This is a genomic window from Neobacillus sp. 19 (assembly GCF_049463095.1).
Taxonomy (GTDB): domain Bacteria; phylum Bacillota; class Bacilli; order Bacillales; family Cytobacillaceae; genus Neobacillus.
The window spans coordinates 288,357-335,377 of the sequence record NZ_JBMPZU010000030.1 but is presented as its reverse complement, the minus strand read 5'-3'; the positions used below and the strand labels follow the sequence as shown (position 1 = coordinate 335,377).

The 47,021-nt window shown below is 40.1% G+C and carries 41 protein-coding genes and 2 pseudogenes (1 of these 43 only partly in view); all 43 read left to right on the top strand.

What is annotated here, in order from left to right:
• The first annotated feature begins 72 nt into the window (after window positions 1-72).
• Window positions 73-843, top strand: coding sequence for a ribonuclease HII (locus ACO1D1_RS09065; protein WP_149869583.1), 771 nt, complete (start codon window positions 73-75; stop codon window positions 841-843).
• A 216-nt stretch (window positions 844-1,059) separates the two neighbouring features.
• Window positions 1,060-2,220: an ADP-forming succinate--CoA ligase subunit beta gene (gene sucC / locus ACO1D1_RS09060; RefSeq protein WP_149869584.1), complete on the top strand. Its 1,161-nt coding sequence runs from the start codon at window positions 1,060-1,062 to the stop codon at window positions 2,218-2,220.
• Between the two features lie 24 nt (window positions 2,221-2,244).
• The gene (gene sucD, locus ACO1D1_RS09055) at window positions 2,245-3,147 is read left to right on the top strand and encodes a succinate--CoA ligase subunit alpha (protein WP_149869585.1); all 903 of its coding nucleotides are present in this window, start codon (window positions 2,245-2,247) and stop codon (window positions 3,145-3,147) included.
• 80 nt (window positions 3,148-3,227) lie between these two features.
• Window positions 3,228-4,130 (top strand): DNA-processing protein DprA, encoded by a 903-nt coding sequence (gene dprA / locus ACO1D1_RS09050; protein WP_149869586.1) that lies wholly within the window; start codon window positions 3,228-3,230, stop codon window positions 4,128-4,130.
• Between the two features lie 314 nt (window positions 4,131-4,444).
• The gene (topA, locus tag ACO1D1_RS09045; protein WP_423335647.1) at window positions 4,445-6,526 is read left to right on the top strand and encodes a type I DNA topoisomerase; all 2,082 of its coding nucleotides are present in this window, start codon (window positions 4,445-4,447) and stop codon (window positions 6,524-6,526) included.
• A gap of 326 nt (window positions 6,527-6,852) precedes the next feature.
• Complete coding sequence (trmFO, locus tag ACO1D1_RS09040) at window positions 6,853-8,160, top strand: FADH(2)-oxidizing methylenetetrahydrofolate--tRNA-(uracil(54)-C(5))-methyltransferase TrmFO (protein ID WP_149869588.1); 1,308 nt, start codon at window positions 6,853-6,855, stop codon at window positions 8,158-8,160.
• 157 nt (window positions 8,161-8,317) lie between these two features.
• Window positions 8,318-8,860, top strand: a complete 543-nt coding sequence (hslV, locus tag ACO1D1_RS09035; protein WP_149869589.1) for an ATP-dependent protease subunit HslV — start codon at window positions 8,318-8,320, stop codon at window positions 8,858-8,860.
• A 20-nt stretch (window positions 8,861-8,880) separates the two neighbouring features.
• A complete protein-coding gene (gene hslU, locus ACO1D1_RS09030) occupies window positions 8,881-10,284 on the top strand; it encodes an HslU--HslV peptidase ATPase subunit (RefSeq protein ID WP_149869590.1) in 1,404 nt (467 codons plus the stop codon).
• Between the two features lie 94 nt (window positions 10,285-10,378).
• Window positions 10,379-11,158 carry a GTP-sensing pleiotropic transcriptional regulator CodY gene (gene codY, locus ACO1D1_RS09025; protein ID WP_149869591.1) on the top strand — a complete coding sequence of 260 codons (780 nt, stop codon included), beginning with the start codon at window positions 10,379-10,381 and terminating at the stop codon, window positions 11,156-11,158.
• 189 nt (window positions 11,159-11,347) lie between these two features.
• Window positions 11,348-12,052, top strand: coding sequence for a 30S ribosomal protein S2 (gene rpsB / locus ACO1D1_RS09020; RefSeq protein WP_149869592.1), 705 nt, complete (start codon window positions 11,348-11,350; stop codon window positions 12,050-12,052).
• Between the two features lie 256 nt (window positions 12,053-12,308).
• Window positions 12,309-13,193 carry a translation elongation factor Ts gene (gene tsf / locus ACO1D1_RS09015; protein ID WP_149869593.1) on the top strand — a complete coding sequence of 295 codons (885 nt, stop codon included), beginning with the start codon at window positions 12,309-12,311 and terminating at the stop codon, window positions 13,191-13,193.
• A gap of 122 nt (window positions 13,194-13,315) precedes the next feature.
• On the top strand, window positions 13,316-14,041 hold the full coding sequence (gene pyrH, locus ACO1D1_RS09010) for a UMP kinase (protein ID WP_149869594.1): 726 nt from the start codon (window positions 13,316-13,318) through the stop codon (window positions 14,039-14,041).
• Window positions 14,041-14,598 (top strand): ribosome recycling factor, encoded by a 558-nt coding sequence (frr, locus tag ACO1D1_RS09005; protein WP_149869595.1) that lies wholly within the window; start codon window positions 14,041-14,043, stop codon window positions 14,596-14,598. The genes pyrH and frr overlap by 1 nt, the downstream gene beginning before the upstream one ends.
• 261 nt (window positions 14,599-14,859) lie before the next feature.
• Window positions 14,860-15,636: an isoprenyl transferase gene (locus ACO1D1_RS09000; protein ID WP_149869596.1), complete on the top strand. Its 777-nt coding sequence runs from the start codon at window positions 14,860-14,862 to the stop codon at window positions 15,634-15,636.
• A 26-nt stretch (window positions 15,637-15,662) separates the two neighbouring features.
• Window positions 15,663-16,448 carry a phosphatidate cytidylyltransferase gene (locus ACO1D1_RS08995; protein ID WP_149869597.1) on the top strand — a complete coding sequence of 262 codons (786 nt, stop codon included), beginning with the start codon at window positions 15,663-15,665 and terminating at the stop codon, window positions 16,446-16,448.
• Between the two features lie 39 nt (window positions 16,449-16,487).
• Window positions 16,488-17,630, top strand: coding sequence for a 1-deoxy-D-xylulose-5-phosphate reductoisomerase (gene dxr / locus ACO1D1_RS08990; RefSeq protein WP_423335646.1), 1,143 nt, complete (start codon window positions 16,488-16,490; stop codon window positions 17,628-17,630).
• Between the two features lie 91 nt (window positions 17,631-17,721).
• The gene (gene rseP / locus ACO1D1_RS08985) at window positions 17,722-18,981 is read left to right on the top strand and encodes an RIP metalloprotease RseP (RefSeq protein ID WP_149869599.1); all 1,260 of its coding nucleotides are present in this window, start codon (window positions 17,722-17,724) and stop codon (window positions 18,979-18,981) included.
• Window positions 18,982-19,144: 163 nt separating this feature from the next.
• Window positions 19,145-23,467 (top strand): PolC-type DNA polymerase III, encoded by a 4,323-nt coding sequence (locus ACO1D1_RS08980; RefSeq protein WP_423335645.1) that lies wholly within the window; start codon window positions 19,145-19,147, stop codon window positions 23,465-23,467.
• A gap of 204 nt (window positions 23,468-23,671) precedes the next feature.
• The gene (rimP, locus tag ACO1D1_RS08975; protein ID WP_423335644.1) at window positions 23,672-24,142 is read left to right on the top strand and encodes a ribosome maturation factor RimP; all 471 of its coding nucleotides are present in this window, start codon (window positions 23,672-23,674) and stop codon (window positions 24,140-24,142) included.
• Window positions 24,143-24,187: 45 nt separating this feature from the next.
• On the top strand, window positions 24,188-25,312 hold the full coding sequence (gene nusA, locus ACO1D1_RS08970; RefSeq protein ID WP_149869602.1) for a transcription termination factor NusA: 1,125 nt from the start codon (window positions 24,188-24,190) through the stop codon (window positions 25,310-25,312).
• A gap of 14 nt (window positions 25,313-25,326) precedes the next feature.
• On the top strand, window positions 25,327-25,611 hold the full coding sequence (rnpM, locus tag ACO1D1_RS08965) for an RNase P modulator RnpM (RefSeq protein WP_149869603.1): 285 nt from the start codon (window positions 25,327-25,329) through the stop codon (window positions 25,609-25,611).
• Window positions 25,608-25,910 (top strand): YlxQ family RNA-binding protein, encoded by a 303-nt coding sequence (locus ACO1D1_RS08960; protein ID WP_149869604.1) that lies wholly within the window; start codon window positions 25,608-25,610, stop codon window positions 25,908-25,910. Before rnpM ends, ACO1D1_RS08960 begins: the two co-directional genes overlap by 4 nt.
• A 20-nt stretch (window positions 25,911-25,930) precedes the next feature.
• Complete coding sequence (gene infB, locus ACO1D1_RS08955) at window positions 25,931-28,237, top strand: translation initiation factor IF-2 (protein WP_423335643.1); 2,307 nt, start codon at window positions 25,931-25,933, stop codon at window positions 28,235-28,237.
• Entirely contained in the window at window positions 28,234-28,515 is a 282-nt protein-coding gene (locus ACO1D1_RS08950) for a DUF503 domain-containing protein (RefSeq protein WP_149869606.1), read from the top strand. Before infB ends, ACO1D1_RS08950 begins: the two co-directional genes overlap by 4 nt.
• Window positions 28,516-28,532: 17 nt before the next feature.
• Window positions 28,533-28,904: a 30S ribosome-binding factor RbfA gene (rbfA, locus tag ACO1D1_RS08945; RefSeq protein WP_149869607.1), complete on the top strand. Its 372-nt coding sequence runs from the start codon at window positions 28,533-28,535 to the stop codon at window positions 28,902-28,904.
• 49 nt (window positions 28,905-28,953) lie between these two features.
• Window positions 28,954-29,874 carry a tRNA pseudouridine(55) synthase TruB gene (gene truB, locus ACO1D1_RS08940; protein ID WP_423335642.1) on the top strand — a complete coding sequence of 307 codons (921 nt, stop codon included), beginning with the start codon at window positions 28,954-28,956 and terminating at the stop codon, window positions 29,872-29,874.
• Between the two features lie 101 nt (window positions 29,875-29,975).
• Window positions 29,976-30,929 (top strand): bifunctional riboflavin kinase/FAD synthetase, encoded by a 954-nt coding sequence (gene ribF, locus ACO1D1_RS08935; protein ID WP_149869609.1) that lies wholly within the window; start codon window positions 29,976-29,978, stop codon window positions 30,927-30,929.
• 169 nt (window positions 30,930-31,098) lie between these two features.
• The gene (gene rpsO / locus ACO1D1_RS08930) at window positions 31,099-31,368 is read left to right on the top strand and encodes a 30S ribosomal protein S15 (protein ID WP_149869610.1); all 270 of its coding nucleotides are present in this window, start codon (window positions 31,099-31,101) and stop codon (window positions 31,366-31,368) included.
• 225 nt (window positions 31,369-31,593) lie between these two features.
• Window positions 31,594-33,711 (top strand): polyribonucleotide nucleotidyltransferase, encoded by a 2,118-nt coding sequence (gene pnp / locus ACO1D1_RS08925; RefSeq protein ID WP_423335641.1) that lies wholly within the window; start codon window positions 31,594-31,596, stop codon window positions 33,709-33,711.
• Window positions 33,712-33,873: 162 nt separating this feature from the next.
• A complete protein-coding gene (locus tag ACO1D1_RS08920) occupies window positions 33,874-34,821 on the top strand; it encodes a polysaccharide deacetylase family protein (protein WP_423335640.1) in 948 nt (315 codons plus the stop codon).
• 94 nt (window positions 34,822-34,915) lie between these two features.
• Window positions 34,916-36,149 (top strand): annotated as a pseudogene (locus tag ACO1D1_RS08915) (M16 family metallopeptidase).
• Between the two features lie 350 nt (window positions 36,150-36,499).
• Entirely contained in the window at window positions 36,500-36,745 is a 246-nt protein-coding gene (locus ACO1D1_RS08910; protein ID WP_149869614.1) for a YlmC/YmxH family sporulation protein, read from the top strand.
• Between the two features lie 174 nt (window positions 36,746-36,919).
• Window positions 36,920-37,822 (top strand): dipicolinic acid synthetase subunit A, encoded by a 903-nt coding sequence (gene dpaA / locus ACO1D1_RS08905; protein ID WP_423335639.1) that lies wholly within the window; start codon window positions 36,920-36,922, stop codon window positions 37,820-37,822.
• Window positions 37,819-38,418, top strand: coding sequence for a dipicolinate synthase subunit B (gene dpaB, locus ACO1D1_RS08900; RefSeq protein ID WP_149869616.1), 600 nt, complete (start codon window positions 37,819-37,821; stop codon window positions 38,416-38,418). Before dpaA ends, dpaB begins: the two co-directional genes overlap by 4 nt.
• 157 nt (window positions 38,419-38,575) lie before the next feature.
• Window positions 38,576-39,625: an aspartate-semialdehyde dehydrogenase gene (gene asd / locus ACO1D1_RS08895; protein WP_423335638.1), complete on the top strand. Its 1,050-nt coding sequence runs from the start codon at window positions 38,576-38,578 to the stop codon at window positions 39,623-39,625.
• A 36-nt stretch (window positions 39,626-39,661) separates the two neighbouring features.
• Window positions 39,662-40,906, top strand: coding sequence for an aspartate kinase (dapG, locus tag ACO1D1_RS08890; protein WP_149869618.1), 1,245 nt, complete (start codon window positions 39,662-39,664; stop codon window positions 40,904-40,906).
• Between the two features lie 91 nt (window positions 40,907-40,997).
• Window positions 40,998-41,870 carry a 4-hydroxy-tetrahydrodipicolinate synthase gene (gene dapA / locus ACO1D1_RS08885; RefSeq protein ID WP_149869619.1) on the top strand — a complete coding sequence of 291 codons (873 nt, stop codon included), beginning with the start codon at window positions 40,998-41,000 and terminating at the stop codon, window positions 41,868-41,870.
• 172 nt (window positions 41,871-42,042) lie between these two features.
• A pseudogene (locus tag ACO1D1_RS08880) lies at window positions 42,043-43,712 on the top strand (ribonuclease J).
• A gap of 107 nt (window positions 43,713-43,819) precedes the next feature.
• Window positions 43,820-44,572, top strand: a complete 753-nt coding sequence (locus ACO1D1_RS08875; protein ID WP_149869621.1) for a ClpP family protease — start codon at window positions 43,820-43,822, stop codon at window positions 44,570-44,572.
• Complete coding sequence (locus ACO1D1_RS08870; RefSeq protein WP_149869622.1) at window positions 44,569-44,808, top strand: YlzJ-like family protein; 240 nt, start codon at window positions 44,569-44,571, stop codon at window positions 44,806-44,808. Before ACO1D1_RS08875 ends, ACO1D1_RS08870 begins: the two co-directional genes overlap by 4 nt.
• A gap of 66 nt (window positions 44,809-44,874) precedes the next feature.
• A complete protein-coding gene (locus ACO1D1_RS08865; RefSeq protein WP_423335637.1) occupies window positions 44,875-45,069 on the top strand; it encodes a hypothetical protein in 195 nt (64 codons plus the stop codon).
• 43 nt (window positions 45,070-45,112) lie between these two features.
• Window positions 45,113-45,448, top strand: coding sequence for a hypothetical protein (locus ACO1D1_RS08860; protein ID WP_423335636.1), 336 nt, complete (start codon window positions 45,113-45,115; stop codon window positions 45,446-45,448).
• A protein-coding gene (locus ACO1D1_RS08855; RefSeq protein WP_423335635.1) for a DNA translocase FtsK crosses the window boundary here: on the top strand, window positions 45,411-47,021 show its 5' portion. Its footprint extends 444 nt past the window's final position; the window shows 1,611 of its 2,055 coding nt (coding positions 1-1,611); the start codon lies at window positions 45,411-45,413; its stop codon lies beyond the right edge, outside the window. The genes ACO1D1_RS08860 and ACO1D1_RS08855 overlap by 38 nt, the downstream gene beginning before the upstream one ends.

The following is a 47,021-nucleotide window of genomic DNA, read 5'->3' as shown; positions in this document are numbered from 1 at the left end:
GTTCAAAACTCGTGTGCTTTTTTGAATTGAAATGAATGCCGAAACAATATATCATGACAACAGGTGAAAAAAATGAAGTTACAAACAATTGCGGAAATTGAACGACAACTAGAAAGTATTCTAGTAGACAATGATCCATTTTTGGTAGAGGTCCTTCAGGATGAGCGTAAAGGTGTACAGCAGCTGATACATAAATGGCGAAAGAAAAGGTCAGAGGAAAGAAGATTAAAGGAAAAGTTCAATGAGATGAATGTCTATGAAAAAAAATGGCGCTCTCAGGGATTTGAATTCATTGCCGGTGTGGATGAAGTTGGAAGAGGCCCGCTTGCCGGTCCTGTTGTAACAGCAGCTGTTATATTACCGGCAGATTTTTTCTTAGCAGGTCTTGATGATTCGAAAAAGCTTTCAGAAAAAAAACGTCTGGAATTTGATACGATCATCAAAAGGGAAGCGCTGGCGTATAGCGTTTCGATGATTCATGCAAATGAAATCGATGAGATCAATATTTATGAAGCCACTAAAAAGGCGATGAAAGCAGTAATCACCTCGCTCAATCCAAAACCAGATTTTTTGTTAATTGATGCAATGAAACTTGAAACCCCTTATCCTGCCGAATCCATTATCAAAGGGGATGGAAAAAGTATCTCGATTGCTGCGGCTTCGATTGTTGCAAAGGTAGCAAGAGATGAGTGGATGAAGGAACTTTCAATCCTGTATCCTGACTATGGCTTTCAGCAGCACATGGGATACGGGACGAAGGAACATATCCAAGCAATTAAACTACATGGGATTACTCCATATCATCGGAAGAGCTTCGCGCCAATTAAAAACTCCCTTGAATAAAAAACAGGTTTCCGCCTGTTTTTTATTATTGTAAAAAATATATTGACGGTTAATAAATTGGAAAAATACCTTTGTAATGGGAATTATAGTAATTTATTATTCTGAATTTTTTTAACTTGAATATAATTTTTTAGCTTAATGGTGGACAAGGTATGTGTCATTATATAAAATGAAAACGGAGTCAATTTTTTGAAGAGTTTGATAGGAGGATGGGAAATGAATATCCATGAGTATCAAGGGAAAGAGATCCTCAGAAGTTATGGGGTAGCGGTTCCTAACGGAAAAGTGGCATTCACTGTTGAAGAAGCAGTTGAAGCGGCGAAAGAACTAGGCACACAGGTTTGTGTTGTAAAGGCACAAATTCATGCTGGCGGACGGGGGAAAGCCGGTGGTGTTAAAGTTGCGAAAAACCTTGAAGAGGTTCGTACATATGCAAATGAAATTCTTGGCAAGACTTTGGTTACACACCAAACAGGTCCGGAAGGTAAAGAAGTTAAACGTCTATTAATTGAAGAAGGCTGCGACATCAAGAAAGAATACTATGTGGGCTTAGTATTGGATCGTGCGACTTCACATGTTGTACTAATGGCATCCGAAGAAGGCGGAACGGAAATTGAAGAAGTAGCTGAAAAAACCCCTGAGAAAATTTTTAAAGAAGAAATAGATCCTGCGATTGGCTTGCAGCCGTTCCAAGCGCGCCGTATTGCTTTCAATATCAATATTCCAAACGAGCTTGTGAACCAGGCAGTAAAATTTATGATGGGATTATATAATGCCTATATCGAAAAGGATTGCTCGATTGCTGAAATTAACCCGCTTGTTGTTACCGGTGACGGTAAAGTAATGGCACTAGATGCGAAATTAAACTTTGACTCTAATGCCCTATATCGTCAAAAGGATGTATTAGCATACCGTGATCTTGAAGAAGAAGATGTAAAAGAAATTGAAGCATCTAAATATGATTTAAGCTATGTTGCTTTAGATGGAAATATTGGCTGTATGGTAAATGGAGCCGGACTTGCGATGTCTACAATGGATATTATTAAACATTACGGCGGAGACCCGGCTAACTTCCTTGATGTTGGGGGCGGTGCCACAGCTGAGAAGGTAACAGAAGCATTTAAAATTATCCTTTCTGATCCAAACGTAAAAGGTATTTTTGTTAATATCTTTGGTGGAATCATGAAGTGTGATGTCATTGCTGAGGGTGTTGTCGAAGCAGCTAAGCAAGTTGGACTAAGTGTTCCGCTTGTTGTTCGTTTAGAAGGAACCAACGTTGACTTAGGTAAGAAAATCCTTGCTGAGTCAAGTGTGGAAATTATTGCTGCTGAATCTATGGCTGACGGCGCACAAAAAATCGTTTCATTAGTGAAATAGGATCGAGAAGAAAGGGGAATTATCGTGAGCGTTTTTATTAATAAGGATACAAAAGTTTTAGTTCAAGGGATAACAGGCGGAACTGCCCGTTTTCATACAAAACAAATGCTTGAATATGGCACTAAAATTGTTGGCGGGACCTCACCAGGGAAAAAGGGCCAAGAAGTTGAGGGTGTGCCAGTATTCAATACAGTGAAGGAAGCGGTTGAAGCAACAGGTGCAAATGCTTCTGTTATCTATGTTCCTGCACCATTTGCTGCTGACTCAATTATCGAAGCAGTTGATGCAGAATTGGATCTTGTTATTTGTATTACTGAGCATATTCCTGTATTGGATATGGTGAAAGTGAAGCGCTACATGGAAGGCAAAAAGACACGCCTAGTCGGACCAAACTGTCCAGGTGTTATTACTGCTGATGAATGTAAAATTGGGATTATGCCCGGCTATATCCATACGAAAGGCCATGTTGGCGTTGTTTCCCGCTCTGGCACATTAACGTATGAAGCAGTGCACCAACTAACGCAAGCAGGACTTGGTCAAACAACCGCTGTCGGTATTGGCGGAGACCCTGTTAATGGAACGAACTTCATCGATGTCCTTAAGGCCTTTAATGAAGATCCTGAAACATATGCTGTAATCATGATTGGTGAAATCGGCGGTACTGCTGAAGAAGAAGCAGCTGAATGGGTAAAAGCAAACATGACAAAACCTGTTGTTGGCTTTATCGGCGGCCGTACAGCACCTCCAGGAAAACGCATGGGGCACGCTGGTGCGATTATTTCCGGCGGAAAAGGTACTGCTGACGAAAAAATTCGCATTATGAATGAATGCGGCATCAAGGTTGCAGATACACCTTCTGTCATGGGGGAAACATTAATTGAAGTGTTGAAAGAACAAGGTCTTTACGAAAAATGTAAAACACATTAATTTTTCATCAAGTTGGCTGCAGATAGTCCCTCATAGTTTGAGGGGCTATTTATCGTATTTTAAAAAAAGGAGAAAAAAGCATGGATGACTTTAAAGAAAGACTGGTTCATTTGCTACATTACCCGAATATCACTTGGAACATGGTCTATCAACTATTAAAGAAGGACCCCGCTCTAGAGTCTTTATACCTGCACCAGACCAAATCATCACACCAGATGTCCTTATTTCCACCCATTAACCACGAACACTCCTTGGTCCAATCTTCTATCATTTCTCTTCACCCTGATATGATTCATGAACAAATCCGCCAATACGAAACCAACGATATTACCGTAATAACAATTTTGGATAAAGAATACCCTAGCTATTTAAAAGAAATCTACCAGCCGCCATGGGCTTTATTTATGAAAGGAGATCTGTCTCTTCTTGAAAGGGATCCAAAACTTGCAGTGGTGGGTTCTCGTCAAGCCTCACAATACGGCAGAAATGCGATTAGGTTAATGTTTCCTGAATTAATTCATAATGGAGTTCTGATTGTCAGCGGTTTAGCAAAGGGAATAGATGCCTTAGCACACGAATACGCGATAAAAAATGGCGGGAATACCATTGCTGTTATTGCCGGCGGTTTATATCACATTTATCCAAAAGAGAACATGAGTCTTGCGTTAGAAATGATGAAAACGCAGCTTATTATGTCCGAATATCCTCCGGACACAAAACCGCTTAGATGGCATTTTCCGGCTCGCAATCGAATTATTAGCGGTTTAGCGGCAGGAACATTTATTATAGAAGCAAAGCGAAAAAGCGGATCGCTCATTACGGCCAATTACGCTGTCCATGAAGGCAGGGATGTTTTTTCACTTCCCGGAAGTATTTTTAATCCTTATTCAATCGGCACGAATGAATTAATCCAGCAAGGGGCAAAACTTGTCACAAGGGCCGAGGATATTTTAGAAGAAATAAGATTAAACTCTAGGAAATAACAAATCTTAGTAATAAAAATGGATATTTTTGCAGGTTTTTTCGTTAAAATGGAGAAATAAGCTTAAAAAGGTTGCAAAAATTTCTAATATGTTATACATTTTCCAACAGATGTTCGAAAAAATTGAATATAATATTGAAATTAACATATAATTGAAAAAAATTTGGGATAAGGCAGTTTTGTAAAGTATTTTCGCCGGTTCAAGTTGTTAAAACTGGAGTGTAGGAAATCTTCTCAAATGGTAAGCATCTTAGAAACAGGCAATTGCCGTATTCGAGGCGCTTTCACACTTTCCCTCTTAAGGAGGATATTTGAATGGCTGCAGAATTTCTAGTCATCGTTGAATCGCCAGCCAAGGCGAAAACGATTGAACGCTATTTAGGAAATAAATATAAAGTAAAAGCTTCAATGGGACATGTTCGTGATTTACCTAGGAGTCAAACAGGGGTAAATGTAGAAAATAATTTTGAGCCCAAATATATCACAATTCGCGGGAAAGGTCCTGTTTTAAAAGAGTTAAAAACAGCGGCCAAAAAAGCAAAAAAAGTGTATCTCGCGGCTGACCCGGATCGTGAAGGGGAAGCAATCGCTTGGCATTTGGCACATAGTTTAGATGTTGATATTAACTCAGATTGCCGTGTGGTCTTTAATGAAATTACAAAGGATGCGATAAAAGAATCATTTAAGCATCCGCGTCCAATTAATATGGATCTCGTTGATTCTCAGCAGGCACGGAGAATATTAGACCGGCTTGTCGGCTACAATATCAGCCCGCTTCTTTGGAAAAAGGTGAAAAAAGGGTTGAGTGCAGGACGTGTTCAATCCGTAGCAGTCCGATTGATTATTGATCGGGAGAAAGAAATAAAAGCGTTTATACCTGAAGAATATTGGACGATTGAAGGAGACTTTTTAAAGGGGAATGATCACTTTAGTGCCAATTTTTATTCCTTAGTTGGTCAAGATAAAACGGAGGTAAAATCGGAACAAAAGGTTCAAGCGATCTTAAAGCAATTGAATGACAATAAGTTCAAGGTAATTTCTGTGACAAAGAAAGAACGCAGAAGAAACCCGGCGCCGCCTTTTATCACCTCCTCCTTGCAGCAGGAAGCGGCACGAAAGCTCAACTTCCGTGCAAAGAAAACAATGATGCTTGCTCAGCAGTTGTACGAAGGGATTGAACTTGGTAAAGAAGGTACAGTTGGTCTCATTACCTATATGAGAACGGATTCCACCCGAATTTCAGAAGTTGCTCAGGCAGAGGCAGCAGGTTATATAAAAGCGGAATTTGGCGACAACTTTTTAAAGGATGTCCAAAGGAAAGAAAAAAAGCAAACCAATGCCCAAGATGCGCATGAAGCGATTCGTCCAACCAGTACTTTGAGAAATCCAAACAGCTTGAAGGAATTTCTTTCGCGTGATCAGCTTCGTTTATATAAATTGATTTGGGAACGGTTTTTAGCAAGTCAAATGGCACAGGCCGTCATGGATACAATGAGTGTTGATTTGCAGAATGGAAATGTCGTATTCCGTGCTACTGGCTCAAAAATAAAGTTTCCTGGCTTTATGAAGCTATATGTAGAGGGTTCAGATGACCAGGAGGATGGACCTGACAAGATGCTTCCGGATTTGAAAGAAGGAGATGAAGTGTTTAAAAAGGATATTGATCCGAAACAGCACTTTACTCAGCCTCCACCGCGATACACGGAAGCAAGACTTGTTAAAACGCTTGAAGAATTGGGAATTGGAAGGCCGTCTACATACGCGCCTACATTGGATACCATTCAAAAACGAGGTTATGTTGCACTTGATAATAAACGCTTTATTCCTACAGAATTAGGAGAAATTGTCCATGAGCTGATCCTTGAATTCTTCCCTGAAATACTAAATGTTGAATTCACTGCAAAAATGGAGCACGATTTGGATAATGTTGAAGAGGGTACAGTAAAGTGGGTGCAAGTCATTGATGAATTTTACCGGGACTTCGAAATCCGTTTAAAGAAGGCGGAAAAGGAGATGCAGTCAGTAGAAATTAAAGATGAGCCGGCAGGCGAGGACTGCGAAAACTGTGGAAATCCGATGGTGTTTAAAATGGGTAGATACGGTAAGTTCATGGCCTGCAGTAATTTCCCTGATTGCCGGAATACAAAACCGATTGTGAAAGAAATCGGTGTTACTTGCCCTACTTGTAAAGAAGGACAGATAATCGAGCGTAAAAGTAAAAAGAAAAGATTGTTTTACGGTTGTACGCGCTATCCTGAGTGTGAATTTATTTCCTGGGATAAACCGCTGCAACGGCCTTGTCCAAAATGTGAAGGCCTGCTTGTAGAAAAGAAATTAAAAAAGGGCGTCCAAGTTCAATGCGTTAACTGTGATTATAAGGAAGAATCGCAAAGTTAAGAGTGGGTATACCCGCTCTTTTATTTATTTTTCGATAGTTAAAACTTTTTTCTTTTTCATTCGTATAGTAAAATGCAAGATGGACTTTAAAAGAGGGAAAGGTATTGAGTAAGAAAAGCGGAAGCGCCCTGGTCAGCGGCGTATGGCCTGGAGCGCTCCAACTGAGATAAAGGAAACACGAAGAGCCGGAGGCGAATCGATGTTGACTTATCGTAGGGCGGAGAGCGAAGGACACTAGCCGCTAGGGTGCTGGAGCTGGACAATTATCAAATATACATTCCCATATGTACATATTTCAACAAGTTGGGTATTAGGGAGGTTTCTAGATGAAGGATGTAACGATAAATGTAATTGGTGCCGGATTGGCCGGGAGTGAAGCAGCTTGGCAAATTGCTAAACGGGGCATAAAAGTGCGTCTCTACGAGATGCGCCCGGTAAAACAAACTCCGGCACACCATACGGATAAATTTGCGGAATTAGTATGCAGTAATTCATTGCGCGCAAATACATTAACAAATGCAGTCGGTGTTTTGAAAGAGGAAATGAGAAAGCTTGATTCTGTGATTATCACTTCAGCAGATGCTTGTTCGGTTCCGGCTGGAGGTGCCTTGGCAGTTGATCGTCATGAATTTGCCGCTAAGGTAACGGAGATGGTCAAAAACCATGAAAATGTTACGGTAATTAATGAAGAGGTAACCCAAATTCCTGAAGGTCCAACGATTATTGCAACTGGCCCGTTAACGAGTCCTGATCTTTCTGCACAGCTTAAAAGCTTAACCGGTGAAGATTACCTGTATTTTTATGATGCGGCGGCACCAATTCTCGAAAGAGAAAGCATCAATATGGATAAAGTTTATTTAAAGTCTCGCTATGATAAAGGAGAAGCTGCCTATTTAAATTGTCCAATGACAGAGGAAGAATTTAATCGTTTTTATGAAGCGCTTGTTTCTGCTGAGACTGTTCCTTTGAAGGAATTCGAAAAGGAGATCTTTTTTGAAGGTTGCATGCCAATTGAAGTCATGGCAGCAAGAGGTAAGAAAACAATGCTTTTTGGCCCATTAAAACCAGTTGGTTTAGAGGACCCGAAAACAGGGAAAAGACCATTTGCGGTAGTACAGCTTCGTCAAGATGATGCGGCAGGGACACTGTTTAATATTGTCGGTTTTCAGACACATTTAAAGTGGGGAGCGCAAAAAGAAGTCATTCAGTTGATTCCGGGACTTGAAAATGCAGAAATCATTCGCTATGGTGTGATGCACCGCAATACCTTTATTAATTCACCGAAGGTATTAAAAGCCACTTATCAATTCCGAAATCGCGAAAATTTATTCTTTGCCGGCCAAATGACCGGAGTTGAAGGATATGTGGAATCAGCTGCAAGCGGCTTAATTGCTGGCATCAATGCTGCACGGTTAGTTAACGGGATAGATCCTGTGGAGTTTCCTGCTGAAACAGCAATTGGCAGTATGGCTCGTTATATTACGACCGCCAATCCGGATAATTTTCAGCCGATGAATGCTAATTTTGGCTTATTTCCTGAACTGCCTGTCCGTATTAAAGGAAAGCAGGAAAGAAATTTACAGCATGCAAATCGAGCGCTGGAAACAATTCAGAACTTTGTGAAATTTTTGTAAAATTTATTGCAAGGGCTATGGAAGTATGTTACTATTTAATAGCCCTTGCCGTGTATAAATGTGAATGTTTTATTAAACTTATTTATCTGATGTTTACAAACAATTAGAAATTACGCAAAATAAACAATTGAACCTACTCCATAAGGAGGAGATTTGGATGAATCAATTTCATGCTACAACGATATTTGCAATCCACCATAATGGTGAATGTTCTATGTCTGGTGATGGCCAGGTGACATTTGGTAATGCAGTTGTGATGAAGCACACAGCAAAAAAGGTAAGAAAGATTTTTAATGGTAAAGTACTGGCTGGTTTCGCTGGTTCTGTTGCTGATGCATTTACTCTATTTGAACTGTTTGAAGGGAAATTAGAGGAATATAATGGGAATCTCCAAAGGGCGGCTGTCGAGCTTGCAAAAGAATGGAGAAACGATAAAATGCTGCGCAAGCTGGAAGCGATGTTAATTGTTATGAACCGTGAAAGTTTGCTTCTTGTTTCCGGCACTGGAGAAGTTATCGAACCTGACGACGGGATTCTTGCGATTGGCTCTGGTGGAAATTACGCATTGGCTGCAGGTCGTTCACTGAAAAAATATTCCGGTGAGCACTTATCTGCAAAAGAAATTGCAAAGGCTTCTTTAGAAATAGCCGCAGAAATATGTGTATATACGAACCACAACATTATTGTTGAAGAGCTATAACGGGAAGGAGACTGAAAAATATGGGAAGAACAACCAATTTAACCCCCCGCCAAATTGTCGAAAGACTTGATCAATACATTATTGGACAGAAGGATGCCAAGAAAGCGGTCGCAGTTGCGTTAAGAAACCGTTACAGAAGAGGTTTGTTGAATGACAAGCTCAGAGAAGAAATCATTCCGAAGAACATTTTAATGATTGGCCCTACCGGGGTTGGGAAGACGGAAATTGCCAGAAGAATTGCGAAGCTTGTTGGCGCGCCGTTTATTAAGGTTGAGGCGACTAAATTTACAGAGGTAGGCTATGTCGGCCGTGATGTGGAATCAATGGTTAGGGATTTAGCTGAAACTTCCGTTCGATTAGTGAAAGAGGACCGGATGCAAAGTGTAAAGGAACGGGCTGAGGAAAATGCAAACGGCAGGCTTGTAGATTTACTAGTTCCATCTGCTAAAAAATCAACGAATTATAAAAACCCGCTTGAAATGTTATTTGGCGGCGGTAATCCGAACGCTGAGCAAGAGACGCAACAAGAAGATTACTCTGTTTTCGAAAAGCGGAAAATTGTTAAAGAGAAACTTGCTCTTGGCCAGTTAGAAGATGAAATCGTAACCGTTGAAGTAGAGGAACAAGCCCCATCCATGTTTGATATGCTGCAAGGGTCCGGAATTGAACAAATGGGTATGAATATGCAGGATGCGTTAAGCAGCTTTATGCCGAAGAAGCGGAAGAAGAGAAAATTAACCGTCCGTGAAGCAAGGACAGTGTTAACAAACGAAGAAGCGGCAAAGCTGATTGATATGGATGAAGTAACATCAGAAGCCATTTATCGTGCGGAGCAGACAGGGATCATTTTTATTGATGAAATCGATAAAATTGCCAGCAAGAATTCCGGCGGATCATCAGCTGATGTTTCCAGAGAAGGTGTTCAAAGGGATATTTTACCGGTTGTTGAGGGTTCAACAGTGGTAACGAAGTATGGTTCAATCAAAACGGATCATATTCTGTTTATCGCTGCCGGGGCATTTCATATGGCGAAACCATCGGATTTAATACCGGAACTCCAAGGCCGATTCCCAATCCGGGTCGAACTGACAAAACTGACAGTAGAAGATTTCTTCAGGATCTTAATCGAGCCTGATAATGCATTAATTAAGCAATATCAAGCATTATTGGAAACAGAAGGTATACAAATTGAATTTTCTGACGATGCTATTCGTAGAATTGCTGAAGTAGCATTCGAAGTGAATCAAAATACAGACAATATTGGTGCCAGACGACTCCATACGATATTAGAAAAGCTTTTAGAAGACTTATCGTTCGAAGCGCCGGATATTTCAATGGAGAAAATTACGATCACACCACAGTATGTAAATGATAAATTGGGTGCTATCTCGAAAAACAAGGATTTGTCACAATTTATTCTATAGGTGCGGTTGCTGATACAATGACCTAATCAGTCATAAAAATGTTAACTTATAAAATTTAATAATGGTTGTAGTCAATTTAGGAGGAAGAAACACAATGGATTTACTTACAAAAACGAGAAAAATTAATGTTTTATTGCAAAAAGCTGCTGGAAAACCAGTGAATTTCAAGGAAATGTCAGAGACATTAAGTGAAACAATTGAATCGAATGTTTACATTGTCAGCCGCCGCGGGAAACTTTTAGGATTTTCAATTTATCAGCAAATTGAAAACGAACGAATGAAGAAAATGTTTGAAGACAGACAATTTCCTGAAGAATACACAAATGGTTTGTTTAATATTCAAGAAACTTCATCAAATCTTGGTATTGAAAGCCAATATACTGCTTTCCCTGTGGAAAACAGAGAATTATTCCATGAAGGCTTGACAACAATTGTCCCAATTATCGGAGGCGGGGAACGATTAGGCACATTAATCCTTGCCAGATTACAAGAAAAATTCCAGGATGATGAATTGATTCTTGCGGAATATGGTGCAACTGTAGTAGGTATGGAGATTTTACGTGAAAAAGCAGAAGAGATTGAGGAAGAAGCTCGCAGCAAGGCCGTTGTGCAAATGGCTATCAGTTCATTGTCTTATAGTGAACTAGAAGCCATTGAGCATATTTTTGAAGAGTTAAATGGTCATGAAGGCCTATTAGTTGCTTCAAAAATTGCTGACCGTGTTGGTATTACACGTTCCGTAATTGTCAATGCATTAAGAAAACTTGAAAGTGCAGGGGTTATCGAATCCCGTTCTCTTGGTATGAAAGGAACGTACATCAAAGTATTAAATGATAAGTTTTTAGTTGAACTTGATAAATTAAGATCGAATTAAGATTAAAATCTCCAGTTCACCTGGAGATTTTTTTTGAATATATAACTTGATTGTTAAGATTACATGTGCTATATTATTTCATGGTGTTAATACACACGCTTATTGATTTAAACAGACGGTGCTGTAGAAACAGTTTCTGTTTAAAAATGAAATAAGCGGAGGAAAACAAACCACTAGGAGGAAAAACACATGTCAGTAATTTCAATGAAACAATTGCTTGAAGCTGGTGTACATTTCGGACACCAAACTCGCCGTTGGAACCCTAAGATGAAGAAATATATCTTCACTGAGCGTAACGGTATCTACATTATCGATCTTCAAAAAACAGTTAAAAAAGTGGAAGAAGCTTATAACTGGGTTAAGGAACTTGCTGGTAACGGCGGAACCGTTCTTTTTGTTGGTACAAAGAAACAAGCTCAAGATTCTGTTAAAGAAGAAGCTGGCCGTTCTGGAATGTACTATGTTAACCAACGCTGGTTAGGTGGTACACTAACAAACTTTGAAACCATTCAAAAGCGTATTGGCCGCTTAAAAGATATCGAAAGAATGTCAGAAGACGGTACTTTCGAAGTACTACCAAAGAAAGAAGTAGTACAATTAAAGAAAGAACAAGAGCGTCTTGAAAAATTCCTAGGCGGAATTAAAGACATGAAACAGCTTCCAGATGCACTTTTCATCATTGACCCTCGTAAAGAGCGTATCGCGGTTGCAGAAGCGAAGAAATTAAATATTCCTATCGTTGGTATCGTTGATACAAACTGTGATCCAGATGAAATCGATGTAGTGATTCCAGCGAATGACGATGCGATTCGTGCAGTTAAGCTTTTAACTGGTAAAATGGCTGATGCAATCCTTGAAGCAAAACAAGGCGAAGAAGTACAAGTAGAAGCATAATACTAATTCAATTTAGTGATCTGATAAAAAGGTGATAAGAGGGAGACCCTTTATCACCTTTTTTTAAAGAAAACTTGCCGATTGGCGAGCCGTCAGGCGAAGACAGAGGCTTAGTTGCACTTATGCCTAATAGGAAAGTTTTACTTTCCTATCGGCGAAAGAAAACTTGCCGACTGGCAAGCTAAAGACTGTTTATCTTCGGCATAGATGGCTAAGATATGAGTACAGTACATAGAATTTAAGGAGGAAGAAAATTATGGCAGTTACTGCTCAAATGGTTAAAGAACTACGTGAAAAAACTGGCGCAGGAATGATGGATTGTAAAAAAGCTTTAACAGAAACAAATGGTGATATGGAAAAAGCAATTGATTTCCTTCGTGAAAAAGGAATCGCGAAAGCTGCTAATAAAGCTGATCGTATTGCAGCTGAAGGGTTAACTTCTATTGTAACTGAAGGAAACAATGCTGTTATTCTTGAAGTAAACTCTGAGACTGACTTCGTAGCGAAAAACGAAGGATTCCAAACACTTGTTAAAGAACTTGCACAGCATCTACTTAAAAACAACCCGGCATCTGTTGAAGAAGCTGTTGCTCAAACAATGGAAAACGGTGTATCTGTTGGTGAACACATTAATGCAGCAATTGCGAAAATTGGTGAAAAATTATCACTTCGTCGTTTTGCAGTATTATCAAAAACGGATAATGATGCATTTGGCGCATACCTCCACATGGGCGGACGTATTAGCGTATTAACCGTTCTTGAAGGTACAACTGACGCTGATGCGGCTAAAGATATTTCCATGCACATCGCTGCATTAAGACCAAAATATGTTTCTCGTGATCAAGTATCACAAGAAGAGGTGGAGCGCGAGCGTCAAGTATTAACACAACAAGCTCTAAACGAAGGCAAGCCTGAAAATATCGTGGCTAAAATGGTAGAAGGCCGTCTTGGAAAATACTTTGAAGATGTTTGTGTTCTAGACCAAACTTTCGTTAAAAACCCTGATCAAAAGGTACGTCAATTCGTTGAATCAAAAGGTGCAACTTTACGTGAATTCGTTCGCTACGAAGTAGGCGAAGGCATTGAAAAACGTGAAGATAACTTCGCAGAAGAAGTTATGAACCAAGTTAATAAACAATAGTCAATAATTCTCTAATTTAAAGCGAACACGTTTTAAGGGAATGTTGCTGTAATAGGTTTTTGAATAGGGAACACGGTGTGTTCCCTATTTTTCAAGATTAATTTACATACACGGAGGTTTATATGAGCGGTCCTAAGTACAAACGCGTAGTTTTAAAATTAAGCGGGGAAGCACTTGCTGGTGAATCGAGCTTCGGAATTAAACCTTCCGTTATTAAATCGATTGCCATTCAAGTCAAAGAAATTGCAGAACTTGGTGTTGAGGTAGCTGTTGTTGTAGGCGGTGGAAACATTTGGCGTGGAAAAATCGGCAGTGAAATGGGAATGGACAGAGCAACAGCTGATTATATGGGAATGCTCGCGACCGTTATGAATTCTTTAGCACTTCAAGATAGTTTAGAACACCTAGGAATTGAATCACGCGTGCAAACATCAATAGAAATGCGCCAGGTGGCTGAACCATATATTAGACGCCGTGCAATTAGACATCTCGAGAAGCAGCGGGTTGTAATTTTTGCTGCCGGCACAGGTAATCCTTATTTCTCAACGGATACCACAGCTGCACTTCGGGCAGCAGAAATTGATGCCGAAGTCATATTAATGGCGAAAAATAATGTGGATGGAGTTTATTCAGCAGACCCTCGTGTTGACGCAAATGCTACTAAATATGAAGATTTATCATTCCTGGATGTGATCAAGGAAGGGTTAGCCGTAATGGACTCAACCGCTTCTTCCTTATGTATGGATAATGATATTCCACTAATTGTCTTCTCTATTATGGAACAAGGCAATATTAAAAGAGCCGTTATGGGTGAAAAAATCGGAACAATCGTTAGGGGGAAAAATTAATGCCAAAGCAGGTTATCTCTACTACTAAAGACCGAATGACAAAAGCTATTCAGTCATATTCTCGTGAACTTGCCAGTATCCGTGCCGGCAGGGCTAGTGCGTCATTGCTGGACCGTATCACGGTTGATTATTATGGTGCACCTACGCCCGTCAATCAAATGGCAGGAATCTCAGTTCCTGAAGCCAGGCTTCTAGTGATTCAGCCATATGATAAATCGATCCTTGGTGATATTGAAAAGGCAATTTTAAAGTCTGATTTAGGCTTAAATCCTACGAACGATGGCCAGGTTATTCGCCTTGCCATTCCACAGCTGACTGAGGAACGCCGGAAAGAACTTGTGAAATTAGTCAAAAAAGAATCAGAAGAAGCAAAAGTTGCCCTTCGGAATATTCGCCGTGATTCCAATGATTCGTTGAAAAAGCTTGAGAAGAATGGGGAAATAACAGAAGACGCACTTCGAGGCTATTCTGATGATGTACAAAAGCTTACGGATGAGTACATTCAAAAAATCGATCAAATTACGAAAGATAAAGAAAAAGAAATATTAGAAGTGTAATTGAGTATCAGACCCTCTATTTAGGGGGTTTTTTTCACTATATGTAGGATTTTTTAAACGATACCGATGGCAAGCGAATGTTTTCTGAACATTATTCTTAATTCCTTTTATTTTACATAAGTTATTATTAGAGATATCTTCTAGATTTTTTGGTATGATAAAACCACCTAACCAAAAATATCCTTTACATATCGACATTTGATTCAATTTGAAAGTGATCTATTTTCGGAGGAAATGATTAACTAATTGAGGTGCAATGTTATGTTAAATAAATTTAAACTTAGGAAGAAGCAGCAAACGTCTTCCACACTCCGAGATAAAATAGAAGAAATAAAAAAACTGCCTGTTCCCGGGCACGTTGCCATTATTATGGATGGCAATGGCCGCTGGGCTAAAAAAAGAGCACTGCCGAGGATTGCCGGTCATCATGAAGGGATGAAGGTTGTTCGTAAAACAACGATGTTGGCAAATGATCTTGGAATAAAGGCATTGACTTTATATGCTTTTTCAACCGAAAACTGGAAACGTCCTAAAAATGAAGTAGAATACATTATGAGGCTGCCGGAAGAATTTCTTGGGACCTTTCTTCCTGATTTAGTTAAAAATAATGTACAAGTGAAAATGATGGGCTATAAAGATCAACTTCCGGTACATACCTTACGAGCCATTGAAAAAGCCATGGAGGAAACAAAAAATAATACCGGATTAATTTTAAACTTTGCCTTAAATTACGGAAGCAGAGCGGAGATACTAGATGCGGTCAAGCAAGTCTTAACTGATAGTAAAAATGGTATACTAAATGAAACGGAACTCAACGAACAGGTATTTTCCTCATACTTGATGACCTCAGCATTTGAAGATCCTGACCTTTTAATCCGGACTAGCGGAGAAATCCGTTTAAGTAACTTTATGCTTTGGCAATTAGCATACTCGGAGTTTTGGTTTACGGATGTCCTATGGCCGGACTTTAATGAGGAACATTTGCTTGAAGCGGTTGAGGTCTTCCAAAAGCGCCAGCGCAGGTATGGCGGCTTATAGAAATAACAAAGGTGTTGAACTACTAGATGAAGCAAAGAATTATTACAGGAGTCGTTGCAGCGGCATTGTTTTTGCCAATTGTTTACTACGCGGGAATTCCGCTCGTGTTACTAACGTATTTTTTAGCGACTGTTGGTCTGTATGAATTACTGAAAATGAAAAATCTTACTATTTTCTCGATCCATGGTATACTTTCCATTTTATTTCTCTGGGTGCTGATTTTTCCCGAGAAGTATCGTCATGTTTTGGATAGCTTTTATTATTCAAAAACCGAATTGTGTATTGTGTTAATCCTTTTATTATTAACCTATACAGTGATTACCAAGAATCGCTTTACCTTTGAAGATGTCTCATTTTCAATTTTATCCGCTCTTTATGTCGGGATGGGTTTTTACTTTTTCTTCGAAACAAGGGTGGATGGGGGATTAGTCTTCATTTTATACTCCCTATTTATGATATGGGCAACAGATTCAGGGGCGTATTTTATTGGGAAAGCTCTTGGAAAGAGAAAGCTTTGGCCTGAAATCAGCCCGAATAAGACGATTGAAGGATCACTGGGCGGTGTTGTTTGTGCCGTGATTGTAGCCATCCTCTTTGTTTTATTCACTGATATAAAAGGGTCCATTATTGCCATTACAGTGGTATTGTCTGTTTTTGGACAAATTGGTGACCTTGTTCAGTCAGCATTTAAACGTCATTTTAATGTGAAAGATTCAGGGAAAATCTTACCTGGTCATGGAGGAATCCTTGACCGGTTTGACAGTTTAATATTTGTTTGGCCAATATTAAGCCTATTCCACCTTTGGGGATAAAACGAAATTGTTTTTTGTTTTTTATAGGAGATGAAACGTTTGAAAATAATTAGTTTATTGGGTGCAACGGGATCGGTTGGAACACAGACCATCGATGTCATTCGGGAACATCCGACAGAATTTAAGCTGGCTGCCTTTTCAGTTGGCAAAAATATCAATTTGGCCAGAAAATTAATTGCCGAATTTAATCCAGAGCTTGTTTCTGTACAAGACTATCAAGATTGTCATACATTAAAAGCAGAATTTCCGCAAACGAAGTTTACTTATGGGAATGAGGGACTGATTGAAGCGGCTGTTTTTGAAAAAGCTGATATCCTTGTCAATGCAGTTCTTGGCAGTGTGGGGCTGCATCCTACTTTACAGGCTATTGAGTGTGGGAAAGTAATTGCAATTGCGAATAAAGAAACACTTGTAACAGCAGGACACTTAGTAATGGAGGCAGCGCGAAAAAATAATGTTCAACTGCTTCCTGTCGACAGTGAGCACTCTGCTATTTTCCAAGCCTTGCAAGGTGAAAAGGAAAAAAATATAGAAAAGTTAATTTTAACAGCGTCAGGAGGCAGTTTTCGGGACCGCACCCGGGATGAGTTGGTAAATGTCACAGTAAAAGAAGCTTTAAATCATCCGAATTGGTCGATGGGGGCGAAAATTACGATTGATTCCGCGACCATGATGAACAAAGGGTTAGAGGTCATTGAAGCACATTGGCTGTTTCAAATGCCTTATGAAAAAATTGATGTATTGCTCCATCATGAAAGCATCATACATTCAATGATTGAATTCCATGACAGCAGTATTATCGCTCAACTAGGAACACCGGATATGAGAGTGCCAATCCAATATGCACTCACATACCCTGATCGTCTTCCGCTGCCCACTAAAAACCGATTAAATTTAGCGAGTATTGGAAAACTACACTTTCAGGAAATGGATGTTGAGAGGTTCCGCTGCCTGCAGTTTGCCTTTATGGCTGGAAAAGAAGGCGGAACAATGCCTACTGTTTTGAATGCAGCCAACGAAACGGCCGTAGCTGCGTTTTTAGAAGGTAAAATTCGTTTCTTGCAGATTGAAGATTTGATTGAGAAGGCGTTAAGCAGCCATCAATCCATCAACCATCCAAGTTTAACGATGATTGAAGAGGTCGATCAAGAAACGAGACAGTATGTGCAGTCACTTTTATAAGCGAAACGGAAGTGCCCGTTAATGGCGTCGAAGGTACGGTTAACGTGGTTATAAGCTTCACTCTTATCCTGAAGGAAAGGTGGTTTTTTCATTGAGTACAGTTATTGCCTTTATTGTGATTTTTGGCGCACTCGTCTTCTTTCATGAATTAGGACATTTTATTTTTGCTAAAAGAGCAGGGATTCTTTGCCGTGAGTTTGCTATTGGTATGGGACCAAAAGTGTTCACACATAAGAAAGGTGAAACTACCTACACCATTCGATTATTGCCAATTGGAGGATTTGTCCGCATGGCGGGAGAAGATCCAGAGATGGTGGAAATTAAACCGGGCTATCGAATCGGTCTTTTATTTAATCATGAAAATCAAGTAAGCAAAATTATTCTAAACAATAAAGAAAAATTCCCTAATTGCCGGATTGTTGAAGTGGAGTATGCTGATATAGAAAAGGATTTAGTCATAAAGGGATTTCCGGAAGATGACGATGAAAATTTACAGACGTTTAAAATAAATCCAAAAGCGGTTCTGGTTGAAAATGGGATTGAATCTCAACTTGCTCCGCTTGACCGTCAATTTGGTTCAAAAACATTACCGCAACGATTTTTAGCGATTTTTGCAGGGCCAGCAATGAACTTTGTCCTTGCTTTCGTCCTATTTATCTTAATTGCATTATTACAGGGTGTCCCTTCAAATGAACCGAAATTGGGCGTTATAACTCCGGACGGAGCTGCCAAATCTGCCGGTCTGCAAGAAGGAGATATCGTCCAGAGTATAAATGGTTCAGAAATTTCCAGCTGGTCTGATGTGGTTGAAATCATTCGAGAAAATCCAAATAAAAAACTTGATTTCTCGGTTATACGAGATGGAGAAGAGAATGAAATACAAGTAACACCGCTTGAAAAGACAGTCGAGGGTACGAAAATGGGTATTATCGGTGTTTATAGCCCGGTTGAAAAGTCACCACTCCAAGCAGTTAAGTCTGGTTTCACAGAAACCTATTTCTGGACAAAACAAATTTTTGTGATGCTTGGAAAATTGGTTACCGGTCAATTTTCAATTGATGCCCTGTCCGGTCCGGTTGGCATTTACAATTCCACTGCTGAAGTAGCAAAATCGGGTATTTATTATTTAATGAAATGGGCCGGAATCTTAAGTATCAATCTGGGGATTATGAATTTGCTGCCGATCCCTGCACTTGATGGCGGCAGATTAATGTTCTTTGCTGTCGAAGCAGTTAGAGGGAAACCAATTGACCGCCAGAAGGAAGGGATGGTCCATTTTATCGGATTTGCCCTTCTCATGCTCTTGATGCTTGTCGTTACATGGAATGATATTCAGAGGTTCTTCCTCTAATAAGGAAATAAACTACATCATTGGGATCGCAGCCGCGGTCCCAATTTAATTTTTTCCAGCAGAGGTTTCTGTCGAATTTCGCCGAATGATTATTGAACATATGCTATAATTAAGTTTTGAAATAGATAAAGATAATTGATTTTGAATAGATGGGAGAGAGACGATGAGCGAACATGCCTTAGGCAATAAAGAGCGATTCCAACTCTTGCTCCAGCAGCTGCAACTGATCGAGGATGCTGTGGTAGTGCATTTTAATAATGCGCAAATAGAAAGACTGCTGGTTGAAAAAAAAGCGCGGAAGTGGCGGTTTCAATTTTTATTTGAAAAAATCCTTCCATTCAATGTCTATCTTAGGTTTACTACACAGTTAGAAAGAACCTTCTCGAACATTGCAGCCATTTCCTATGATATCAATGTGATCAATCAAGTCATCACACCGGAAATAGTTAAAGAATATTGGAGCTTTTGTATCCAGCAAATTGATGGTATTTCGCCGCCGCTTTTGAAATTGCTTTATGAACAATTGCCAGATGTAAGTGGGAATAAGCTGACGATTACAGTTAGAAATCAGGCGGAAGGTCTAGCGTTAAAACGAAAATACGGTCCAGTAATTAGCGATATTTATCATTCATTTGGATTTCCGCTCTTAGCAATCGAAACTGACATAAAAATGGAAAAAAATGATGAATATGAACAATTTGAACTTGCCAAACAAAAGGAAGATCAAGAACGCGCCTTAATGGCAATGGTCGAGATGCAAAAGAAAGAAGCGGAAAAGGATCAGTCTGGCGGTGAACTGCCTACAGGTCCTCTAATGATTGGGTTAACGATAAAGGATGACAGCGACTACCGCAGTTTGATTGATATCGTTGATGAAGAAAGAAGAGTGGCGGTTGAAGGGTATATTTTTAATGCCGAAATTCGCGAGTTAAGAAGCGGCCGTTCACTCCTAACCTTTAAAATTACCGATTACACTAGCTCGATCATGGTGAAAATGTTTTCACGTGATAAAGAGGATGCTGCCCTGTTCCAGCTTGTAAAAAAGGGAATGTGGGTTAAGGTCCGCGGTAGTATCCAAAACGATACCTTCGTTCGTGACCTTGTTATGATTGGGAACGATATTAATGAAATAAAACCGATGGGACGGAAGGATACAGCACCAGATGATGAAAAGCGGGTTGAATTGCATCTTCACACCCCGATGAGCCAAATGGATGCGGTAACTCCCGTCAGTAGCCTAATTGCTCAAGCTGCAAAATGGGGCCATAAGGCCATCGCCGTAACGGACCACGCTGTCGCCCAGTCATTCCCTGAAGCATATGGGGCCGGTAAGAAAAATAATATAAAAATTCTTTACGGGGTCGAAGTGAATCTTGTCGATGATGGTGTGCCAATTGCCTATAATGATGCCCATCGTTTGCTTGCAGAAGATACGTTCGTCATTTTTGACGTAGAAACAACAGGTCTTTCTGCCGTATATGATACAATCATCGAGCTTGCAGCCGTGAAGATTAGAGACGGCGAAATCATTGACCGTTTTGAGTCATTTGCAAATCCCCATCACCGGCTTTCCGCAACCACCATCAACCTTACCGGAATAACCGATGATATGGTTCAGAATGCACCGGAAGTAGATGAGGTTATTAGAGATTTTCATGAATGGGTTGGGGATGGAGTCCTTGTTGCCCATAATGCTTCATTTGATATGGGCTTCCTTAACGTCGGATATAAAAAAATCGGCTTAGAAAAGGCGAAAAATCCTGTCATTGATACACTTGAGTTGGGTCGATTCTTATACCCAGAAATGAAGAACCACCGATTAAATACATTGACGAAAAAGTTTGATATTGAATTAACCCAGCACCACCGTGCGATTTATGATGCGGAGGCCACAGGTTATTTACTCTTGAAAATGCTGAAGGATGCCCTTGAAAAAGGAATCGAATACCATGATGAATTGAACGATAATATGGGGAAAGGAAATGCCTATCAACGTGCCCGCCCCTACCATTGCACACTATTAGCACAAAACGAACACGGTTTGAAGAACCTGTTTAAACTTGTGTCGATCGCACATATTGAGTATTTTTACAGAGTTCCCCGAATCCCAAGGTCAGTCTTGCAAAAATATAGGGATGGCATTCTTGTAGGCTCAGCCTGTAATAAAGGTGAAGTGTTTGAAGGGATGATGCAAAAGTCCCCGGAAGAGGTAGAAGCACACGCCCGTTTTTATGACTATCTTGAGGTAATGCCGAAGGAAGTAAATGCTCCTTTAATAGAAATGGAATTAGTTCGGGATGAAAAAGCGATGGAGGATATTATTGGTAAAATTGTCACACTTGGCGATAAATTAGGCCTGCCTGTTGTGGCTACAGGGAATGTTCATTATTTAAATGAAAATGATAAAATCTATCGAAAAATCTTAATCAACTCACAAGGCGGCGCAAACCCATTAAACCGCCATGAACTTCCGGACGTTCATTTTAGGACAACCAATGAAATGCTTGATGCTTTTTCGTTTTTAGGGGCAGAAAAAGCGAAAGAAATAGTGGTGACCAACACCAATAAAATTGCTGATATGATTGACGTCATTAAACCAATTAAAGACGATTTATACACACCTAAAATTGAAGGCGCAGAAGATGAGATGCGTCAAATGAGTTATGATATGGCTCATAAAATCTATGGAGAGCCTCTCCCTGAAATTGTGGAAGCCCGCCTGGAAAAAGAACTTAAAAGTATCATTGGGCATGGATTTGCCGTTATTTATTTAATTTCGCATAAGCTCGTGAAAAAATCCCTTGATGACGGCTATCTCGTTGGTTCGCGGGGGTCCGTTGGATCTTCCCTTGTAGCGACAATGACAGAAATTACAGAGGTGAATCCGTTACCGCCGCATTACGTGTGTCCAACATGTAAGCATTCCGAGTTCTTTAATGATGGATCGGTCGGCTCCGGATTTGATTTACCTGATAAAGACTGTCCAAATTGTGGTGGAAAATACCGCAAAGACGGCCACGATATTCCGTTTGAAACGTTCTTAGGCTTTAAAGGAGATAAGGTCCCTGATATCGATTTGAACTTCTCAGGTGAATATCAGCCGCGTGCCCACAACTATACAAAAGTCTTGTTTGGTGAAGAATATGTCTACCGTGCAGGGACTATCGGTACTGTTGCGGATAAAACGGCCTTTGGATATGTAAAAGCCTATCAGCAGGATAACAATCTCCAAATACGGAATGCCGAAGTGGAACGGTTAGCTTCCGGCTGTACGGGAGTAAAAAGAACGACCGGTCAGCACCCCGGCGGGATTATCGTTATTCCGGATTATATGGATGTGTATGATTTCACACCGATTCAATTTCCAGCAGATGATCGGAACTCGGAATGGAAGACGACACATTTTGATTTCCATTCCATCCATGATAATGTGCTGAAGCTTGATATTCTCGGTCATGACGATCCGACTGTTATCCGGATGCTTCAAGATTTAAGTGGAATCGATCCAAAAACGATACCGACAGACGACCCCGAAGTCATGAAGATCTTTAGCAATACGGAATCTCTTGGGGTAACAGAACAGCAGATTATGTGTAAAACCGGAACATTAGGTATTCCAGAGTTTGGGACGAGATTTGTCCGGCAAATGCTAGAGGATACAAAACCGACCACCTTCTCTGAACTTGTCCAAATATCCGGTTTATCCCACGGAACAGACGTTTGGCTGGGGAATGCTCAGGAATTAATTCATAACCAAATTTGTAACTTAAGCGAAGTAATCGGCTGTCGTGATGATATCATGGTTTATTTGATTTATCAGGGTCTCGAGCCATCTTTTGCCTTTAAAATTATGGAATCCGTCCGTAAAGGGAAAGGCTTAAGCGAAGAAATGGAAGCGGAAATGCGGAAAAACGAGGTGCCGGAATGGTATATTGATTCTTGCAAAAAGATCAAATATATGTTCCCTAAAGCCCACGCCGCTGCCTATGTATTAATGGCTGTACGGATAGCTTATTTTAAAGTCCATCTTCCGCTTTTATATTATGCTGCTTACTTTACAGTTCGGGCCGAGGACTTTGATATCGAAACGATGTCCAGAGGATCAGAAGCGATTCGTGCAAAAATCGAGGAAATTAATGCAAAAGGTCTTGAGGCATCCAATAAAGAAAAAAACCTGTTAACAGTTATGGAACTTGCACTAGAAATGTCAGAAAGAGGGTACAGCTTCCAAAATTATGATTTGTATCATTCGGATGCATCTGAATTTATTATTGATGGCAATTCATTAATTCCTCCATTTAATTCGATTCCTGGGTTAGGCACAAACGCTGCCTATAATATCGTAAAGGCCAGGGGAGACGGAGAATTTTTATCAAAAGAAGACCTGCAGCAGCGTGGAAAAGTATCCAAGACAATTCTAGAGTATTTGGATAAACAAGGCTGTTTAAAATCTCTTCCAGAGCAGAATCAGCTTTCCTTGTTCTAACCGTGAAAAACCTTATTTTAAGGGTAGCAGTTTGCATATAAATCATGGTTATGGTATAGTTTTATTGGAAATACTAAGAAATACTCTCGTGTTCAAGAGTGGGGAAACCCACTCTTTCGTCTTGTTTACAAATGTTTTTTTTGATAAAACTTTCCGTGAACTACATAGAATATGGGTGAAAGTCTATAGAAAAGGAGGTAAAGCATGAGCAAAGTAACGGAAGTTGTAGAAGCGCTGGCTGCCCCAATTTTTCAAGAGTTAGATATGGAATTAGTGGACATTGAGTATGTGAAGGAAGGAAAAAACTGGTTCCTTCGCGTATATATTGATAAAGATACTGGTGTTGATATCGAGGATTGCGGCCTGGTTAGTGAGCGACTAAGTGAAAAACTCGATGAGATGGATCCGATTCCCCATAACTACTTTCTTGAAGTATCATCTCCAGGTGCAGAGCGTCCATTAAAAAAAGAGAAGGATTTCGAAAAGGCAATTGGCAAAAATGTTTTTATTAAAACGTATGAACCGATTGATGGGAAAAAAAGCTTCGAAGGCACATTACTCGAATTTACCGGTAATCACTTAATAGTTGAGATTAAGATTAAAACTCGCAAAAAGTCCATTGAGATTCCATATGAAAAAGTAGCGAATGCTCGTTTAGCTGTTATTTTTTCATAATGAAACGATGAATAAAATTGAATAGGATTAGGGGGATATAAGCAAATGAGCAGCGAATTATTAGATGCTCTTACAATACTGGAAAGAGAGAAAGGTATTTCCAGGGATATTTTAATTGAAGCGATTGAAGCGGCGCTTGTATCAGCATACCGCCGTAATTTTAATCAGGCCCAAAATGTCCGCATCGACTTAAATTTACAATCTGGCTCCATGCGTGTCTTTGCTAGAAAAGAAGTAGTTGATCAAGTATTTGACCCGCGGCTTGAAATTTCATTAGAAGATGCCGTAAGGATTAATCCAAATTATCAGGTTGAAGATGTAGTCGAGATGGAAGTAACGCCAAAAGATTTCGGAAGAATTGCTGCGCAAACGGCTAAACAAGTTGTAACCCAGCGTGTAAGAGAAGCGGAAAGAGGCATTATTTATTCTGAATTTATCGACCGTGAAGAAGATATTATGACAGGGATTGTTCAAAGGCTGGATTCTAAATTTATTTATGTCAGCCTTGGAAAAATTGAGGCATTATTGCCGGTAAATGAACAAATGCCGAATGAACGATATAAGCCGCATGATCGTATTAAGGTATTTATTACAAAAGTTGAAAAAACGACAAAAGGTCCGCAAATATTTGTATCCAGGACTCATCCTGGACTACTGAAACGATTATTTGAAATAGAAGTGCCCGAAATATATGATGGTACAGTTGAAATTAAATCAGTTGCCAGAGAAGCGGGTGACCGCTCGAAGATTTCCGTTCATTCAGATAATCACGAGGTTGACCCAGTCGGCTCATGTGTGGGACCAAAGGGAACGCGGGTCCAGGCAGTCGTAAACGAATTGAAGGGTGAAAAAATTGATATCGTGAAATGGTCAGACGATCCTGTTGTATTTGTCGCAAATTCACTAAGTCCTTCTAAAGTACTTGATGTAATGGTGAATGAAAATGAAAAGGCAACAACCGTTGTTGTCCCGGATTATCAGCTTTCTTTGGCTATCGGGAAACGGGGACAAAACGCCCGTTTAGCTGCGAAGCTAACAGGCTGGAAAATCGATATCAAATCAGAGACCGAAGCACGTGAACTGGGGATCTATCCTCGTGAAGAGACAATCAGACTTTTTGATGATCATGTTGATACAGACTTTGATTTTGAAGACGAAATCGACGATTAGGTGAGGTGAGACGTGTGAACACTAGAAAAAAAGTTCCAATGCGCAAATGCGTGGCAACCGGTGAAATGAGGCCGAAAAAAGAACTAGTTCGCATCGTTCGCTCTAAAGAAGGAGAGGTAACCGTTGATTTGACCGGAAAAAAATCCGGCCGGGGTGCCTATCTTTCCAAGGACAAAGAGGCAGTACTACTAGCCAAGAAAAAAAACACCTTATCAAACCATTTAGAGGTTACGGTTAATGATTCAATTTATGAAGAATTACTTGAGTTAATAGAGAAGGAGAACCGACAATCCAAATGAAGCAAAATCAATGGATGTCATTACTTGGCTTAGCCAATCGGGCGCGTAAAATCATATCAGGTGAGGAGCTTGCCGTTAAGGAAATTCGAAACGGGAAGGCAAAGCTCGTTTTATTAGCCGCGGATGCGTCTATCAATACGACAAAAAAAATTACAGATAAATGTAATTCCTATCAAGTTCCATTAAAAATGGTGGAAAATCGTCATCTTCTTGGTCAAGCAATTGGCAAAGAAGCCCGCGTTATTGTAGCTGTTATGGATGATGGATTTGCTAAAAAACTGGTAACGTTGCTCGATTAAATCTTGCGGGGGTGAAACATATGAGTAAAATCCGTGTTTATGAATACGCGAAGAAACACAATATATCAAGCAAAGAAATTATCAATAAATTAAAAGAAATGAATATAGAGGTCTCTAACCATATGGCAACAATTGAAGATGCAGATGTTAAAAAGCTGGATGCAGCCTATAACAAAAAAGAAAACAATGCTCCACAGCAAAAAAAGAATAATGGACAGCAAAATCGCACAAACACACGGCCGGGCCAGCAGCAAAATCGTCCAAATCAAAGACCGGCACAATCAGGGCAGAAACCACCAGTACAGGCAAAAACTGCTAAAGCATTTGAGGAGGCTGCAGATAAAAATGCTACTCCTAGCAAGGTAAAAGTAGTCTCGCCTCCAAAAAAGGTTGAAGGCAAAAAGCAAAACCAAGAATCTCAGTCAAAAGAAAACAAAGTGTTTAGCAGCGCTGATAAAGCGAAGTCTCGCCCTTATAATAATAACCAAAACCGTAACAACCATAATAATAAAAAGAAAAAGGCACATACTCCAGTACAACATACACAGCCAGTAAAGAAAAAAGAGAAGGAACTTCCGGCTAAAATTACTTTTAGTGAATCTTTAACGGTTGGAGAGCTTGCGAAAAAGATTTATCGCGAACCTTCGGAAATCATTAAAAAGCTCTTTTTACTCGGCGTTATGGCAACAATCAATCAAGTTTTAGATAAAGATGCGATTGAATTAATTGCTGGTGAATACGGAGTCGAAGTGGAAGAGGAAATTAAAATAGATACAACTGACCTTGAGGTGTATTTTACTGAAGACGAGGCAGAGGTTTTAGTGGAAAGACCGTCGGTTGTTACGATTATGGGTCACGTTGACCATGGGAAAACCACTCTCCTTGATTCCATTCGTAACACAAAGGTAACCGAAGGAGAGGCTGGAGGAATTACCCAGCATATCGGTGCGTATCAAGTGGTTGAAAATGGCAAGAAGATTACCTTCCTTGATACACCAGGACATGCTGCATTTACGACTATGCGCGCCCGCGGTGCCAAAATTACTGATATCACCATCCTTGTTGTTGCTGCCGATGACGGGGTTATGCCACAAACGGTTGAAGCGATTAACCATGCAAAAGCAGCAGAGGTTCCAATTATTGTCGCTGTTAATAAAATGGATAAAGAAGCAGCAAATGCCGATCGTGTTATGCAGGAATTGACAGAGCATGGATTAGTAGCAGAAGCATGGGGCGGGGATACTATTTTTGTACCGCTTTCCGCAAAAACGGGTGAAGGAATTGATAACCTGCTTGAAATGATTCTTCTTGTAAGTGAAGTAGAAGAATACAAAGCAAATCCAAAACGCAAGGCCGTTGGAACAGTTATCGAAGCACAATTAGACAAGGGACGCGGTTCGGTTGCAACCTTGCTTGTTCAAAACGGGACATTAAAAATTGGCGATCCAATCGTGGTTGGTAATACCTTTGGCCGTGTCCGTGCAATGGTAAACGACAAAGGCCGCCGTGTAAAAGAGGCGGATCCATCAACTCCTGTTGAGATTACCGGCTTAAATGATGTTCCACAGGCTGGAGATCGTTTCGTTGTCTTTGAGGATGAGAAAACAGCTCGTCAAGTTGGGGAAGCTCGTGCACAGCAGGCATTAGCTGCTCAGCGTGGTGAAAAATCAATCGTCAGCCTGGAAAATCTGTTTGATCAATTGAAGCAAGGAGAAATGAAGGATTTAAATATTATCCTTAAAGCAGATGTTCAAGGTACTGCAGAGGCAGTAGCAGCTTCCTTGCAAAAAATAGATGTCGAAGGTGTCAATATCAGAATCATTCATAGTGGTGCCGGTGCGATTAATGAATCCGATATTACTCTAGCCGCTGCTTCCAATGCTATTGTAATCGGCTTTAACGTACGTCCGGATGTGAATGCGAAGCGGGCGGCAGAAGCTGAAAAAGTTGATGTTCGCCTTCACAGAATTATTTATAAGGTAATTGAAGAGATTGAAGCCGCGATGAAAGGGATGCTTGATCCAGAATTTGAAGAAAAAATCATTGGTCAGGCAGAGGTTCGTCAAACTTTCAAAGTATCTAAGGTTGGAACGATTGCAGGATCTTATGTGACTGATGGAAAAATCACTCGCGATAGCGGAATTCGTTTAATTCGTGATGGAATTGTCATTTTTGAAGGACACATAGATGCCTTAAAACGATTCAAAGACGATGCTAAAGAAGTAGCACAAGGCTACGAGTGCGGAATAACTATTAAAAACTTTAATGATGTTAAAGAAGGAGATATCGTTGAAGCTTATATAATGGAAGAAATAGAGCGGAAATGATTGTCGGTGTTGCCGTGTGTGAATGTATAATTTATGATGCGCATTCATTAAAAGAGAAACGTGCGGTTTTGCAGCGGATCCTTACACGTTTAAAACAGAAGTTTAATGTATCCGTGGCAGAGGTGGATTTTCAGGATGTTTGGCAACGAACGAAAATCGCGATTGCTGTTGTTACCTCTGCCCGGGTATCGACCGAGCAGGAATTGCAAAATGCACTAAAATTAATCGACTCCTTTCCAGAAATAGAAAGAACGATCACCGAGATTGATTGGCTTTAAGTTAAGAGGTGAATGTGATGAGCCATAGAGCAAATCGTGTTGGAGAACAAATGAAGAAAGAACTTGGTGACATCATCGGTCGTAAAATTAAAGATCCCCGGATCGGCTTTGTGACAGTTACTGATGTTCAGGTAACAGGTGATTTGCAGCAAGCAAAAGTATATATATCGGTATTAGGTGATGAAGAGCAAAGGGAAAATACATTAAAAGGCCTGGCAAAAGCAAAAGGCTTCATCCGAACCGAAATCGGTCACCGTATTCGACTTCGAAAAACACCGGAAATCATCTTTGAATGGGATGAATCCATCGACTATGGAAATCGGATTGAAACCCTTCTACATCAATTGCATACCGATGACAAACCAATGGAAAAAAATGAAGAAGAATAGTGGATAGACATTTTGTCTATCCCTTTTTTAATTGAAAGGAGAATATTGAATGGAAGGAATTCTGCCATTATTTAAGCCTGCAGGACTAACATCACATGATTGCGTCTTTAAATTAAGAAAGATATTAAAGACAAAGAAGGTCGGTCATACTGGTACACTTGACCCCGACGTGACAGGGGTTTTACCTATCTGCATTGGAAAAGCAACAAAAGTAGCAGAATACATAACAGATGCCGGCAAAGCCTACGTTGGTGAAGTAACAATTGGTTTTTCAACAACTACTGAAGATGCTTCAGGCGAAGTAGTAGAAAGCCAAAACGTAGATCGGATTTTCACCAGAGAAGAAATTATCAAGGTGCTGGAATCGCTCACAGGGGAAATTGAACAAACGCCCCCTATGTATTCAGCTGTGAAGGTGGGAGGAGTAAGACTATATGAATATGCTCGTAAGGGAATCGAAGTAGAACGTCCCACGAGGAAAGTAACGATCTATTCCATCGAACTGCTTGATGACAAGGAGGAATTTCAAGGGGAGACTATCTCATTTCGGTTCAGGGTAGGCTGTAGCAAGGGCACATATATCCGAACTTTGGCTGTCATGATTGGTGAACTTTTAGGGTATCCTGCCCATATGTCCAATTTGCAAAGAGTTCAATCGGCTGCTTTTACGTTAGAGGATTGTTTAACCTTTGAAGAAATTGAAGAACATATGGAAGCTGGAACCATCTCTAGTGTGTTAAGACCATTAGAAACGGCACTTTCTCATTTGCCGAAATTACTGATTAATGATAAAGTAGCAGAGAAAGTGAAAAATGGTGCACAATTACCTGTACCTGACCACTTTAAAAATTGTGACGGACCTATTATCGCTGAAACGAATGAAGGGCTTGTCCTTGCTATCTATGCAAAGCATCCAAATAAGCCTGGACTTTTAAAACCAGTTAAAGTATTGAGGAATGATCAGGAATAAAGAAATTCGGAAGCTCCTCGGCGCTGGAGCCGGACAATTCTCGAAGTCGAAAATGATTAACTTTTAAAATAAGGGTACAGTCTAGAAAAGGTGAGTTTCAATTGGAAGTAATAAAACTTAATTTCCCATTAAATATAGACAAAGATAAAATACCGCAATTAGCAATGGCACTAGGCTATTTTGACGGTGTTCACCGCGGCCATCAGCAAGTCATTCTTGAGGCAAAGAGACAAGCTGAGTTGAAGGGGTTAGCGAGCGCAGTCATGACATTTGACCCTCATCCATCTGTTGTATTAGGAAAAAATAAAAAGCATGTTCAATATATAACCCCCTTAGCAGAAAAAATGGCAATCATTGAAGAGCTCGGGATCGATTATTTATTTATTGTCCATTTTACAGCAGAATTTGCCCATCTTCTGCCACAGGAGTTTATTGATCAATATGTTATTGGGCTAAATGTTCATCATGCAGTGGCGGGATTTGATTTTACGTATGGACGAATGGGAAAAGGGACGATGGAAACCTTACCATTTCATTCACGTGAAAAATTTACTTTTTCAGTCGTTCCTAAGTTTGTCCAGGATAATGAAAAGGTAAGCTCAACAAGAATTCGCCAGAATCTTAAAGAAGGTAGAACAATTGAGCTGCCAACACTTCTAGGAAGGTTTTATAGAACAACAGGAGTGGTCATTCATGGAGATAAACGCGGCAGAACAATTGGCTTTCCGACCGCAAATATTGAGATGTCAGCTGAGTATATTATCCCGCCCGTCGGCGTTTACGCAGTAAGAATGAAGGTTCAGCATGATTGGTATAACGGAGTTTGTAACGTTGGATATAAACCAACATTTAACAAGGAATCATTAAAATTGTCTGTTGAGGTTCATTTATTTGACTTTAATCAAGAGATTTATGGAGATGAAGTGGTAATCGAATGGCATCTTTACATTCGTAATGAACAAAAGTTTTCGGGGATCGAGCAGCTTGTTACACAAATAGAAAAAGATAAACAACAAACAATCGATTACTTTGAAAAAAATCGACAATCTTCCTGACATTGCCGCTAAAAAGTAGTTTTTCTTACAATATCATAAGGTTTTAACTTGCTTTTTGGCGTGAAAACATGTATTCTTAATTACGTATTAAAACAACCTTTGCTTGGCAAGTCGAGTCACCGACGCTTGCTCGGTAACAGGGGATATTAAAATTTGGAGGTGAACCTGGATGGCAATCACTCAAGAACGTAAAAATGAACTTATTAATGAGTACAAAACTCATGAGAACGACACAGGATCTGCAGAAGTTCAAATCGCTGTCCTTACTGAATCAATCAATAATTTGAACGAGCACTTACGCACACACAAGAAAGATCACCACTCACGCCGTGGTCTTTTGAAAATGGTTGGTAAACGTCGTAATCTTTTAACATTCCTTCGTAATAAGGATGTTCAACGTTACCGTGTGTTAATCAATAAGCTTGGTCTACGTCGTTAGTTTTCAGAAGCGGGATTTTTCCCGCTTTTTTGTTAGGTTTAAAACAATTAAAGAAATTTTTATACATATTTTTAAGACAGGACAAATTTGTGCATACTATAATTAATTTGATTGATAATATAAGCTTTTTTAGGCTTTTTTTATATGAATATAGATGAAAAACGATGATTACAGCGAATTATTTCGCATCATCCTCTAAGTGATTGGATAGAGAGGGGTAAAAATATGGAACAAACGAAACATGAATATTCGATGGATTGGGCTGGCCGTAAATTAACAGTTGAAATCGGCCAATTAGCAAAACAAGCAAACGGTGCGGTTCTAGTTCGCTATGGCGATACAGCTGTATTAAGTACAGCAACAGCTTCGAAAGAGCCGAAGAACCTGGACTTTTTCCCATTAACCGTAAACTATGAGGAGCGCTTATATGCTGTAGGGAAAATCCCTGGAGGGTTTATTAAACGTGAAGGGCGTCCAAGTGAAAAGGCAATTTTGGCGAGCCGCCTGATTGACCGTCCGATTCGTCCGTTGTTTGCGGATGGATTCCGTAATGATGTACAAGTCATTAGTATTGTAATGAGTGTTGATCAAGATTGTTCAACAGAAATGGCAGCAATGTTTGGATCTTCCTTGGCACTTAGTACTTCAGATATTCCATTTGAGGGTCCAATTGCCGGTGTTGTTGTTGGCCGGGTAAATAATGAATTTATCATCAATCCAACAGTTGACCAGGCTGAAAAAAGTGATATTCATTTAACAGTTGCCGGAACAAAAGATGCGATTAACATGGTTGAAGCAGGAGCGCTGGAAGTCCCTGAGGAAATCATGCTTGAAGCGATTATGTTTGGTCATAATGAAATCAAACGTTTAATTGAGTTCCAAGAGAAAATTGTCGCGGAGATTGGTAAAGAAAAAAGGGAAATCACCCTTTATGAAATTGACAAAGACCTTGAAACAGAAGTAAGAAATTTATGTGAAGCTGACATGGTAAAGGCGATTCAGGTTCAAGAAAAGCATGCTCGTGAAGATGCAATTAAAGAAGTTAAGAATGTTGTTATTGCCAAATTTGAAGAACAAGAAGCAACAGACGAAGATATGAAGCAAGTGAAACAAATTTTGGACAAGATTGTTAAAGGGGAAGTACGCCGTTTAATTACTGTGGAAAAGGTTCGTCCGGATGGCCGAAAGATTGATGAAATCCGTCCATTATCTTCACAGGTTGGTATTTTGCCTCGTACACATGGCTCAGGATTATTTACCCGCGGGCAAACGCAGGCCTTAAGTATTTGTACTCTTGGGGCAATGGGTGATGTTCAGATTCTTGATGGATTAGGAATTGAGGAAGAAAAACGCTTTATGCATCATTATAACTTCCCATCCTTTAGTGTTGGTGAAACTGGACCAATCCGTGGACCAGGCCAACGCGAAATTGGGCACGGGGCACTTGGAGAAAGAGCGCTTGAGCCAGTTATTCCGTCTGAAAAGGATTTCCCATATACCGTCCGACTTGTTTCAGAAGTGCTTGAATCGAATGGTTCTACCTCACAAGCAAGTATTTGTGCAAGTACATTAGCGATGATGGATGCAGGTGTACCGATTAAGGCACCTGTTGCCGGTATTGCCATGGGACTTGTAAAATCAGGTGAACATTATACAGTTTTATCTGATATTCAAGGGATGGAAGACCATTTAGGAGACATGGATTTTAAAGTTGCAGGAACAGCAAAAGGCGTTACCGCATTGCAAATGGATATTAAAATTGCAGGTCTTTCCCGTGAAATATTAGAAGAAGCTCTGCAGCAGGCAAAAGTGGGAAGAATGCACATTTTGGATTCCATGCTTGCTACTCTTACAGAACCAAGAACAGAGCTATCCCAGTTTGCTCCGAAAATCTTAACAATGACAATCAATCCGGATAAAATTCGTGATGTCATTGGACCAAGCGGTAAGCAAATTAATAAAATTATTGAAGAAACTGGTGTTAAGATCGATATCGAGCAAGATGGTACCATTTTTATTGCTTCAACTAATCAAGAAATGAATCAAAAAGCGAAAAAGATTATTGAAGATCTTGTTCGTGAAGTTGAAGTGGGACAAATGTATCTTGGTAAGGTGAAACGAATCGAAAAGTTTGGTGCCTTTGTTGAAATCTTTGCCGGTAAAGACGGTCTTGTTCATATTTCTGAACTTGCTGAAGAGCGGGTAGGGAAAGTGGAAGATGTTGTGAAGATTGGCGACGAACTCTTAGTAAAGGTTACCGAAATTGATAAACAAGGCCGAGTTAACTTATCACGTAAAGCTGTATTAAAAGAGACACGGGAAAAGGCAGAAGAAAAGCAATAATTAGAAATACAGAAATATGAAAATCTGAGTGAATGAAAAAGTCAGGGATTGCCCCTGACTTTTTCCATATAAGAAGTTAACTTTCCATCAGGAGCAAGCCGTTTTTTCTCTGTTCTACCTTGTCCCTTTTATACATAATCTGTATGGAAGGGGGAAAGGTAGATGAAAAAGGCTATTATTTTAATTGTAATTTGTTTGGCTGCGGTGATTACAGTGAACATCCCCATAGTGGATAAGTACGTTTCCGCGTTAAAAGAATCGGCCCTGCCAGCAGCAAAGCAGTCAGATCCTTTATATCAAAGTATAGTTAAAAATGCTTCTACATATGAACAGCCATTTTCCGATGCGAAGGTTGACACTGTCTGGAAGGCCATTCCCGGTTACAATGGACTCAAAGTTGATATTGCAGCTTCGTATAAAAAAATGAAGAGCAAAGGCGTATTTGATGAAAAGAAACTAGTATTTATCCAGACAAAACCAAAAGTTCATTTGCAAGATTTACCGCCTTCTCCGATTTATAAAGGTCACCCGGAAAAACCGATGGTGTCCTTCATTATTAATGTTGCGTGGGGTAATGAATATTTATCGGATATGCTTGCAACCCTAAAAAATCATAATGTATCAGCAAGTTTTTTTCTTGAAGGGAATTGGGTCAAAAAGAATCCAGACCTTGCAAAAATGATTGTGAGCGCGGGCCATGAAGTAGGAAATCATTCCTACTCCCATCCAGATATGAAGCAGCTGACTGCCTCAAGGGCAAGGGAAGAAATGATCAAAACAAACGAAATTATCGAAGCAGCCACAGGGAAGAAATGTACATGGTTTGCCCCGCCCAGCGGAAGCTATCGGGATGAGACAATTACTATTGCAGCCGAACTAAATATGAAAACAGTAATGTGGACAGTAGATACGGTAGATTGGCGCAAGCCTGCTCCTGATGTTCTTATTAACCGTGTCATGTCTAAAATTGATAAGGGTTCAATGGTACTTATGCATCCAACTGAATCAACGGCAAAGTCACTTGACCGGTTGATCACCCTAATTGAGAAAAAAAATTTACAAATCGGTACGGTTACCGAATTAATGGATGAGGAAAGAATTATTAAATAATTTAAGTAAAATTCATCCGAAAAATTGGAGAAAATATCTTTTAGAAATTATAATTAATAATTGGAGTAGTAGCGTCTGCGACAGGAGGAAGTCGATGATTAATAAATACACTTGCCAAAACGGAGTTAGAATTGTATTAGAAAATATCCCAACCGTACGATCAGTTGCTATTGGAGTATGGATTGGAACAGGTTCTAGAAATGAGGACCCACAAACAAACGGGATTTCCCATTTCTTAGAGCATATGTTTTTTAAGGGAACCGCTACACGTTCCGCAAAGGATATTGCTGAATCTTTTGACAGCATTGGCGGGCAGGTAAATGCTTTTACATCAAAAGAATACACATGCTACTATGCAAAGGTTCTAGATACTCATTCTAAATTTGCCTTAGACGTATTAGCTGATATGTTCTTTAATTCAACATTTGTGGAAGAGGAATTAAACAAAGAAAGAAATGTTGTTTTGGAAGAAATCAAAATGTACGAAGATACACCGGATGATATTGTCCATGATTTATTGAGCAGGGCTGTTTTCGAAGATCATCCGCTTGGTTACCCAATCCTGGGTACAGAGGAAACCTTAAAGACATTCACAGGGGAATCACTTAAGGAATATATTCAAGAACGTTATACCCCGAAAATGTGGTTATATCGATCGCTGGAAATGTTTCGGAAAGTTTTATCCAAGAAGTTGAAAATTACTTTGGGTCCTATCAAGGCGGGGCAAAAGAAACACCTGAAAATGTTCCGTCCTTTCATTCAAATAGAATATCAAGGGAAGAAGGATACCGAGCAGGCCCATTTATGTATAGGTTTTGAAGGATTAAAGGTTGGTCATGAAGATATTTACAGTTTAATTACACTCAAATAATATTTTGGGCGGAAGCATGAGCTCAAGACTATTCCAAGAGGTACGTGAACAAAGGGGCTTAGCTTATTCAGTTTTCTCCTACCACTCTGCCTATCAGGATAGCGGAATTGTGACTGTCTACGGTGGAACCGGTGCGAAGCAGCTGGATGTTTTATTTGATACCATCCAGGAGACACTTGAAAAATTAAAGCATGATGGAATCACCGAAAAGGAACTAACTAACAGTAAAGAGCAGCTGAAAGGCAGCCTAATGTTAAGTTTAGAAAGTACAAATAGCCGAATGAGCCGTAATGGTAAAAATGAACTCTTATTGAAACGTCATCGCTCACTTGATGAAATTATCGAACAAATCGATGCAGTTTCTAAAAACAGTGTCGATGAAATGGCAAAAGCCATTTTTACTGACCAATATTCTGTAACGCTTATTAGTCCTGATGGGGAATTCCCAAATAAATAATGGTACGTATTAAGAGGCATTCCATTGGGATGCCTCTTTTCATATTTGATAAGAAATTATAAATTCCACTTTGAGAATTGTCCAGCTCCAGTGCCCTAGCGGCTAGTGTCCTTCGCACTCCGCCCTACGATAAGTCAACATCGAATCGCCACCGGCTCTTCGTGTTTCCTTTATCTCAGTTGGAGCGCTCCACAAGGAAGGCTTCGGCAGCATAGGCACCGCACGAAGAAAAAGCGTTAGCTTTTTCGGGGAGGCCATACGCCGCTGATCAGGGCGCTTCCGCTTTTCTTATTCTAAAATTGGACGTCCCTTTATAAACTAATAGAAAAGGGGATGAGGGGGCTTTTACAGTGAGGTTAAGTGAATTAAGTGGAAAAGAAATTGTGGATGTAAAAAAGGCGGAACGTCTAGGAGTCCTTGGGCAAACCGATTTAGAAATTAATGAAGGAACCGGTCAAATTCAGGCACTCCTGATTCCTTCATTAAAATGGTTTGGGTTTCGGAAACAAGCAGGAGAAATTAGGGTGCCATGGCAGCATATAAAAAAAATCGGAACGGACATGATCATCATTGATGTTCCGGATGAAGATCAGTGAAAATATAAGAGAAAAAGCCCAAGCAAACTAACCGTTGCTTGGGCTTTTTTCATTTCTCAAGATGGAAAACTCACCGAATGAAGTAATCTTACATAAGATGTTGGAGTGAGTAGAAGAAAAGGATTTTATTATCAATTTTTAAAGGACTTTTAAAAAAAGAAGGTGAATGTTTTCATGCTGACAGGGATGCAGATAGCCGTGATTGGCGGGGATGCCAGACAGCTGGAAATCATCCGCAAGTTAACCGAATTAGATGCGAGATTATCGCTTATTGGTTTTGAACAGCTCGATCACGCCTTTACAGGTGCGGTCAAAGAAAAGTTGGATGAGGTTGATTTCTCGACGATAGACGCTCTTATTTTGCCTGTAGCCGGTACAAATCCGGAAGGTCAGGTAGAAACGATTTTTTCGAATGAAAAAGTGATTTTAACAGAGGATATCCTTTCAAAAACTCCTGAACATTGCACGATTTATTCAGGAATCAGTAATTCATATTTAAATGGAATGATAAAGCAGTCGAAAAGAACGCTAGTACAGCTATTTTCGCGAGACGATGTAGCTATATACAATTCGATTCCTACTGTGGAAGGAACCATTATGATGGCCATACAGCATACTGATTTTACCATTCATGGTTCTAATATCACCATTTTGGGGTTAGGAAGATGTGGTATGAGTACTGCAAGGGCCTTTCATGCGCTTGGTGCAAAAGTAAAAGTTGGAGCACGAAAAAGCGAGCATCTTGCCAGAATTACTGAAATGGGTGTAACCCCATTCCATTTAAGCGATATCACCAAAGAAGTTTCGGGAACGGATATTTTAATCAATACCATTCCCTATCCAATTGTAAGTGCAGCCGTTATAGCAAAGTTACCAGCCCATACATTGGTTATTGATATTGCTTCAAAACCAGGCGGTACAGATTTCCGATATGCTGAAAAACGTGGAATTAAGGCATTGCTCGCTCCGAGTTTGCCTGGTATTGTTGCTCCAAAAACGGCCGGTATCATTCTTGCTGATGTTCTAGTACAACTGCTCCAGGATGATCTGATAAACCGAAAGGGGAAAGTGAAATGAGTTTAAAAGGGAAAAGAATCGGCTTTGGTCTCACTGGCTCACATTGTACCTATGATGCAGTTTTTCCGGAAATCGAAAAGTTGGTTCTGGCCGGCGCAGAGGTCATGCCAGTGGTAACTTTTACAGTAAAAAATACGGAAACCCGATTTGGAAGAGGAGAGGATTGGGTTCAAAGAATTGAAGATTTAACAGGCCATAAAGTTATTGATTCGATTGTGAAAGCAGAGCCTTTAGGTCCGAAAATTCCGCTTGATTGTATGGTTATTGCGCCATTAACAGGCGTTTCCATGAGTAAATTTGCGAATGCTATGAACGATAGTCCTGTATTAATGGCTGCAAAAGCAACATTAAGAAATTTAAAACCTGTCGTTCTGGGGATTTCAACGAATGATGCACTAGGATTAAACGGAGTAAACTTAATGAGATTAATGGCAACGAAAAATATTTATTTTATTCCATACGGGCAGGATGATCCAGTTAAAAAACCAAACTCGATGGTTGCCAGAATGACATTGTTGTCTGAAACGGTGGAGGCAGCTATCGAAGGGAGACAGCTCCAGCCCGTCCTGGTAGAAAGATATAAAGATTCTGACTAACTTCCCCCTTCTGCATCAAAAAAGGTTATTTCTTTATAAGAATATGTTAAAATAAATTAATCTTTCAACAGGGGGGGACTTTCCCCCTTCTGATATGATTTAATTAATGAAATAACCAGGAAAATATTGTGGAAAGATTGAAAGGGGAAACTTAGAAATGAATCAGCAAAATGGATATCATGTTGCCGTAGTAGGAGCAACAGGAGCAGTTGGACAACAAATGATCCAAACATTGATCAAAGAGAACTTTCCAATCGGAAAACTTACCCTCTTATCCTCAGCTAGGTCAGCGGGGAAAGTAATAAATGTAAATGGTGAGGAAATTACGATACAAGAAGCAAAGCCGGAGAGCTTTGAAGGTGTAGATATTGCCTTATTCAGTGCTGGCGGCAGTGTTTCTAAGGAACTTGCCCCAGAAGCAGTAAAACGCGGCGCCATCGTCGTGGACAACACTAGCGCATTTAGAATGGATGAAAATACACCATTGATCGTTCCTGAAGTGAACGAATCGGACTTGCATCATCAAAACGGGATTATTGCAAACCCAAATTGTTCAACAATCCAAATGGTGGTTGCTCTTGAACCAATTCGTCAAAAGTATGGATTGAAAAAAGTCATTGTCTCCACATATCAAGCCGTTTCAGGTGCAGGTGCTGCGGCGGTGGAAGAATTAAAGGCACAAACAAAGTCGATTTTGACTGAAGAACCATTTGAACCAAAAATTTTACCAGTCTCATCAGATACAAATCATTATCAAATTGCGTTTAATGTGATTCCGCAAATTGATAAATTCCAAGATAATGGCTATACGTTTGAAGAAATGAAAATGATTAATGAAACCAAAAAAATTATGCATTTACCAGAGTTACAGGTATCAGCAACTTGCGTCCGTCTTCCGGTTGCAGTCGGCCATTCTGAATCCGTCTATTTCGAAATAGAATCAGAGAACGTAAGCGCAAATGAAATTAAAGCATTATTACAAGATGCACCGGGTATTGTCTTGCAAGATGATCCGGATAATCAAGTATATCCAATGCCTGCTCATTGTGTAGGGAAAAACGATGTTTTTGTAGGACGTATTAGAAAAGACATCGATGAAGACCGTGGTTTCCACATGTGGGTTGTTTCGGATAATCTGCTAAAAGGTGCTGCTTGGAATTCAGTACAGATTGCAGAAAGTTTAGTAAAACTAGGTATCGTAAAATAAGTTACCTTTCCAAAAAAGGCAGGTTTTGGTGTCACCATGAAAATTATTGTACAAAAGTTTGGCGGTACATCCGTTAAAGATGAAGAGAGCAGGAAACACGCGCAAAGTCATATCGAAAAAGCACTTGCCGACGGCTACAAAGTAGTCGTTGTCGTCTCGGCAATGGGAAGAAAGGGTGACCCCTATGCAACCGATACACTTTTATCGTTAATTGGGGGCAACCTAAGCAAAATCTCAAAACGGGAGCAAGATTTATTATTGTCCTGCGGCGAGGTTATTTCTAGTGTTGTTTTTTCAAATATGCTATTGGAAAGTGGAATGAATGCAATCGCATTAACAGGAGCTCAAGCAGGTTTCCGTACGAACAATGACCATACAAATGCAAAGATTAACGAAATGAAATGTGATAGGCTGCTTAGGGAACTTGAGAACCATGATGTTGTAGTGGTTGCCGGGTTCCAGGGAGCTGCTAAGAATGGCGATATCACCACCATAGGGCGGGGGGGGAGTGATACGTCCGCTGCCGCGCTGGGAGCGGCTCTAAATGCCGAATGGATAGATATTTTTACCGATGTGGAAGGAATTATGACGGCCGATCCGCGGATTGCAGAAAATGCCCGGCCGCTTTCCATAGTTACCTATACCGAGGTGTGCAATATGGCCTATCAGGGGGCGAAGGTGATTCATCCCCGAGCGGTGGAAATTGCCATGCAGGCAAAAGTGCCGATTCGCATCCGTTCCACTTATTCCGACAATCTAGGAACATTGGTTACCACCTTAAATAAAGATAAGCGTGGAAGTGATATTAGAGAACGCACCGTTACGGGGATTGCTCATGTTTCAAATGTCACGCAAATAAAAGTCTTTGCTAAAAAGGATCAATACAACCTCCAGGCAGAAGTTTTTAAAGCAATGGCAAATGAAAAAATCAGTGTAGATTTTATCAATATCTCGCCAAATGGTGTAGTCTATACGGTCACAGAGGAAATGACGGATCGGGCAATCAGGGTCTTAAACGACTTAGGACATGAACCTGTAATTGAACGCTATTGTGCCAAAGTGTCTGTTGTTGGTGCAGGAATAGCAGGGGTACCGGGGATTACCTCCAAAATCGTTACAGCGTTGTCTGACCATAGCATTCGTATTTTGCAATCAGCAGATAGTCATACCACCATTTGGGTATTAGTTAAGCAGGATGACTTAGCCAAATCTGTTAATGCCTTGCATGATGCCTTTCAATTAGAAGATGAATCGATTGAGTTTAATCTTGCCGATTTGTAAATAAGGAAATAGGTAAATGATGGAGTAGTTAAGTGAATGAATGCGATACAACAAATTATTGGTATTCTGTTGTATTGAAAGGAGTAGGAAAATGGTTCATTTTGGGCGAGTTTCCACGGCAATGGTAACCCCTTTTGATAAAAATGGGCATATAGACTTTGCTAAGACCACTCAGTTAATTAATTACTTGATAGAGAATGGAACAGATTCCCTTGTGATTTCAGGTACTACGGGAGAATCACCAACGTTATCCAAAGAAGAAAAGCTGGCACTCTTTAATCATGTTGTTAAAGTGGTGAAGAAAAGGATCCCAGTCATTGCCGGCACTGGAAGTAATAATACGTATGCATCAATTGAATTGACGAAAAAAGCAGAGCAGCTTGGTGTGGATGCGATCATGGCTGTAGCACCATATTATAATAAACCAAATCAAGAAGGTCTGTACCAGCATTTCAAAGCGGTTGCGGAAGCAACAACACTTCCGGTCATGGTATACAATATTCCTGGCAGGTCTGCTGTAAATATTCGTCCGGAGACGATTATTCGACTATCTGAGATACCTAATATTGTGGCTGTGAAGGAAGCAAGCGGTGATTTAAACGCCATGACACGTATTATTGCCGATACGGATGAGGATTTTGTTTTATACAGCGGGGATGACAGCTTGACAATCCCGGTTCTTTCTATTGGCGGAGCAGGAGTTGTTTCAGTTGCTTCTCATGTAATTGGAAACGATTTGCAAGCAATGATTAAAGCTTATTTTGATGGAGAAAATGCCAAGGCTGCAGCATACCATCAGCAATTGCTGCCAATCATGCAGGGCCTATTTGCCGCACCAAGCCCTGCCCCAGTTAAAACAGCATTACAAGTATCGGGATTGGATGTTGGGTCTGTCAGGCTGCCACTTGTCGGTTTAACGGAACAGGAACGAACGACATTGATTTCTTTATTGAAAAATAAATAAAAAATATCCATGGGCATACCGAAATATAGTGCGGTATGCCCTTTTTTCATCCGTTTGATCGTTGTGATGAATGAATATAGCAATTATTGGTTGTAAAGGTTTTCAACTTTCAAGTATAATATTCATAACTGATCTTCGGTCGGATTACACATCATGTAGGAGGAAACGGAAATTGATACAGAAAAAAAATACTTCCATCAAGATTATTGCACTTGGTGGTATCGGAGAAATCGGAAAGAATATGTACCTTGTTGAAGTGGACAAGGACATATTTATTGTTGATGCCGGCTTAATGTTCCCCGAGGGAAGAAATGCTTGGTATCGATATGGTCATTCCAGATCTAACATATTTAAATGACAATAAGGAACGAGTCAAAGCGATTTTTTTAACACATGGACATGAAGACCATATTGGTGCTCTTTCCTACGTGCTTCGAAAGGTTAATGTACCCGTATATGCAACGAAACTAACACTTGCTCTTGCAAAAGCCAAGCTTAAGGAACAGGAATTTATCGGAAATGCAGAATTTATTGAGATTGATTCGGATACAAAAGTGGAATTAGATGCTGTACATGTAAGTTTTTTTAGAACTAATCATAGCATCCCGGATTCAGTTGGCGTTTGTATCCATACATCTGAAGGGATTATTGTTTATACGGGAGACTTTAAATTTGATCAGGCTGCAACGAAACTTTATAAGCCTGAAATTGGAAAAATGGCTGAGATAGGGGAACAGGGGGTTTTGTGCTTACTGTCTGACAGTACTGAAGCCGAAAAACCTGGGTACACAACATCTGAAGCGATTGTTGAACGTGAAATGTCCCATGCGTTTTATAATGCACCGGGGAGGATTATTGCCGCTTGCTTTGCATCGGACATCAATCGAATCCAGCATATTTTTAATGCTGCGAAAGAAAATGGCCGTAAAGTCGCTGTAGTAGGAAAAAGCCTTGAAAGAATCTATCATATTGCCCTCGACTTAGGATATTTAGAAGTGGACGAAGATGTCATGATTCAGGTAAATCAGATTAATGAATATCCTGACCAAGAAATAGCGGTATTAATGACCGGTGGCCAGGGAGAACCAATTGAAGCCTTGCAGAAAATGGCAAAACAGACACATAAGCTATTGAATATCCAGCCTGGTGATACTGTTTTAATTGCTGCTTCACCATTAAGAGGAAGTGAAGTATTTTTAGGGAAAACGGTCGATCTGTTATTCAAAGCAGGAGCAAATGTTGTATATGGAAAAAGGACAATCCATGTATCAAGCCATGGAAGTCAAGAAGAATTAAAGTTTATGATTAATTTAATGAAGCCGAAATTTTTGATTCCGGTTCACGGTGAGTATCGGATGCTGAAGGCACACAGAAAAGTGGCCATTGAATGCGGTCTTGCCGATGAACAAATTTACATTCCCGACCGCGGTGATATTGTGGAATGGAAGGAAAGGGACATTAACAGTTACCGGGAAGGTTCCGTCTGGCAATGTGCTAATCGATGGAATCGGTGTAGGCGATGTCGGAAATATCGTCCTTCGGGATCGAAGGCTTTTGTCACAAGATGGCATTTTAATTGTTGTTGTCACGTTAACGAAACAAGAAAAGAAAATTGCGGCAGGGCCGGAAATCATTTCACGAGGGTTTGTCTATGTTCGCGAATCGGAGAAATTAATGGATGATTCAACGAAATTAGTTCATGATATTGTGGAAAGAAACACAGCTAAAACCTCATTTGAATGGTCCACTCTTAAGCAGGAAATAAGAGATGAATTAAATCGATCTTTATTTGAAAAAACAAAAAGAAGGCCAATGATACTGCCGATTATTATGGAAGTGTGAATGTAAAGGTACCGGAATTCCTCCGGTACCTCTTTTTGTATTGTTTTGGCATGAAATCAATGTAAAGGTAAACACTAACAAATATCATGCTTGAAGGGAGTATTAGGATGGATAACGATATTCAAAAAAATACCGATAACCAAGAAGAGCAGCAACCACAAAAAGAGGAGAAGTCTACTTCTGGTTTAATAGAGAAAATTCAACAGCTTGGCCAAACCAATGTGCCGCAGCTCTCAGCAGATTCTCGAATTCATTGTTTAACCATAATTGGCCAAATTGAAGGACATATGGCATTACCTCCGCAAAATAAAACAACAAAGTACGAGCATTTATTGCCGCAACTTGTTGCAATCGAACAAAATCCGAAAATTGAAGGTGTATTAATTGTATTAAATACGGTCGGCGGGGATGTCGAAGCAGGGCTGGCCATTTCTGAAATGATTGCATCTATTTCAAAACCAACTGTTTCCATCGTCCTGGGAGGGGGTCATTCGATTGGTGTTCCGATTGCAGTTTCATGTGACTACAGCTTTATTGCAGAAACTGCTACGATGACCATCCATCCAATTCGCTTGACAGGGCTTGTCATAGGAGTACCGGCCACCTTTGAATATTTGGATAAAATGCAGGAACGTGTGGTCAACTTTGTGACAAAACATTCCAAAATTACGGAGGAAACATTTAAAGACTTAATGTTTGCAAAAGGAAATTTAACGCGGGATATTGGAACGAATGTAATCGGTGTTGATGCCGTTAAGTCGGGATTAATTGATGAGGTAGGCGGTTTAGGTCCCGCAATGAAAAAGCTCAATGAAATGATTGATCTTCAAAAAGAAGAAAATGAGGGGCTGATTCAATGATTTTATATACAATGATGCCAAATGAACTAATTTTTCCCTATGAAGCGGAAGCGGCAAGCAATCAGCAAATGATAAACTATCAGGGGATTCCACTTTTGGTAGAGCTTGCTGATCAGCAAAATGTTCAGGTTATTCGTATAGTAAGCAGTGACCCCCAGCATTATTTGAATGAACATATATACCCTGGTGCAAAAATTTCTTTCGGTTACCTTGATGGATTGTCCGCATTGCAATAGTAGATTATGGTATAATTAGATAACAATTATTTGAGCAGCCTTGCAGGCTGCTTTCCTTTTTATTAATTGGCTGTGTTAAAGGTCATTGTTGATTTTTTCAAACTGTTGATTGGAGCGGAAGGCACGAAGACTCCTGCGGGATTACGGGGCAGGGGAGACCCCGCAGGAGCGAAGCGACGAGGAGGCTTCCCGTCACGCCCGCGGAAAGCGAAGTGCCTGGAGCGGAAATCAACAGCCAAGTTAACACAGCCTATTAATTAATACTATGAAAAATAGACCAAACTGAACGATACAAGGTGATTAGATGGCAAAAAGAAAGAGAAGAAAACCCAAAAAAAGAGATAATCATTTAAAACGAACCGTTCAATACGAGCTATCCGCCTTGGCTTTATTGGCATTAGCGATCATTTCAATCGCAAAGCTTGGAGCAGTCGGGAATGCCACTGTCCTTTTCTTCCGTTTTTGGATGGGAGAATGGTACATGCTGAGCTTAATTGGACTAGTAATATTAAGTGTTTATTTAATGTGGAAACGTAGTATTCCTTTTTTCTTCCATATTAAATTAGTTGGCAGCTATTTTATTATATCGGCAATCTTACTATTTGAGTCATGTCACTCTTTTTCATTTGCTCACAAATGATGGGAAATTTAAAGATCCTAGTGTGATTGGGAACACTTGGGAATTATTTATGATGGAAGTAAGAGGGGAAACAAGTACGACCCATGATTTGGGCGGCGGGATTTTAGGAGCGATTTTATTTGCTATGTTTCATTACCTGTTCGCAGAAACAGGTACAAAAATTATTGCTTTTGTTTTTATAATCGTTGGGATTGTCCTATTAACTGGAAAATCGTTTGGAGATTTCATTGGGAAGATTGTGATTACTCTATTTGACTTTTCAAAAAATCAATGGGACGCCTTTAAAACGGATATGTCAGAATGGAAACAAAAACAAGAAGAGAGAAAGAACGAGAAAAAATCTCAAAGGCAAAAAGAGCGGGAAAATCGCCAAAGAGAAAGTGTCCCCGTTATAAACAATCAGCAGCAGGCTGAAGTGAACGAACCTGTTATCCCTGAACCGATTATTTCAAGCTTCGCAGACCGTGCGTATGTTGAAGAGGCTCCTAAGGAAAAAAATCCAAAAGAACATGCGAAGGAAAAAAGGCATAAATCGAATGATGCCGAAGAGGATCATACTCCGCCAATTAAATTTACAGAAGTAGAAAATGTGGCGTATGAGTTACCGCCGCTTAGACTGCTAAACCTTCCAAGGAAAACAGATCAAAGCGGTGAATATGAGCTAATCCATGCAAACGCAGCAAAGCTTGAGAGGACATTTCAAAGCTTCGGTGTTAAAGCGCGAGTTACCCAAGTGCATTTAGGACCAGCAGTCACTAAATATGAGGTACACCCTGATGTTGGTGTAAAGGTTAGTAAAATTGTCAGCTTAAGTGATGATATCGCATTAGCACTTGCTGCTAAAGGAATTCGGATTGAAGCGCCTATTCCAGGAAAATCAGCGATTGGCATTGAAGTTCCAAATTCCGATGTGGCGATGGTGTCATTAAGGGAAGTATTAGAAGGTACCCAAAATGACAAGCCGGATGCCAAGCTGTTAATCGGCCTTGGCAGGGACATAACGGGTGAAGCGGTTCTCGCAGAATTAAATAAGATGCCCCATTTACTTGTAGCCGGTGCAACAGGAAGCGGAAAAAGTGTTTGTATTAATGGTATTATTACAAGCGTATTAATGAGGGCAAAACCCCATGAAGTAAAATTAATGATGATCGACCCAAAAATGGTCGAACTCAATGTGTATAATGGAATTCCCCATTTACTGGCACCAGTTGTAACAGATCCTAAAAAAGCTTCACAAGCATTAAAAAAAGTAGTCAGTGAAATGGAACGGCGCTATGAATTGTTTTCTCATACAGGAACCCGTAATATTGAAGGCTATAATGAACACGTAAGGAAACATAATCTGGAAGAAAACGATAAGCAGCCGTTATTACCTTATATTGTCGTGATTGTAGATGAGTTAGCGGATTTAATGATGGTTGCTTCATCTGATGTAGAAGATTCAATCACGAGGCTTGCACAAATGGCACGTGCTGCGGGCATTCATTTAATTATTGCCACCCAACGCCCATCTGTTGATGTTATCACAGGTGTGATTAAAGCAAATATTCCTTCACGAATTGCTTTTGCGGTA

Excerpts from the sequence above, each read along its gene's own strand:
- ACO1D1_RS09065 (WP_149869583.1), top strand. The coding sequence starts at position 73 with ATGAAGTTACAAACAATTGCGGAAATTGAACGACAACTAGAAAGTATT.
- sucC (WP_149869584.1), top strand. The coding sequence starts at position 1,060 with ATGAATATCCATGAGTATCAAGGGAAAGAGATCCTCAGAAGTTATGGG.
- dprA (WP_149869586.1), top strand. The coding sequence starts at position 3,228 with ATGGATGACTTTAAAGAAAGACTGGTTCATTTGCTACATTACCCGAAT.
- topA (WP_423335647.1), top strand. The coding sequence starts at position 4,445 with ATGGCTGCAGAATTTCTAGTCATCGTTGAATCGCCAGCCAAGGCGAAA.
- trmFO (WP_149869588.1), top strand. The coding sequence starts at position 6,853 with ATGAAGGATGTAACGATAAATGTAATTGGTGCCGGATTGGCCGGGAGT.
- hslV (WP_149869589.1), top strand. The coding sequence starts at position 8,318 with ATGAATCAATTTCATGCTACAACGATATTTGCAATCCACCATAATGGT.
- hslU (WP_149869590.1), top strand. The coding sequence starts at position 8,881 with ATGGGAAGAACAACCAATTTAACCCCCCGCCAAATTGTCGAAAGACTT.
- codY (WP_149869591.1), top strand. The coding sequence starts at position 10,379 with ATGGATTTACTTACAAAAACGAGAAAAATTAATGTTTTATTGCAAAAA.
- rpsB (WP_149869592.1), top strand. The coding sequence starts at position 11,348 with ATGTCAGTAATTTCAATGAAACAATTGCTTGAAGCTGGTGTACATTTC.
- tsf (WP_149869593.1), top strand. The coding sequence starts at position 12,309 with ATGGCAGTTACTGCTCAAATGGTTAAAGAACTACGTGAAAAAACTGGC.
- pyrH (WP_149869594.1), top strand. The coding sequence starts at position 13,316 with ATGAGCGGTCCTAAGTACAAACGCGTAGTTTTAAAATTAAGCGGGGAA.
- frr (WP_149869595.1), top strand. The coding sequence starts at position 14,041 with ATGCCAAAGCAGGTTATCTCTACTACTAAAGACCGAATGACAAAAGCT.
- ACO1D1_RS09000 (WP_149869596.1), top strand. The coding sequence starts at position 14,860 with ATGTTAAATAAATTTAAACTTAGGAAGAAGCAGCAAACGTCTTCCACA.
- ACO1D1_RS08995 (WP_149869597.1), top strand. The coding sequence starts at position 15,663 with ATGAAGCAAAGAATTATTACAGGAGTCGTTGCAGCGGCATTGTTTTTG.
- ACO1D1_RS08980 (WP_423335645.1), top strand. The coding sequence starts at position 19,145 with ATGAGCGAACATGCCTTAGGCAATAAAGAGCGATTCCAACTCTTGCTC.
- rimP (WP_423335644.1), top strand. The coding sequence starts at position 23,672 with ATGAGCAAAGTAACGGAAGTTGTAGAAGCGCTGGCTGCCCCAATTTTT.
- nusA (WP_149869602.1), top strand. The coding sequence starts at position 24,188 with ATGAGCAGCGAATTATTAGATGCTCTTACAATACTGGAAAGAGAGAAA.
- ACO1D1_RS08960 (WP_149869604.1), top strand. The coding sequence starts at position 25,608 with ATGAAGCAAAATCAATGGATGTCATTACTTGGCTTAGCCAATCGGGCG.
- infB (WP_423335643.1), top strand. The coding sequence starts at position 25,931 with ATGAGTAAAATCCGTGTTTATGAATACGCGAAGAAACACAATATATCA.
- ACO1D1_RS08950 (WP_149869606.1), top strand. The coding sequence starts at position 28,234 with ATGATTGTCGGTGTTGCCGTGTGTGAATGTATAATTTATGATGCGCAT.
- rbfA (WP_149869607.1), top strand. The coding sequence starts at position 28,533 with ATGAGCCATAGAGCAAATCGTGTTGGAGAACAAATGAAGAAAGAACTT.
- truB (WP_423335642.1), top strand. The coding sequence starts at position 28,954 with ATGGAAGGAATTCTGCCATTATTTAAGCCTGCAGGACTAACATCACAT.
- rpsO (WP_149869610.1), top strand. The coding sequence starts at position 31,099 with ATGGCAATCACTCAAGAACGTAAAAATGAACTTATTAATGAGTACAAA.
- pnp (WP_423335641.1), top strand. The coding sequence starts at position 31,594 with ATGGAACAAACGAAACATGAATATTCGATGGATTGGGCTGGCCGTAAA.
- ACO1D1_RS08920 (WP_423335640.1), top strand. The coding sequence starts at position 33,874 with ATGAAAAAGGCTATTATTTTAATTGTAATTTGTTTGGCTGCGGTGATT.
- dpaA (WP_423335639.1), top strand. The coding sequence starts at position 36,920 with ATGCTGACAGGGATGCAGATAGCCGTGATTGGCGGGGATGCCAGACAG.
- dpaB (WP_149869616.1), top strand. The coding sequence starts at position 37,819 with ATGAGTTTAAAAGGGAAAAGAATCGGCTTTGGTCTCACTGGCTCACAT.
- asd (WP_423335638.1), top strand. The coding sequence starts at position 38,576 with ATGAATCAGCAAAATGGATATCATGTTGCCGTAGTAGGAGCAACAGGA.
- dapG (WP_149869618.1), top strand. The coding sequence starts at position 39,662 with ATGAAAATTATTGTACAAAAGTTTGGCGGTACATCCGTTAAAGATGAA.
- dapA (WP_149869619.1), top strand. The coding sequence starts at position 40,998 with ATGGTTCATTTTGGGCGAGTTTCCACGGCAATGGTAACCCCTTTTGAT.
- ACO1D1_RS08875 (WP_149869621.1), top strand. The coding sequence starts at position 43,820 with ATGGATAACGATATTCAAAAAAATACCGATAACCAAGAAGAGCAGCAA.
- ACO1D1_RS08870 (WP_149869622.1), top strand. The coding sequence starts at position 44,569 with ATGATTTTATATACAATGATGCCAAATGAACTAATTTTTCCCTATGAA.
- ACO1D1_RS08860 (WP_423335636.1), top strand. The coding sequence starts at position 45,113 with ATGGCAAAAAGAAAGAGAAGAAAACCCAAAAAAAGAGATAATCATTTA.